The 54,296-nt window shown below is 72.4% G+C and carries 60 protein-coding genes and 2 tRNA genes (1 of these 62 running past the window's edge); 27 read left to right on the top strand and 35 right to left on the bottom strand.

The window, feature by feature from the left end:
• Both ACXVGS_RS04240 and ACXVGS_RS04235 read left to right on the top strand, forming a co-directional pair.
• Positions 1-784 carry the 3' portion of an ATP-binding cassette domain-containing protein gene (locus ACXVGS_RS04240; protein WP_458528231.1) on the top strand. 161 nt of this gene lie to the left of the window's left edge, so the window shows 784 of its 945 coding nt (coding positions 162-945); its start codon lies off the left edge, out of view; its stop codon occupies positions 782-784.
• Positions 781-2,448 carry an ABC transporter permease gene (locus ACXVGS_RS04235; protein ID WP_458531675.1) on the top strand — a complete coding sequence of 556 codons (1,668 nt, stop codon included), beginning with the start codon at positions 781-783 and terminating at the stop codon, positions 2,446-2,448. Before ACXVGS_RS04240 ends, ACXVGS_RS04235 begins: the two co-directional genes overlap by 4 nt.
• A 110-nt stretch (positions 2,449-2,558) precedes the next feature.
• On the opposite strand, the gene tig is transcribed toward ACXVGS_RS04235, so the two are convergent.
• Complete coding sequence (tig, locus tag ACXVGS_RS04230; protein WP_458528229.1) at positions 2,559-3,881, bottom strand: trigger factor; 1,323 nt, start codon at positions 3,879-3,881, stop codon at positions 2,559-2,561.
• A 193-nt stretch (positions 3,882-4,074) separates the two neighbouring features.
• Between tig and ACXVGS_RS04225 the strand changes: the two genes are divergently transcribed.
• Positions 4,075-5,487 carry a dihydrolipoyl dehydrogenase family protein gene (locus tag ACXVGS_RS04225; protein ID WP_458528228.1) on the top strand — a complete coding sequence of 471 codons (1,413 nt, stop codon included), beginning with the start codon at positions 4,075-4,077 and terminating at the stop codon, positions 5,485-5,487.
• Positions 5,488-5,532: 45 nt separating this feature from the next.
• Here the strand turns inward: ACXVGS_RS04225 and ACXVGS_RS04220 are convergent, their stop codons facing one another.
• Positions 5,533-6,189, bottom strand: a complete 657-nt coding sequence (locus ACXVGS_RS04220; RefSeq protein WP_458528227.1) for a hemerythrin domain-containing protein — start codon at positions 6,187-6,189, stop codon at positions 5,533-5,535.
• A 181-nt stretch (positions 6,190-6,370) separates the two neighbouring features.
• Positions 6,371-6,444 (bottom strand) — tRNA-Pro (locus ACXVGS_RS04215).
• Between the two features lie 114 nt (positions 6,445-6,558).
• On the opposite strand from ACXVGS_RS04215, the gene ACXVGS_RS04210 reads away from it, so the two are divergent.
• Positions 6,559-6,629: transfer RNA gene (locus ACXVGS_RS04210), tRNA-Gly, on the top strand.
• A gap of 482 nt (positions 6,630-7,111) precedes the next feature.
• On the opposite strand, the gene ACXVGS_RS04205 is transcribed toward ACXVGS_RS04210, so the two are convergent.
• The 7 genes from ACXVGS_RS04205 to ACXVGS_RS04175 all read right to left on the bottom strand — a co-directional run bounded on the left by ACXVGS_RS04205 (position 7,112) and on the right by ACXVGS_RS04175 (position 11,463).
• The gene (locus ACXVGS_RS04205) at positions 7,112-7,558 is read right to left on the bottom strand and encodes a YciI family protein (protein WP_458536662.1); all 447 of its coding nucleotides are present in this window, start codon (positions 7,556-7,558) and stop codon (positions 7,112-7,114) included.
• 215 nt (positions 7,559-7,773) lie between these two features.
• Entirely contained in the window at positions 7,774-8,307 is a 534-nt protein-coding gene (locus ACXVGS_RS04200) for a DUF1062 domain-containing protein (RefSeq protein ID WP_458536661.1), read from the bottom strand.
• Between the two features lie 221 nt (positions 8,308-8,528).
• Positions 8,529-9,200: a Type 1 glutamine amidotransferase-like domain-containing protein gene (locus ACXVGS_RS04195; protein ID WP_458528224.1), complete on the bottom strand. Its 672-nt coding sequence runs from the start codon at positions 9,198-9,200 to the stop codon at positions 8,529-8,531.
• A 108-nt stretch (positions 9,201-9,308) separates the two neighbouring features.
• The gene (locus tag ACXVGS_RS04190; protein WP_458528223.1) at positions 9,309-9,728 is read right to left on the bottom strand and encodes a hypothetical protein; all 420 of its coding nucleotides are present in this window, start codon (positions 9,726-9,728) and stop codon (positions 9,309-9,311) included.
• A gap of 26 nt (positions 9,729-9,754) precedes the next feature.
• Positions 9,755-10,090: a hypothetical protein gene (locus ACXVGS_RS04185; protein ID WP_458528222.1), complete on the bottom strand. Its 336-nt coding sequence runs from the start codon at positions 10,088-10,090 to the stop codon at positions 9,755-9,757.
• Complete coding sequence (locus ACXVGS_RS04180; protein ID WP_458528221.1) at positions 10,087-10,749, bottom strand: signal peptidase I; 663 nt, start codon at positions 10,747-10,749, stop codon at positions 10,087-10,089. The genes ACXVGS_RS04185 and ACXVGS_RS04180 overlap by 4 nt, the downstream gene beginning before the upstream one ends.
• 93 nt (positions 10,750-10,842) lie before the next feature.
• Positions 10,843-11,463 carry a TasA family protein gene (locus tag ACXVGS_RS04175; protein ID WP_458528220.1) on the bottom strand — a complete coding sequence of 207 codons (621 nt, stop codon included), beginning with the start codon at positions 11,461-11,463 and terminating at the stop codon, positions 10,843-10,845.
• 982 nt (positions 11,464-12,445) lie between these two features.
• Between ACXVGS_RS04175 and ACXVGS_RS04170 the strand changes: the two genes are divergently transcribed.
• The gene (locus tag ACXVGS_RS04170; protein ID WP_458528218.1) at positions 12,446-12,841 is read left to right on the top strand and encodes a VOC family protein; all 396 of its coding nucleotides are present in this window, start codon (positions 12,446-12,448) and stop codon (positions 12,839-12,841) included.
• A gap of 72 nt (positions 12,842-12,913) precedes the next feature.
• Here ACXVGS_RS04170 and ACXVGS_RS04165 read toward each other — a convergent pair whose 3' ends face one another.
• Positions 12,914-13,489 carry a TIGR03086 family metal-binding protein gene (locus ACXVGS_RS04165; protein ID WP_458528217.1) on the bottom strand — a complete coding sequence of 192 codons (576 nt, stop codon included), beginning with the start codon at positions 13,487-13,489 and terminating at the stop codon, positions 12,914-12,916.
• A gap of 126 nt (positions 13,490-13,615) precedes the next feature.
• On the opposite strand from ACXVGS_RS04165, the gene ACXVGS_RS04160 reads away from it, so the two are divergent.
• Positions 13,616-16,012: a LuxR C-terminal-related transcriptional regulator gene (locus ACXVGS_RS04160; protein ID WP_458536660.1), complete on the top strand. Its 2,397-nt coding sequence runs from the start codon at positions 13,616-13,618 to the stop codon at positions 16,010-16,012.
• A gap of 175 nt (positions 16,013-16,187) precedes the next feature.
• Entirely contained in the window at positions 16,188-16,460 is a 273-nt protein-coding gene (locus ACXVGS_RS04155) for a hypothetical protein (protein WP_458536659.1), read from the top strand.
• A 916-nt stretch (positions 16,461-17,376) separates the two neighbouring features.
• On the opposite strand, the gene ACXVGS_RS04150 is transcribed toward ACXVGS_RS04155, so the two are convergent.
• The 4 genes from ACXVGS_RS04150 to ACXVGS_RS04135 form a co-directional block, all read right to left on the bottom strand.
• Positions 17,377-18,081, bottom strand: a complete 705-nt coding sequence (locus ACXVGS_RS04150; protein ID WP_458528214.1) for a VOC family protein — start codon at positions 18,079-18,081, stop codon at positions 17,377-17,379.
• Between the two features lie 65 nt (positions 18,082-18,146).
• Complete coding sequence (locus tag ACXVGS_RS04145; RefSeq protein ID WP_458536658.1) at positions 18,147-19,517, bottom strand: hypothetical protein; 1,371 nt, start codon at positions 19,515-19,517, stop codon at positions 18,147-18,149.
• Positions 19,514-20,158: an ABC transporter ATP-binding protein gene (locus ACXVGS_RS04140; RefSeq protein ID WP_458528212.1), complete on the bottom strand. Its 645-nt coding sequence runs from the start codon at positions 20,156-20,158 to the stop codon at positions 19,514-19,516. Before ACXVGS_RS04140 ends, ACXVGS_RS04145 begins: the two co-directional genes overlap by 4 nt.
• A complete protein-coding gene (locus ACXVGS_RS04135) occupies positions 20,158-20,718 on the bottom strand; it encodes a dihydrofolate reductase family protein (RefSeq protein ID WP_458528211.1) in 561 nt (186 codons plus the stop codon). Before ACXVGS_RS04135 ends, ACXVGS_RS04140 begins: the two co-directional genes overlap by 1 nt.
• Positions 20,719-20,838: 120 nt before the next feature.
• Between ACXVGS_RS04135 and ACXVGS_RS04130 the strand changes: the two genes are divergently transcribed.
• On the top strand, positions 20,839-22,185 hold the full coding sequence (locus ACXVGS_RS04130) for a lanthionine synthetase LanC family protein (RefSeq protein ID WP_458536657.1): 1,347 nt from the start codon (positions 20,839-20,841) through the stop codon (positions 22,183-22,185).
• Positions 22,186-22,241: 56 nt separating this feature from the next.
• On the opposite strand, the gene ACXVGS_RS04125 is transcribed toward ACXVGS_RS04130, so the two are convergent.
• On the bottom strand, positions 22,242-23,165 hold the full coding sequence (locus tag ACXVGS_RS04125; protein WP_458536656.1) for an RNA polymerase sigma-70 factor: 924 nt from the start codon (positions 23,163-23,165) through the stop codon (positions 22,242-22,244).
• A complete protein-coding gene (locus ACXVGS_RS04120) occupies positions 23,162-23,353 on the bottom strand; it encodes an NAD(P)H-binding protein (RefSeq protein WP_458536655.1) in 192 nt (63 codons plus the stop codon). Before ACXVGS_RS04120 ends, ACXVGS_RS04125 begins: the two co-directional genes overlap by 4 nt.
• Before the next feature lie 122 nt (positions 23,354-23,475).
• Here ACXVGS_RS04120 and ACXVGS_RS04115 point away from each other — a divergent pair, with 122 nt between their 5' ends.
• Positions 23,476-23,985 (top strand): GNAT family N-acetyltransferase, encoded by a 510-nt coding sequence (locus ACXVGS_RS04115; protein ID WP_458528207.1) that lies wholly within the window; start codon positions 23,476-23,478, stop codon positions 23,983-23,985.
• 9 nt (positions 23,986-23,994) lie between these two features.
• Here ACXVGS_RS04115 and ACXVGS_RS04110 read toward each other — a convergent pair whose 3' ends face one another.
• The 4 genes from ACXVGS_RS04110 to ACXVGS_RS04095 all read right to left on the bottom strand — a co-directional run bounded on the left by ACXVGS_RS04110 (position 23,995) and on the right by ACXVGS_RS04095 (position 27,123).
• On the bottom strand, positions 23,995-24,810 hold the full coding sequence (locus ACXVGS_RS04110) for a hypothetical protein (RefSeq protein WP_458528206.1): 816 nt from the start codon (positions 24,808-24,810) through the stop codon (positions 23,995-23,997).
• Positions 24,811-25,223: 413 nt separating this feature from the next.
• Positions 25,224-26,264, bottom strand: coding sequence for a phosphotransferase enzyme family protein (locus ACXVGS_RS04105; protein WP_458536654.1), 1,041 nt, complete (start codon positions 26,262-26,264; stop codon positions 25,224-25,226).
• A gap of 9 nt (positions 26,265-26,273) precedes the next feature.
• Positions 26,274-26,561, bottom strand: a complete 288-nt coding sequence (locus ACXVGS_RS04100; RefSeq protein ID WP_458536653.1) for a hypothetical protein — start codon at positions 26,559-26,561, stop codon at positions 26,274-26,276.
• A gap of 4 nt (positions 26,562-26,565) precedes the next feature.
• On the bottom strand, positions 26,566-27,123 hold the full coding sequence (locus ACXVGS_RS04095) for a hypothetical protein (protein ID WP_458527584.1): 558 nt from the start codon (positions 27,121-27,123) through the stop codon (positions 26,566-26,568).
• A 44-nt stretch (positions 27,124-27,167) separates the two neighbouring features.
• Here ACXVGS_RS04095 and ACXVGS_RS04090 point away from each other — a divergent pair, with 44 nt between their 5' ends.
• Positions 27,168-28,253, top strand: a complete 1,086-nt coding sequence (locus tag ACXVGS_RS04090) for a hypothetical protein (protein ID WP_458536652.1) — start codon at positions 27,168-27,170, stop codon at positions 28,251-28,253.
• A gap of 52 nt (positions 28,254-28,305) precedes the next feature.
• Here the strand turns inward: ACXVGS_RS04090 and ACXVGS_RS04085 are convergent, their stop codons facing one another.
• The 5 genes from ACXVGS_RS04085 to ACXVGS_RS04065 all read right to left on the bottom strand — a co-directional run bounded on the left by ACXVGS_RS04085 (position 28,306) and on the right by ACXVGS_RS04065 (position 31,730).
• Positions 28,306-28,881, bottom strand: a complete 576-nt coding sequence (locus ACXVGS_RS04085) for a dienelactone hydrolase family protein (RefSeq protein WP_458527581.1) — start codon at positions 28,879-28,881, stop codon at positions 28,306-28,308.
• 150 nt (positions 28,882-29,031) lie between these two features.
• Positions 29,032-30,129 carry a DNA glycosylase AlkZ-like family protein gene (locus tag ACXVGS_RS04080; protein ID WP_458536651.1) on the bottom strand — a complete coding sequence of 366 codons (1,098 nt, stop codon included), beginning with the start codon at positions 30,127-30,129 and terminating at the stop codon, positions 29,032-29,034.
• Between the two features lie 70 nt (positions 30,130-30,199).
• On the bottom strand, positions 30,200-30,709 hold the full coding sequence (locus ACXVGS_RS04075; protein WP_458527579.1) for a DinB family protein: 510 nt from the start codon (positions 30,707-30,709) through the stop codon (positions 30,200-30,202).
• A 39-nt stretch (positions 30,710-30,748) separates the two neighbouring features.
• Positions 30,749-31,144, bottom strand: coding sequence for a VOC family protein (locus ACXVGS_RS04070; protein WP_458527578.1), 396 nt, complete (start codon positions 31,142-31,144; stop codon positions 30,749-30,751).
• A gap of 214 nt (positions 31,145-31,358) precedes the next feature.
• Positions 31,359-31,730, bottom strand: a complete 372-nt coding sequence (locus ACXVGS_RS04065) for a glyoxalase superfamily protein (RefSeq protein ID WP_458527577.1) — start codon at positions 31,728-31,730, stop codon at positions 31,359-31,361.
• A 72-nt stretch (positions 31,731-31,802) separates the two neighbouring features.
• Here ACXVGS_RS04065 and ACXVGS_RS04060 point away from each other — a divergent pair, with 72 nt between their 5' ends.
• Positions 31,803-32,546, top strand: coding sequence for an SDR family oxidoreductase (locus ACXVGS_RS04060; protein WP_458527576.1), 744 nt, complete (start codon positions 31,803-31,805; stop codon positions 32,544-32,546).
• A gap of 49 nt (positions 32,547-32,595) precedes the next feature.
• Here ACXVGS_RS04060 and ACXVGS_RS04055 read toward each other — a convergent pair whose 3' ends face one another.
• The gene (locus ACXVGS_RS04055; RefSeq protein ID WP_458527575.1) at positions 32,596-33,033 is read right to left on the bottom strand and encodes a hypothetical protein; all 438 of its coding nucleotides are present in this window, start codon (positions 33,031-33,033) and stop codon (positions 32,596-32,598) included.
• Positions 33,034-33,143: 110 nt separating this feature from the next.
• On the opposite strand from ACXVGS_RS04055, the gene ACXVGS_RS04050 reads away from it, so the two are divergent.
• Together ACXVGS_RS04050 and ACXVGS_RS04045 are read left to right on the top strand one after the other, a co-directional pair.
• Complete coding sequence (locus ACXVGS_RS04050) at positions 33,144-33,614, top strand: DUF1203 domain-containing protein (protein WP_458536650.1); 471 nt, start codon at positions 33,144-33,146, stop codon at positions 33,612-33,614.
• A 274-nt stretch (positions 33,615-33,888) separates the two neighbouring features.
• Positions 33,889-34,617 carry a metal-dependent hydrolase gene (locus ACXVGS_RS04045; RefSeq protein WP_458527573.1) on the top strand — a complete coding sequence of 243 codons (729 nt, stop codon included), beginning with the start codon at positions 33,889-33,891 and terminating at the stop codon, positions 34,615-34,617.
• Between the two features lie 69 nt (positions 34,618-34,686).
• Here ACXVGS_RS04045 and ACXVGS_RS04040 read toward each other — a convergent pair whose 3' ends face one another.
• From ACXVGS_RS04040 to ACXVGS_RS04030, 3 genes are all read right to left on the bottom strand, one after another.
• Positions 34,687-35,154 (bottom strand): hypothetical protein, encoded by a 468-nt coding sequence (locus tag ACXVGS_RS04040; RefSeq protein ID WP_458527572.1) that lies wholly within the window; start codon positions 35,152-35,154, stop codon positions 34,687-34,689.
• Between the two features lie 70 nt (positions 35,155-35,224).
• Complete coding sequence (locus ACXVGS_RS04035) at positions 35,225-36,073, bottom strand: DUF3626 domain-containing protein (protein WP_458534273.1); 849 nt, start codon at positions 36,071-36,073, stop codon at positions 35,225-35,227.
• Positions 36,066-36,674 carry a TMEM175 family protein gene (locus ACXVGS_RS04030; RefSeq protein WP_458536649.1) on the bottom strand — a complete coding sequence of 203 codons (609 nt, stop codon included), beginning with the start codon at positions 36,672-36,674 and terminating at the stop codon, positions 36,066-36,068. Before ACXVGS_RS04030 ends, ACXVGS_RS04035 begins: the two co-directional genes overlap by 8 nt.
• A gap of 139 nt (positions 36,675-36,813) precedes the next feature.
• On the opposite strand from ACXVGS_RS04030, the gene ACXVGS_RS04025 reads away from it, so the two are divergent.
• Genes ACXVGS_RS04025 through ACXVGS_RS04015 form a run of 3 tightly spaced genes read left to right on the top strand, consistent with a single transcriptional unit; the run spans position 36,814 to position 39,305 of the window.
• Positions 36,814-37,311, top strand: coding sequence for a DUF2231 domain-containing protein (locus tag ACXVGS_RS04025; protein ID WP_458527569.1), 498 nt, complete (start codon positions 36,814-36,816; stop codon positions 37,309-37,311).
• Between the two features lie 25 nt (positions 37,312-37,336).
• The gene (locus ACXVGS_RS04020; protein WP_458527568.1) at positions 37,337-38,008 is read left to right on the top strand and encodes a response regulator transcription factor; all 672 of its coding nucleotides are present in this window, start codon (positions 37,337-37,339) and stop codon (positions 38,006-38,008) included.
• A gap of 28 nt (positions 38,009-38,036) precedes the next feature.
• Complete coding sequence (locus ACXVGS_RS04015; RefSeq protein WP_458527567.1) at positions 38,037-39,305, top strand: sensor histidine kinase; 1,269 nt, start codon at positions 38,037-38,039, stop codon at positions 39,303-39,305.
• Here the strand turns inward: ACXVGS_RS04015 and ACXVGS_RS04010 are convergent.
• On the bottom strand, positions 39,247-39,615 hold the full coding sequence (locus ACXVGS_RS04010; RefSeq protein ID WP_458527566.1) for a VOC family protein: 369 nt from the start codon (positions 39,613-39,615) through the stop codon (positions 39,247-39,249). The two genes, ACXVGS_RS04015 and ACXVGS_RS04010, sit on opposite strands and share 59 nt — an antisense overlap.
• 110 nt (positions 39,616-39,725) lie before the next feature.
• On the opposite strand from ACXVGS_RS04010, the gene ACXVGS_RS04005 reads away from it, so the two are divergent.
• A complete protein-coding gene (locus tag ACXVGS_RS04005; RefSeq protein ID WP_458531399.1) occupies positions 39,726-40,232 on the top strand; it encodes a DUF4395 domain-containing protein in 507 nt (168 codons plus the stop codon).
• Positions 40,233-40,317: 85 nt separating this feature from the next.
• On the opposite strand, the gene ACXVGS_RS04000 is transcribed toward ACXVGS_RS04005, so the two are convergent.
• From ACXVGS_RS04000 to ACXVGS_RS03990, 3 genes are all read right to left on the bottom strand, one after another.
• Positions 40,318-41,433 carry a PP2C family protein-serine/threonine phosphatase gene (locus ACXVGS_RS04000; protein WP_458527564.1) on the bottom strand — a complete coding sequence of 372 codons (1,116 nt, stop codon included), beginning with the start codon at positions 41,431-41,433 and terminating at the stop codon, positions 40,318-40,320.
• An 82-nt stretch (positions 41,434-41,515) separates the two neighbouring features.
• Positions 41,516-41,995 carry a ribose-5-phosphate isomerase gene (locus tag ACXVGS_RS03995; RefSeq protein WP_331112556.1) on the bottom strand — a complete coding sequence of 160 codons (480 nt, stop codon included), beginning with the start codon at positions 41,993-41,995 and terminating at the stop codon, positions 41,516-41,518.
• Positions 41,996-42,029: 34 nt separating this feature from the next.
• Positions 42,030-42,653, bottom strand: coding sequence for a mycothiol-dependent nitroreductase Rv2466c family protein (locus ACXVGS_RS03990; RefSeq protein WP_458536648.1), 624 nt, complete (start codon positions 42,651-42,653; stop codon positions 42,030-42,032).
• A gap of 99 nt (positions 42,654-42,752) precedes the next feature.
• Here ACXVGS_RS03990 and pepN point away from each other — a divergent pair, with 99 nt between their 5' ends.
• Positions 42,753-45,329, top strand: a complete 2,577-nt coding sequence (gene pepN, locus ACXVGS_RS03985; RefSeq protein WP_458527562.1) for an aminopeptidase N — start codon at positions 42,753-42,755, stop codon at positions 45,327-45,329.
• A gap of 70 nt (positions 45,330-45,399) precedes the next feature.
• Here pepN and malQ read toward each other — a convergent pair whose 3' ends face one another.
• Complete coding sequence (gene malQ, locus ACXVGS_RS03980) at positions 45,400-47,523, bottom strand: 4-alpha-glucanotransferase (protein WP_458536647.1); 2,124 nt, start codon at positions 47,521-47,523, stop codon at positions 45,400-45,402.
• A gap of 92 nt (positions 47,524-47,615) precedes the next feature.
• Between malQ and ACXVGS_RS03975 the strand changes: the two genes are divergently transcribed.
• The 9 genes from ACXVGS_RS03975 (at position 47,616) to ACXVGS_RS03935 (ending at position 54,205) form a co-directional block, all read left to right on the top strand.
• Positions 47,616-48,551, top strand: coding sequence for a mechanosensitive ion channel family protein (locus tag ACXVGS_RS03975; RefSeq protein WP_458536646.1), 936 nt, complete (start codon positions 47,616-47,618; stop codon positions 48,549-48,551).
• 134 nt (positions 48,552-48,685) lie between these two features.
• A complete protein-coding gene (locus ACXVGS_RS03970) occupies positions 48,686-49,213 on the top strand; it encodes a SigE family RNA polymerase sigma factor (protein WP_458527559.1) in 528 nt (175 codons plus the stop codon).
• Complete coding sequence (locus ACXVGS_RS03965) at positions 49,210-50,265, top strand: hypothetical protein (protein WP_458531395.1); 1,056 nt, start codon at positions 49,210-49,212, stop codon at positions 50,263-50,265. Before ACXVGS_RS03970 ends, ACXVGS_RS03965 begins: the two co-directional genes overlap by 4 nt.
• Positions 50,266-50,376: 111 nt before the next feature.
• The gene (locus tag ACXVGS_RS03960) at positions 50,377-50,550 is read left to right on the top strand and encodes a sigma factor (RefSeq protein ID WP_458527557.1); all 174 of its coding nucleotides are present in this window, start codon (positions 50,377-50,379) and stop codon (positions 50,548-50,550) included.
• A 96-nt stretch (positions 50,551-50,646) separates the two neighbouring features.
• On the top strand, positions 50,647-51,024 hold the full coding sequence (locus ACXVGS_RS03955; protein ID WP_458527556.1) for a globin: 378 nt from the start codon (positions 50,647-50,649) through the stop codon (positions 51,022-51,024).
• Position 51,025: 1 nt separating this feature from the next.
• Positions 51,026-51,817: a helix-turn-helix transcriptional regulator gene (locus ACXVGS_RS03950; RefSeq protein ID WP_458527555.1), complete on the top strand. Its 792-nt coding sequence runs from the start codon at positions 51,026-51,028 to the stop codon at positions 51,815-51,817.
• A 78-nt stretch (positions 51,818-51,895) separates the two neighbouring features.
• On the top strand, positions 51,896-52,672 hold the full coding sequence (locus ACXVGS_RS03945; RefSeq protein WP_458536645.1) for a helix-turn-helix transcriptional regulator: 777 nt from the start codon (positions 51,896-51,898) through the stop codon (positions 52,670-52,672).
• Positions 52,669-53,478, top strand: coding sequence for a helix-turn-helix transcriptional regulator (locus tag ACXVGS_RS03940; protein WP_458527553.1), 810 nt, complete (start codon positions 52,669-52,671; stop codon positions 53,476-53,478). Before ACXVGS_RS03945 ends, ACXVGS_RS03940 begins: the two co-directional genes overlap by 4 nt.
• A 19-nt stretch (positions 53,479-53,497) precedes the next feature.
• Entirely contained in the window at positions 53,498-54,205 is a 708-nt protein-coding gene (locus ACXVGS_RS03935; protein ID WP_458536644.1) for a hypothetical protein, read from the top strand.
• Positions 54,206-54,296 lie beyond the last annotated feature (91 nt).

Below are 54,296 nucleotides of genomic sequence, written 5' to 3'. Positions count from 1 at the left end.
GCGGGCCGACGCGGGACAGGTGCGCCTGCTCGACGGCGACCCCTGGCGCGACGTGACCTCGCTGCACCGCCGGCTGGCCTACGTGCCCGGCGACGTCTCGCTGTGGCCCACCCTCACCGGCGGCGAGGTCATCGACCTGCTGGGCCGGCTGCGAGGCAACCTCGACCCGCAGCGCCGCCGGGACCTGCTGGAGCGCTTCGAGCTCGACCCGGGCAAGAAGGGCCGCGCGTACTCCAAGGGCAACCGGCAGAAGGTCGCCCTCGTCGCGGCCCTTGCCTCCGACGTGGAGCTGCTCCTGCTCGACGAGCCCACCTCGGGGCTGGACCCGCTGATGGAGGAGGTGTTCCGGCAGTGCATCGCCGAGGAGCGCGACCGCGGCCGGACGGTCCTGCTCTCCAGCCACATCCTGGCCGAGGCCGAGGCGCTGTGTGACCGGGTGAGCATCATCCGGCACGGGCGCACCGCCGAGACCGGCACGCTGGCCGAGCTGCGCCACCTGACCCGCACGTCGGTGACCGCGGAGGTCGCGACCCTTCCGGAGGGACTGGAGGCGTTGCCCGGGCTGCATGACCTCGTGGTCGAGCGCCACGCCGACGGTGCGAAGGTGGCCGGCCAGGTCGACTCCGACCAGCTCGACCCCGTCCTGCGCCGCCTGTCCCAGGCCGGCATCCGCAGCCTGGTGAGCCAGCCGCCGACCCTGGAGGAGCTGTTCCTGCGGCACTACAGCGACGAGCTGGCCGCGAACGGCAACCACGTCCCGACCGCCTCCGGTGTCACCCGATGAGCACCGGCACCTCGACCGGCGCGACGGGCACCCTCAGGGCCGCCCGGCCTGCGCCGGCCCCGGCCCGGGCACGTGCGTTCACCGGGACCTGGCCGCTGGTGCGCCTCGCCCTGCGCCGCGACCGGGTGCTGATCCCGGTGTGGCTGGCGGTCTTCGTCGTGCTGGCCGGCAGCACCGCCTCCAGCACGCTGACGCTCTACCCCGACATCGTCTCCCGCCGCCAGATCGGCGTCACGATCAACGGCAACCCGGCGATGGTCGCGCTCTACGGCAAGGTGCTCGACATCAGCTCCGCCGGCGCCGTGGCCCTGTTCAAGGTCAACGCGCTGGGCGCCGCCCTGGTCGCGGTGCTGACCATGATCCTGCTGGTGCGACACACCCGTGCCGAGGAGGAAGCCGGACGCCTCGAGCTGATCGGTGCCGGCGTCGTCGGACGGGTGGCCCCGCTGACCGCCGCCCTCGCGGTCACCTGCGGCACCGCCGTCACGCTCGGGGTGCTGACCGGCCTGAGCCTGGTCGCCGCCGGGCTGCCGGTCAGCGGGTCGCTGGCGTTCGGCCTGTCCTGGGCGCTCACCGGGGTGTCCTTCGCTGCCGTCGCCGCGGTCATGGCCCAGCTGACGACCAGCCCCCGGGGCGCGACCGGGCTGACCGCCGCCGTCCTCGGAGCGACCTACCTGCTGCGCGCCGTGGGCGACGTCTCCGACGCGCACGGACCGCGCTGGGCGTCCTGGCTCTCCCCGGTCGGCTGGGCCCAGCAGGTCCGCCCCTTCGCCGGGGTGCGCTGGTGGGTCTTCCTCGTCGGTGCGCTGTTCACCGCGCTGGCCACCGCCGGGGCCTACGCCCTCGTGGGTCGCCGCGACCTCGGCGCGGGCCTGCTGGCCGACCGGGGCGGCAGGGCGGAGGCGACGCGCTGGCTGGCCAGCCCGTTCGGGCTCGCGATCCGGCTGCAGCGCGCGGTGCTCCTGTCGTGGACGGCCGGCTTCGCCGTGATGGGGCTGATCGTCGGGAGCCTGGCCAACAGCGTGCAGTCCTTCCTGGACACGCCCGGGGCACGGGACATGATCACCAAACTCGGGGGGCACGCCGGCTTGCTGGATGCGTTCTTCGGCACCGAGCTCAGCGTCGTTGCCATCATCACCGCCGTCTTCGGCATCCAGTCGGTGCTGCGCCTGCGGGCAGAGGAGACGGCCCTGCACGCCGAGCCGCTGCTCGCAACGGCCACCGGACGGCGCCGCTGGGCGCTGAGCCACGTGACGGTGGCAGCGCTCGGCTCGGTCTGGCTGCTCTTCGTCGTCGGGCTGACGATGGGCCTGTCCGCCGCAAGCACCCTCAACGACTACGACCAGGTCGGACGGCTCCTCGGAGCTGCACTGGCCCAGCTGCCCTCGGTGCTGGTGATGATCGGCATCGCCGTGGCCGCCTTCGGCCTGGTGCCGCGCCTGGTCGCTGCCTCGTGGGCGCTGCTCGTGGGGTTCCTGCTCGTCGGCGAGCTGGGCCCGCTGTTCCAGCTGGACCAGCGGGTCATGGACGTCTCCCCGTTCGCACACACCCCACGGCTGCCCGGGGGCGCCTTCACCGCGACCCCGCTGGCGTGGCTGACCGTGGTCGGGGTCGCGCTGGTCGTGCTCGGGCTGGAGGCCTTCCGCCGGCGCGACCTGGACTGAGCGCTCCCCTCCCCCGCGCAGGCCGGCCCCGGACGCACGTATGCCGCGACCGGGAGTCCCGGCCGCGGCATACGCGGTGGTGCGGTGTCGGTCAGGCGACCGGCGCCGGCTCAGGCGTGGTCGTGGCCCTCGTGGTCCTCGATCGCCTCGCCGGTGGTGTCGGCCAGCTCGACGTTGAGCTCGTTGAGGTCGACGTCGTTGCCGGCGGTGTCCTTGACGGCGGCCTTCTCCAGGACCGTGGCCAGGGCCTTGCGGCGCGCGACCTCGGCGACCATGGCCGGGATCTGGCCGGCCTCGTCAACGGCCTTGGCGAACTCGTTGGGGTCCATGCCGTACTGCGACGCGGACATGACGAGGTACTCGATCAGCTCGGGCTGACCGACGCTGACCTCCTCCTTCTCGACGATGGCGTCGAGCAGGAACTGGGCGCGCAAGGCCTTGCGGGCGCTCTCCTGCACCTCGGCGCGGTGCTCGTCGTCCTCGAGGCGGTTCTCGTTCTCGAGGTGGCTGTGGACCTCGGCCTCGACGAGGGCGTCGGGCACCGGGATCTCGGTGTTGTCGAGCAGGTGCTCGAGGACCTTGTCGCGGGCCTGGACGCCCTGCTCGAACTTCTTGGCGCGCTCGGCCTGGGCGGTCACGTCGGCCTTGAGCTCCTCGAGGGTGTCGAACTCCGAGGCGAGCTGGGCGAAGTCGTCGTCGAGCTCGGGCAGGACGCGCTCCTTGACCGACTGCACGGTCACGGTGATCTCGGCGTCCTCACCCTCACGGTCGCCACCGGCGAGCGGGGCGGTGAAGGTCTTGGTCTCCTCGGCCTTCATGCCGACCAGGGCCTCGTCGAGGCCGTCGAGCATGTTGCCGGTGCCGATCTCGTAGGAGATGCCCTTGACGGCGTCGATCTCCTCGTCGCCGATCTTGGCGGTGAGGTCGATGGAGACGAAGTCACCGGTCTGGGCCTCACGGTCGACACCGGTCAGGGTGCCGAAGCGCTGGCGCAGGGAGGTCAGGCGCTCCTCGACGTCCTCGTCGCTCGCCGCGACCTCGTCGACCTCGATGGCCAGGCCCTCGTAGTCGGGCAGGGTGATCTCGGGGCGGACGTCGACCTCGATGGTGAACTTCAGCTCCTGGCCGTCCTCGGCCGGGACCTCGGTCACGTCGAGCTCGGGCTGACCGAGCGGGCGGACCTTGTTCTCCTCGACGGCCTGGCCGTAGAACTTCGGCAGCGCGTCGTTGACGGCCTCCTGGAGCACGGCGCCACGGCCGACGCGCTGGTCGATGATCCGCGCCGGGACCTTGCCCTGGCGGAAGCCGGGCACGGAGATCTGCGACGCGATCGTCTTGTAAGCCGCATCGAGGCTCGGCTTGAGCTCCTCGAAGGGGACCTCGACGGTCAGCTTGACCCGGGTCGGGTTGAGGGTCTCGACGGCACTCTTCACTGCGGGTTACTCCAAGGTGTGGGCATCAGGAAGGCTCGGCCCGGAGCCGAGAGGACAGGTCATGGTATCCACACGCGCCGGATGGACCGAAATGCGCTCCGCCGGAGTCGCCGCCGCAGTCGGGGCGACCGGCCGCGTGGCCGGTCCTGCGGTCCGGGGCGACGGCACGGCCTACCAGGGCTAGCGTCAGGTCATGAGCGATGCGGTGGACGAGTCCTTCGACGTGATCGTGGTCGGCGCCGGCGCGGTGGGCGAGAACGCCGCCGACCGGGCCGGGCGCAGCGGGCTGAAGGTCATGGTCGTCGAGCGCCGGCTCGTCGGGGGCGAGTGCAGCTTCTACGCGTGCACCCCGACCAAGGCGATGCTGCGGCCGGTGCACGCCGCCCACGCGGCGCAGCGGGTGCGCGGGGTCGCCGGGGCCCACCTCGTCCCCGCCGAGGTGATGGCGCGGCGGGACTACTGGATCTCCGACCTCGACGACAGCGGCGCCGTGGGCTGGCTGGAGTCGGTCGGGATCGCCCTGGTCCGGGGCACCGCACGGCTGGTCGGCGAGCGCCTCGTCGAGGTCGACGGCACGACGTACCGGGCCGGCGCCGCGGTCGTGGTGGCCACCGGCACCTCCCCCGCCGTGCCCGACCTGCCCGGGCTGCGCGACGCCAAGCCGTGGACCAACATCGAGGCGACGACCTCCTCCACCGTCCCGGAGCGCCTCGTCATCCTCGGCGGCGGCGTGGTCGCCTGCGAGACCGCGCAGATCTACTGCGCCCTCGGGTCACGGGTGACGCTGGTCGAGCGTGGGGCGCGGCTGCTCGGGCGCGCGGAGCCGTTCGCCTCCTCGCTCGTCGCGGCAGCCCTGGCGCGTGAGGGGGTCGATGTGCGACTGGGGGTGTCGGTCACGGCGGTGTCGCGACCCGAGCCCGGCGGCGAGGCGACCGTCACCCTCTCGGACGGCAGCACCGTCGCCGGCGACGAGGTCATGGTGGCGATGGGCCGCACGCCCAACACCGCCGACCTCGGGCTGGAGGTCGTCGGCGCCGAGGTCGACGAGTCCGGCTACGTCGTGGTCGACGACTCCATGCGGGTCACCTCCGTGCCGGGTGACTGGCTGTATGCCGTCGGCGACGTCACCGGGCGCAACCTGCTGACCCACATGGGCAAGTACCAGGCCCGTGTGGCCGGCGACATCATCGCCGCGCGCGGCGCCGGCCGGGCCACCGACGGGCCGGGCATGCGCGCCTGGGCGGACCACCTCGGGGCGCCGCAGGTCGTGTTCACCGACCCCGAGGTGAGCTCGGTGGGCCTGACCGAGGCCGCCGCCCGCGAGCGCGGGATGGACGTGCGGGTGGTCAACGTCAAGATGCGCGCGGCGTCCGGCGCCGGGCTGCAGGCGGACGAGTACGAGGGCTACGCCCAGATCGTGGTCGACGAGGGCCGCCGGGTGGTGGTCGGGGCGACGTTCGTGGGGCAGGACACCGCCGAGATGGTCCACGCCGCCGGTATCGCGGTCGTCGGGGAGGTGCCGCTGGAGCGGCTGTGGCACGTGGTGCCCTCGTTCCCGACGATGAGCGAGATCTGGCTGCGGCTGCTGGAGCACTACGGCCTGTGAGGCTCGGGGGCACGGCCGCGAGGTGCGCGGCCGGCATACCCCGTCTCAGCCGCGCAGCTCGGCCAGGAAGGTCTCGTAGAGGGCCTGGTCCTCGCCCTGCCAGGCGGCACGGACGTCCTCGGGCAGGCGCTCGAGCAGCGACGCGGCCTGCGCCTCGGTCGAGGCGTCCAGGACGAGCCCGAGCACGAGCCAGGGACGGTCGCCGCCGAAGGCCGCGAAGGCGAGCGGGGTGATCTCGGCCCACTCTTCGACGCTGAGGTGCTCGGCGGCCAGGGGCAGGATCTCGCGCTCCTGGGTGCCAACCAGTGCCTCGAGCTCGAACTGGAGGGTGAGCAGCGCGCCGACGAGGTGGCCGCCCCACTGCGGGGTCGGCTCGGTGGAGAACTGCACCAGGGCATGCTCGGCGCGGGTCAGCGTGCCGTCGAGGGCCTCGTGCTCAGCGACGACCGCCTGCACCATCGCCTCGTCGGGGCACCGCTCGCGCAGCCGAGGCCACAGGGCCGCGTCCTCGGCCTCGTGGTGGGCGCGCAGGAAGGCCAGGACGTTGCCGTAGTAGCCGGCCACCGCCTCCTGCGCCTCGGGACGCTCGACCACCGCACCAGCCACGAGGTCGGAGGCCGACTCGAGCGCGTCGCGGAAGACCTGGTGGAGGGCAACCGCTTCGCTGGTGTCGGGCCGGGCCTCGGCAACCGTCTCGGACATGGGCACCCCTTGCAGCGTCGACGACCGAGCAGCCGGTGGTGTGCTGGTGTCGCCCCCCGCGTGTCTGCCCCGCCACCCGGGAGCACCCCGGGTGCTTCGAAGCCTAGGACGGTGCGGTGGCGCGGCGTGGGCGTTTGGCGAAATCGCCTGTGGCGCAACGAGAAGGACAAGACGGGCAGGGTCGGGGTAGCCGGATTCGAACCGGCGGCCTTCCGCTCCCAAAGCGGACGCGCTACCAAGCTGCGCCATACCCCGTGTGCTGCGGCCGTGACCCCCACTCGACACCCCGTCACGGGGTCGGATTTCGGAACGTGCGACAGCGGGCATTAGGCTAACGCCCCGCAACCCCGCCCTCGACGGCGGTGTCGCGCGGGTGTAGCTCAATGGCAGAGCCCCAGCCTTCCAAGCTGGTCATGCGGGTTCGATTCCCGTCACCCGCTCCGCACGAAAAGCCGCAGGTCAGGAGTTCAATCCCGACCTGCGGCTTCTCTGTTGCCGGGGCCGATTTCAGCCCGTGGAGCACCCATGGGTAACTGGTCAACCGGTGCCGGGCCCCGGCGCGCCGAGCCGGCGCTCCATCCGGCTCAGACGACGAAGTCCCTTGGCGAGCCCGGCCCACACATCGGATGGCCCCATCGCCCCGTAGGGATGCACCGGGCACTGGAGTCGGCGATCGGCTTGCCCGGCAGGTCGACCAGCGCATCGCGGATGCTCGCGTTCGTGACGCCCGAAGTACGAAGAAGGTCACCATGCCTCGCCATGTCGCCCGGCCCCTCGGGGCGAGGCTGCCCGGCCTCAAGGCAGCGCGCGAGGCGATGTCAGGCCGCGCGAGCGGTCACTGACGGCAAGTACGGCATCCCATGGGCGCCTGCCCAGCCCGAGGAGAGAGGAACCCATTCTTTCGGCGGCCTGCTTCCTGGCTCTAAGCCGTGATCGCGTCCGGATCGTCCATGAACTTGCGGAGGTCTTGGGCACACCGGCAGGCGACCGCGAACTTCGCGGCCCACTCCAGCGCAGCCTCCCGGGTGGGTACGTCGACGATCGCCACGCCGCCGATGAGCTCCCTGTTCTCCGGGTAGGGGCCGTCGGCGACCATCCCGTCGGTCGCCACCACGGCGTGCTCCACGTCGCCGTCGTCGTAGCCCAGCCCGCCGGCGAAGACGAACACGCCGGCATCCTTGGCCTCCTGGCACACCGCGTGGGCGGCCCTGCCCACCTCAGGGATCTCCTCCTGGGTGACGTGGTCCATCGCGCCCTTCTCGAACGAGATCAGGTACCTCGGCATCTCATCACTCCTCGTCCCAGCGGCCTTCCTTGACCGCCTCTTCACCCTTACGACGAACGCGTCGCTCCGGATCCGACAAGCCACCGGCCGAAATGTCTCAGGCGCTGCGACGACGGAGGCCCGCAGGCGGCCGGCTAGCAGAAGCCCCAGCGCACCCTGCCGGCGGCGCCGGCTCGGCACCCCCGCGAAAGGGAATCCCGCCTCGGAACGGCGCCTCCCAGCGAAGCCCTGGGATGCGGGGCGTGTCGCAAGGGCCACTCCGGCGGATCTTGCCGGACTGGCCCTTGCCGCGGGAGGGCTCAGCGCTTGTGCGTGAAGGTGAAATCGCTGCAGCGCTTGCCGTTCAGGCGGACTGCCGATACGAGATTCCCCTCAGTGACGAGTCTCTCGACCTCGGCTCGCGAAAGGCCGAAACCGTCAGCGATCAGTCGCACCGGCCGAACAGGGATGGGCGCCGCAAAGCGGACGGAGATGTCGATCGCCTCGTCCTTCAGGTGATCCGATCCGCCGGTGTCGAGGCGCCACGCGTTGTCCCAGTCGAGGGCGATGCGATTGCGGCGCCGCACGACCGGATCCTGGAGCAGCTCGGCTGTCAGGCCAGGGTCGTTCTGGTGCAGACGGTCCAGCAGCTCAGGTCGTATGGAGCGCACGTGCATCCGCTCCTGGACAGTGAGCTTGGTGGTCTCCCCGCAATCGGTGCAGCGCGCGAGGAGCCACGCGTCGAGGAGCTTGTGGTTTGCGTTGACGCGGAATTTGCCGCTGGCCCGGAAACGCTGGGAGGCGCATGAGTGGCAAGAGCGGAGAATGACGGGCAGGCAGGTGGGCACGACCACCCAGATATTGGGCACAGAAATACACCGGTTCCAGTGAGAAGTTCGCAGCGAAAAGGAGCGCGGCGCAGATGCGCGACGCGCGACGAATCAGCGCTCGAGAGTTCTCACTGGGTGTACAACGGCAGGTCCTCGGCACGGCGACGGTGGCGGGAGCACGCTAACGGCACACTGAAATGCGGCTCCAACGGTTTACGCAGATCGCAAGGCCGCCGGTCAGGGGTTTAGGGGGAAAGCAGCTTCCAGTGCCCCTCGGAGATGACCTCGATCTTGCCGTCGGTCACCTTGATGGCCGTCTGGTCGTCCATGGCGTACGCCGGTCCCGCGATGTCGGCCGCCCAGCTCTCGGCCTCGGCGATGGAGTTGCCCGGCATGCCCTCCTGAGCCAGGTGCGGACAGATCGAGAAGTCCACGACGCCCAACGTGCTGTCGTCTCCGGTCGGCGGCCTCCACTGGACAAAGTCCTCGCCGATCCGCGGGGTCATCACCATGCTCCCGGCGCTCAGCCCCACCCACACCGTCTCGGACAGCGACGGAAGCAGGTCGGCCAGCCCCGACTGGCGCATCCAGTGGCACAGGTAAAGGGCGTCGCCGCCCGCCGCGAGCAGGACATCGGTCTCCCGGACCAGCGGCACCCAGCGCTCTTCGTCGATGCTGGGCAGCGCGGTGAGCTCCAGCACCCCGACAGACTTCCAGCCCAGGTCGACCATGGGGTTCTCGGAGTTCCCGCTGATGAACTGCCAGGCTTTGACGCCCGGCCCGCACATCGGATGGCCCCATTGCGCTGTGGGGATGCACAGGGCGCTGGAGTCGGCGATCGGCTTGCCCAGCAGGTCGACCAGCGCATCACGGATGCTCGTGTTCGTGACCCCGCCGGAAGTGAGCAAGAGCTTCATGATGTCCCCCCACGTCTCAGGTGGGGCCGACGCTACCGACTCGCGACCGCGCAGGCCACAGCTGTCGGGCCGAGAGCGCACGTCCGAGAAGAGGCCATCCTCCCGGGGTCAGCAGGATGCCGTGGCGGTTGGACCATTGAGCCCGACCCATCCGAAGTTCGTGCGCGTCAGAAGGGTGAAGGTGTATGAGCCCTTGTGTGCCACATTGGGGTAGGTGCCGCTGTGAGCCGTCAGAGGGGCGGCGAAGTTCGTGACCGTGTCAGTGGTGTCGCCCAAGACCTTGAGGTCGTATCCCGTGCCCTTGGGGTCGCTGCTGGAAGTCCAGGTCAGCGCGACCTGGTAGGTCGTCCCGGCGATGTGGTTGCAGCTGGCCGCAAGGCGCGCGGCCGGGGTGATTGTGTAGCTGCTGACTGATTGGCTGCCGGAGGTGGTGCTGCTGAAGGCACTGAACGCAGCGGCCGTGCCCACCCTCAGGCACGCGGCAGAGACGACGGCGACGAGGGCCAGGCGTGCCCGTCTCGTCGTCATCTCGTCCCCCTGTGATCTGGGTCAGGCTATGCCGTCGTGGCTAGAGGATTCGGTGTGGCCGGGCGCGACAGCGCATCGCTGAGTGCGCGCTCTTGCAGGTTGGCCAGGGTGGTCTGTGCCGCAGGCAGGTCCAGATGACTCAGCTGCAGCTGGACGTGGCTCAGGTCGCTGTCGAGCTGGCGCTGTCCCATCAGCGCGGCGACGGCGCGCAGGTTCGTCAACGACTCGACTGCGGCACGCACCTGCCCCGTGTCTATGAGCTCAGCAAGGCCGCTCAGCTGCCTGGTGAGCAGGTCGTGCAACCGGCTCTGGCGGGACGGAGCGCCGTCACCGGCCGGTTGCGGGTCGAGCCAGGAGGTCATGCTCGACGCGCCGTGCGCGGCGCCCGGTGCCGGCCCCGGCCGGGACTGGGCTTTGACCAGATGCTCAACAAGACCATCAGCGCCAGCAGCGCCGGGCCGACGTACACGAAGGCGATGCGCAGGGCGGGCCCGCGCAGGGTCTGGATGACGGTGCCGAGGTGGGGTACGACGGCGACCACCCGCCATACCTGCCGGTCGACGATCACTGCGGTCCACGGGTCCCGGCCGGAGTTGTGATCGCCCTTGGTCTGGATCTGCACACTGCCGTCCGGCTCGGCCTTGACCGAGACGACTCGGTGGCTGACGACGCGATGGTCGTCGACCGGGATGTGGTAGCTGATGATCTGCCCGACGGCGAGCCGGCTGGTCGGCTCCGGCACGGCCACGGTGACGTCACCGGGGTTGATCCCCGGGGCCATGCTGCCCGTCAGCATGGTCATGGTTCGGTATCCAAACAGGTGTGGTCCGACGGCCAGCCCGGCGAACAGGGCCAGGACAGCGATGAGGAGCAGGTTGCCCAGGAGGCGGACCGCCCGGCGCGCTGCGAGGAGGGGGCGTCCTGCGCGCGCGGGGGCGGTCCGCGTCCGGGGGGAACCGGCCGACGAGGCGTGGGCGCGCACCTGGACCCGTGACGGCTGGGGGAACGTCAACTGGGTCATGAGGTGCCTTCCTTCCGTGTCTCGTGAGTGGTGGCCGGTCCGGCCGGGGTGGCGCCCACAGTGGGCACTGCAGACGCCACGCGTTCGTGGGGGCTACTGGTTGGTGCCGGCGCGCTGGGTGCCGGTGAAGCTGAGCTGGATGACGCTGGACAGGTTCTGGAAGGTGTTGTCGGCCGCGGCGGGCAGACTCAGGGTCACCACGAGGTTGTCGATGTTGTTCGGGTTCACCGCAGCAAGGTTGCTCAGCGCCATGGTGGATCCGATGACCGCGCGCTGGGCCAGGACGGTGGTCTTGGTGCCGCCGCAGGTGTAGGAGTACCCGGGGGCGCTTCCGCTCTCGGTCCAGGCGGTCGAGCACCTCTCTACCAGCATCTGGAGGCCGTTGGTTGCGTCGGTGTCCAGCTTGCTGGTGGTCGTCGCGCTGGTGGTCAACGTGATGTTCGCCAGGGCCTGGTTGCCGGCCGCGTTGGACAGCTGCACTGCCCTCTGCACGGTGTCGCCGGGGACCAGACCGGTGGCCGCGACCGAGAGCCGGTTCGCTGCGCCTCCGGCGCCGAGGGCGATGGCCACCGTGCCCGAGGAGACGGACTGGCTCGCACTGGTGGTGGAGGTGAACGAACCGAACGTGCCCAGGCCCGCGACCGTGGCGGCAGCCCCGAGGACGACGGTGGAGGCGAGGACCTTCCCGCCGGTGCTGTTGAGGCTGAGTCGCATGAGAGTCTCCGAACCGCGTCAAGGAGGCAGTCGCCCCCCCAGGACCGTGTTGTCCCGCGACCAGAACACTGCAGGGCAGAACTCAACCCCCAGCCGGAAAAGGCTCAAGGACTGCCGAAGATCCCGGGGAAACCCTCAAGAAACCCTCAAGGCACTGGGCCGCAGCGCGCCTTCCCGACCAGGACCGATGCATGTCCTCGAGCTCGACCCGACGTGGCCGTGTGCGCGGCCGTGCTTCCGGCCCCCGCACGCCATCAGGCCAGAGGCTGTGCCTGCGGCTGACTACAGAGCGCCCGCACCCGTCCCCAGCTCAGGCCCGGCCGCTCCGGGAGACCCGAGTTCCGGGCGAGCCTGGGCGGCGAGGTAACCGCGGACGTTCTCGGCGACCTGCTCCACCGGCCGCGGCGGCAGATAGACGTGCGCGCCCGCACATCCAGGAAGTCCAGGACCAGGTAGTCGGGGCCGAACGCGTCGCTGAGCCGTCGGCGTGCCGCGTCGGACATGAGCATGGTGGTCGGGACGACCATGACTCCCTCCCGCTGCGGTCCCTGGCCCGTCCTGCCGGGAGGATCCGGCGGCAGGACCCGTCGAGGACCGTCGACGTGAAAGCCAGGGTGCCCACCGGCGCACCAGATCGCGTGATGTCGACCTCGCCGTCGTCGATGAGCGACTCGACCACCCCTCGGATCTCCGGTGACAGGCCGGTCAGGTCCAGCCGCGCACGCCCCGAGCGTCGACCGTGCACGAGTCCACCGCCGTGTCGGCGTCGCCCCCTACGCATGCCAATCATGCTCCATCACTCGGCGGGGTTGGTCCGCGGACGACACGCAACCGCCGCGCGGAACACGAGTGACACGCACGTAGCGCCTGCCTATGGTCTCGACATGACCGACGGCCACCGGGCGCTCGACGACCAAAGCCGGCTCGGCGTGACAGATATCGCCGATCGGTGGCGACTGCCGGGACACCGAGAGGACCCCTCATGAAGATCCGCCTCACCAGCGTCTACGTCGACGACCAGCGGGCCGCCCTCGAGTTCTACACCGGGGTCCTCGGCTTCACGGTCCGCCACGACATCCCCCTCGGGGACAACTTCTGGCTCACCGTGGTCTCCCCCGAGGACCCGGATGGTCCGCAGCTGCTGCTGGAACCTTCCGACCACCCTGCCGTCGGGCCCTACCGCGAGGCCCTCGTGAAGGACGGTATCCCCGTGGCCCAGTTCGCCGTCGACGACGTCGCGGCCGAGCATTACCGCCTCGTCGGTCTGGGGGTCACCTTCACCCAGGCACCGACCGACATCGGCTCGGCGGTCGTGGCCGTCTTCGACGACTCGTGCGGCAACCTCGTCCAGCTGATCAGCGAGAAGCGCGTCGCCTGAGCGGGCGACCGAACCCGCGCCGCCGTGGCCGCCGAGACTCGAGCGGCGAGCGCACCGGCCTGAGTAGCAGCCTCACGGTCGGGTGATCGTGCGACCCGCGGCGGCCATGAGTCGCTCGGTGGCGGTGGCGTCGACGGGCGACACCGTCGGCGGCTTGACCAGACCGAGCTCGATGGCGTGGTCGGTGCAGGTGAGGGTGACGACGTCTGTCAAGGCCGGGACGGACGCCGGGGGGAACTCGATCGGGCGCCGCAGGCTCGCCGACAGGTCCCAGGCATGCGCAGCAGCATCGATGACCGCGAAGTCCAGGACGACCGCACCAGGCAGCACACCGAAGGGCGTGTCGTGGTCCGCGGTCAGCACTCCATCGCTGCGCCACAACCGCAGAGCCAGCGCGGTGACCTCGGAGGCGATCGGCGCCAGGTCGCCCTCGTAGGGCACCGCGGCCATCGCCTCGTCCTGTGCCATGAGGCTCTGACCGGTGACACTGCCTGCCCAGAACAACTGGTTCTTCAAGGCATGGCTCGCCAGGCGGCGGATCGTCCAGGGCGGGCAGTTGGTGACGACGTCCATCTCTGTCTCGTCGAGCCCGGCAACCACCCGGTTCAGCTCGTCCTCGGCATAGGCCAGCAGCGTCAGATGGTCCATCGCGCGCCTCCCGGATCGGCTCGGTCAGGCTAGCGGGACGCGGCGGCCGGGCGAACCCCCCGGAAAGGGTGATGCACAGACGACCGGGCCCCGCGCCCTCGGCGGCGTCGGTGTCAGACTGAATCGGTGAGCCTGGAGGCCAGGCACGGCAACCTGCCGCGCACCACGACCGCCCTCGTCGGGCGCACCGGGACGCTACGCGAACTGGCCGCGCTGGTCCGCTCTCGGCAGCTCGTCACCCTCACCGGCGTGGGAGGCGCCGGCAAGACCCGACTCGCCCTCGCGGTCGGCGCGGAGCTTGCCGACGAGTTCCCTGACGGCATCTGGCTGGTCGAGCTGGCCCCGGTGGGCAACGCCGACGCGGTCCCGGACGCCATCGCCACCGCCCTGGGCATCACCCCGCAGGGTGATGCCCGCGTCATCGACACGGTCGCCGAGGCTGTCGCCGGACGCCGGCTGCTGATCCTGGTCGACAACTGCGAGCACGTCCTCGCGGCGGCTGCCGAGGCGATCGGGGTGATCCTCGCCCGCTCCGAGGTCCCCCGGATCCTGGCGACCTCCCGGGAGCACCTGCGAGCGCCGGGCGAAGCACTCGTGCCCGTGTCGCCACTGGCCGTGGCCGGTGGCATGACGTCCGAGGCGGTGGCCCTGTTCCTGGAGCGTGCCCGCGCTGTCCGGCCAGAGTTCGGGATCTTCGACGCGCAGACCGCGGACGCGGTGGTCGAGATCTGCCAGACGCTCGACGGGCTGCCCCTCGGGATCGAGCTGGCCGCGGCGCGAATGGCGGCGATGAGCGCAGTCGAGGTGCGGGACCGGCTCGGTGACCGGTTCCGGCTGCTGACCGGGCCCGAGCTCGCGCCCGACCGCCAGGCGACGTTGCGGCACGCGATGGCCTGGTCCTACGACCTGCTCAACCACGAGGAGCGCGCAGCCCTGCGCCAGGCGTCGGTCTTCGCAGGAGGGTTCGACCTGTCAGCACTGTGCGCTGTCGCAGTGTCGGGCGACGACATCGAGGTGCTGCGGCTCCTGGACTCGCTGGTGCGCAAGTCGTTGGTGAGGGCCCACCACGGATCCGCACGGACGCGATACAGCCTGTTCGAGACGATTCGCGCCTTCGCCGACGAGCGGCTGGTGGTGGCCGGCGAGCGCGAGGCGGCTCGCGATCGGCACGCTGCGCACTTCGCCGGGGAGGCGGCCCGGCGGTGGGAGGAGTGGAACAGTCCCGCGTGGCGGACTCAGGTCGACTGGGTGACCACGGAGCTGGCGAACCTGCGGTCGGGGCTCCGATGGAGCGTCGGTCGCGGTCACGCCCAGGTCGCCACCGATATCGCCGCGCACGCCGCCCTCATGGGGTTCTCGGTGGAGCTGTTCGAAACCCTCGGGTGGGCCGAGTCCCTGCTCGAAGCGGCGGCCCGGGCCGACGTCCCGCGGCTCCCCCGGCTCTACGCCGCGGCGGGGTACGCGTGCTTCGTCGGACGCGCCGCGGTCGCGACCGGGAACGCCCACCGGGCGACCGAGCTCGAGGGCCGGCCGGGCTACGAGTCCTGCGATCCCGGCTACGCGACGTTCATCGAGGCGCTCGGCCAGGTCTACTCCGGGAACCTGGACCGCTACATCGAGCTGACCCGGGACGTCGCGGCACTGCCAGGCGCGGGGCGGGCGTACGGGATTGCGGCGTACATCGACGGCCTGCAGTCGGCCGGCCGGGTCGAGGAGGCGCTGGAGCTCACCGGGTCTGCGGTGGCGGCGGCCCGCCAGCTGGGCAACCCCTTCTGGATGGTCTACACGCTCTGGATCGTCGGGCTGGCCTGGTCGAAGGCGGACCCGCAGCGCGCGCTGGAGACCTGGGACGAGGGCGTCGCCCAGCTCGGCGAGCACGACGTGCGGTTCTTCGAGGGCTTCCTGGCCCGTGACGCCGCCCTCCTGCACACCTCGGACGGCCAGCTGGAGACGGCGCTGACCCTCTTCGGCACGTCGATCGGGGCCTTTCTGCGCTCCGGCGCCGTCGCGCAACTAGTCATCACGCTGGCCAGCCTGCCGGCCCTGTTCGAGCGGCTCGACCGTCCCGGCATCGCGCGCACCCTGCTCGGCGCGATGGCCAACGAACCGGCCAGCGTCCATCACGTGCCCACCCTCGCCGATCTCGGCGAGCGGCTCGACGCCCAGCTCGGCGACGAGGCGTCGGCGCGCTTCGCCGCCGTCGGTGGCGCGATGGACCTCCACGAAGCTGCCGCCTACGCGCTCCACCAGATCGGCCTCGCCCAGCGCGCTCTCACAGCAACCAGCCAGCACGGCAGCGGGGTCGACCGTCTGACGGCTCGCGAGACACAGGTCCTGCGGCTCATCGCCGACGGGGCGACCACCCGCGAGATCTCTGAACAGCTGTTCATCTCGGCGAAGACCGCCGACAACCACATCCAGCACATCTACACCAAGCTCGGCGTCACCAACCGTGCTGCGGCCACCCGCTGGGCACTTGACCGTGAGGTCGTCGTCCGTGCCACTGAGACCGACGCCGGGTGAGTGGGCCCGGCCAGGGGGTTCGAGGTCGCCGGGACCGCGGCGGGATGGGGACCCGAGATGAGGAGATCTCCTCATGTGGGGACGTCGCAGGCGGCGGAGGATTCTCGTCAAGCCAGCCGAAAGCGCTGGAACACCAAGGGATCCGATCAGGACCCGCAGATGAAGGAGAACGACGATGATCCTGGCGACGACGAAGGTGAAGGACGTCGAGCGCTTCCTCGAGGTCTACGGCACGAAGGGCGCCGACAAGCGTGGATCGCACGGCTCGAAGGGCTCCACGGTCTACCGCGACCCGATCGAGGAGGACCGGGTGTGGGCCGTCTTCGACTGGGATGAGGACGGTTGGATGGCGTTCGCCACCGACCCGGAGACCCCAGGGATCCTGCAGGAGGCCGGCCACCTGGGTCGGCCCTCCCTCGGCCACTACCTCGGGACCTTCAGCGCCTGACACGCACGGGGCCGGGCGCGCGCCCGGCCCGCCGACCCGCATGCGGGACGCCACCGCACCGGGGAGACCCTCGCGGCTACAGCGCGGGGGTCTCCCTTGACTCGTTCGCCACGCCAACGGCGGATGCGAAGCGATCTGGTCAGTGGGAACCGGCAGGAATCAGGTTGATTCGGGAGTACTGGCGCCGAATGTCCATGAGGACCATGAGCGTGCCAACCTTCCGCCACGTGACGCTACTTGGCGCACCCTGACAGATCCGGAACGGCGCGTGATCATTGACCCAAATCGAGTTGTACCCGCTCGACCACTGCACCTTTCCGTCCGCTGACTGTGCGTAGTACAGGATGTCCTCATTGATCTCGCCCGAGGACACCAGCCGGTCCACGTTGTCATCCAGCTTCCACCGACCGAGGGATACGTAACCCTGGTCGTGGTCAGAGGTGGACCGGGGCAGCTGCCGGGGCGGATGCCAGGGCGAGGCGAAGACGGTGGCGGTCGCGCTACAGAAGGGCACCGAGCCCGCCGAGCCCGGAGCCGTCGCCCCGGTCCCAGACGGCCAGGAGCTGTCGCATCGGCGCAGGCAGCAGGCTGTCGACCTCGATGGTGACCGGCCATACGGAGCGGATCCATGCTTCGGCCTGAGCGAGGTCAGCGTCCCTGGCCAGGTCGCACACACCCGGATCCCGGTCCAGCCGCTGCTCTCGGGACCGGGCCGACTTCTCCGCGTTCGGCGACGAGGGCCAGTTCCCCGACCCGGGACAGTCGAACCTCGGTGTAGCGGGCATCGGCAGGCCGTGGTGCTGATCGGTATCGGGCTGCTGATCCTCGTCCGCGGCGGGGCATTCGGCCTCCGACCGCACGGGACGAGCCCCTCCCGTCCCACACACCGCGGACCGCTCGAACGCGGGCGCCAGGGTCACCCGGCGTGGACGCAGAACTCGTTGCCGTCCGGGTCAGCAAGCACAGTGCCGCCGGCCACGCCACCGTCGAGCCGAGTGGCTCCGAGACGGACCAGACGCTCGACCTCCCCTTCCGGGTCACCACCGGCCAGGGCGAGGTTGAAGCGCTGCCGGTTCCTCTGGATGAGCGGGGCAACGGGCGGGCCTCCCCACGCGACCTTGGTGCCGCCGTGCGGGGACTGGATCGCGGTCTCCTGGTCCTGGTCCCACACCAGCGGCCAGCCCAGCGCCTCGCTCCAGAACAGCCCGACCTCCCGGGTGCCGTCGCAGGCGATCTCCCCGAGGAAGCCGCACCCGGCGAGGTAGGAGTTGCCCGCCTCGATCACGCAGAACTCGTTGCCTTCGGGGTCGGCCAGGACGATGTGGCCCTCCTCGGGGCGCTGCCCCACGTCGAGGTGGCCGGCGCCGAGCCGCAGCGCCGTCGCCACGGTCTGCTGCTGGTCCCCGGAGCGGGCGCTGGTCAGGTGGAGGTGCATGCGGTTCGGTCCCACCTTCTCCGCGAGGCTCGGGACGAACTGAAGGCCGAGCTGCATGCCGTGCCCGGGCAGAAGCGCACCCTCGGCGTCCTCCACGACCTCTCGGCCGAGCAGACCGGCCCAGAACTGCGCCACACGAGCTGGCTCGAGTGCATCGAAGGTCACCGCCAGCAGCCGCAAGGACATGCCCGCACGCTAGGGGTGGGCCAACGGCAAGGCAACCCTCCGGCCGGGAACGCGACTGGGGCCGCTCAGCCTCGGTGGGCGTCGAAGAGCAACCGCACCCGTCGCCGGGCGTAGAGCGCGACGAGCCACGTCGTGAACGCCAGCACGAGGAGCCCGTTGACCGGTTGCGGCGAGGTCAGCGCCGCCGTGGCGGCGGTCCCGCAGACCACCGGCACGACCAGCGGGACGCTCTGCCAGGCCACCATGGCCGGCATCCCCGCGCGCGGGGAGAAGACCCCGATCGGGGGAAGCCCCCGGTACGCGGCCATCACCTGTCCCGCCATGAGCAGTCCCAGCAGGAGGAGAGCCCAGAGCACGCCCAGGAAGGACCCCCGCGTCGACAGTGCCGTCGCCAGGCCCACCCCGCAGACGGTGAGGACGGCCAGCGCGCCGGGCACCACGAGATGGGCCCGCGCCTCGGCCATGGGGCTGAGGCCGAGCAGCGGTGGGGTGCCGGCGTTGTCGCCGTGCAGCCGCAGGCCTTCGGACCAGGCGCCGACACCGAACCAGGCCACGACCAGGCTGACCATCGTGATCAGGCTCGGCGTCCCGGGCGTGGCGGTGTGCACCAGCCCGTAGACCCCGGCCGCCGTGAGCACCAGCCCCGACAGGCCCCGACCGGGAGCCCGGCGCAGCCCGAGCCAGTCCCGCCAGACGAGGGTGCTGACCGGGCCTCGGGCCCGCAGCCGGATCGCGCGTCCCCGCGTGATGGGCGCCGCGATGTCGAGGCGCGCCGCGCGCAGGTCACCGGCGAGCACCGCCCCGCCGACGGTCACCGAGCGCACCGACTGGGTCCGCAGCGCGCTGAGGTGCAGCGCCCGCAGCGACCCCGCGGGACGAAGGAGCAGCGCCGGGACGCGCGCGCGGACGGGCCACCCCCGCACCTGCCCGTGCAGCCAGGCCCCGGCCACGAGGAGCCCCACGAGGGCCCCCGCCGCCACGCCCGGCCCGAGGATGACGGGCCCGGCCAGGGCCGCGATCGCCAGCCCGGCGCCCGACACGAGGCCGATGAGCACGCCGCCGACGGTGCAGCCCAGCAGGGCGACCCGCCACCAGCGACGCAGCACGACGGCGCGGTCCAGCGGGCTGGTCGCGACGTGGTCCAGGTAAGGCAGGTCGGGGACCACCGGCCCGCGGACGCGGCCGGCGCGGAACGCGAACGCCACCGTCGCCAGCAGGACCGCGGCGGCGAGGACGACGCCGCGATACCCGGCCAGGTGCGCCGCGAGCCACCGTGGGTCCAGGAACCGGAAGAACGCCTGCGCGGCCGGGACCCCGTAGCTCGCGGCGGCGATGACCGCGACGTAGATGGCGTAGGTGACGTTGTGCTGGCCGGTGTCCCGCTCCCCGGTGATGAGGTGGCGGGCATCCCGCAGCAGGTCTCCGTCGCGGCTCATGCCGGCACGATGTCGACCACCCGGTCGGCGATCCGCGCGGTCAGGTCCGGGTCGTGGCAGGCGACCACCATCGCGGCCCCGGACTCCTTGCGGGCCATCAGCAGGTCGCCGAGGAGGCGGCGTTTGTGCGTGTCGAGACGCTGCTCGGGCTCGTCCAGCAGCAGGACCCGGGCGGGACGGGTGAGCACCAGCGAGAGGTGGAACAGCTGCTGCTGGCCCGAGGAGAGCTCATGCGGGAAGCGCTCGGCCAGGTGGTCGATCTCGAGGGCGCTCAGCATGGCATCGGCGCGCGCGTCCGCGCCGTCCCCCCGACCCCAGGTGGCCTCCAGGAGGACCAGGTGGTCGACCAGGGTCAGGTCGCGGTATGCCGTGGGCGCCCCCAGGAGGGCGGCAACCGTACGACGCATTGCCGGGTCCCGTTCATCGGCAACGGTTCCGTCGATGGTCGCCTTGCCGTCCGTGGGCGTGGCCATCCCGGCGAGGATCCGCAGCATCGTCGTCTTGCCGCTGCCGTTCTCTCCCCGCAGCACCACGCACTCCCCGGAGCTGACCGCGAGGTCGGTCGGCCTGAGCAGGACGCTGCCGTCGATGGCCTTGCCCACGCCGGTCGCCACGAGCTTGACCGGTGGCTGCGTCTCCATCAGGCGCGCAACCCGTAGCGCAGGTGCACGACCCCGCTGCGGAAACGGTGCTCGTCCAGGAGCTCGAGCTGGACGCGAACGCCTTCCGGCAGCGCGCGCTTGCCGCCACCGACGAGGATGGGGTTGAGCAACAGGTGGCACTCGTCGACCAGACCCGCGGCCATCGCCGCACCCGCGAGCTGTGCACCGCCGATCGAGATGTCGCGGCCCGAGGCCGCCTTGAGCGCCCTGATCGCGGCGGGGTCGAAGTCGCGCTCGATCCGCGTCCGCGCGCTCGAGGGCACCTGCAGGGTTCGCGAGTAGACGATCTTCTCGGCCGCTCGCCAGATCTGCGTAAAGTCCCGGGAGACCGCGCGTTGATCCTCGCCGGTGCCCGCGGTCTCCCAGTAGACCATCGTCTCGTACATCCGACGCCCGTACAGATAGGTGCCGATGGGCCGCTCGAGGTCGTTGACGAAGGCGTGCACCTCCTCATCGGGGGCCGCCCACCCGAACTCGCCGCTAAGGTCCTCGATGTATCCGTCGAGGGAAGCGATCGCCGCGTAGACCAGCCTCGCCATGTCAGACCTCCCGCCGTGTTGAGCACGTCATCGTCGTGGGCCATGGTGCCCCGTCAGTGCGCTGGCCCGTCAGCCCTCCTGACCGAACCTGCACCCACTCCCGAATGACATGATCCCCGGGTGACAGGGACCTCCCCCGACGCCTACCGGCGGCTGGCCGACTCCGCCTGGCGATGGGTGCTGGACCGGGTGCGGTGGGAGGACGGGCCGTGGATCCCCGAGTCGGTGATCCCGGGTGAGGTCACCGAGGTGCCGCAGCATCGGGACGGCATGCACAGTGGCGTGGGCGGCCTGGCCTACGTGCTGGCCGAGGTCCGCCTGACCCGCGCCTGGACCGATGAGGAGCAGACCCTCGCCGGGGCGGTGGCCGACCGGCTGCGGCTGGGGATCGCCGACGAGGAGGACTGCACCTTCTTCGACGGGCTCCCCAGCGCGATCGGGGCCCTCACCGCGCTGCAGCAGCCCGGCGCCGACGCCGCCATCGCCCGGCTGGCAGACCTGGCCACCCCGGACGGGTGGCCGCAGACGGCACTGGGCCCACCGCGATACCTGCCCGGCACCCGCCTCAACGACGCGACACTGGGCACCGGCGGGGTGCTGCTGGCCGCGATGTGGGCCCGCCGCCACGGCGTCGCCGGCGCTGTCCGGGTCGCCGACCACGCCACGCACGTGCTCGTCGCCGAGGCGGAGCACCTGCCGACGGGGACCAACTGGCTGATGGCACCCCGACGGTTCCGGCCCACGCCGTCTCCGCAGATGCCCAACTTCTCCCACGGGCTGGCCGGCATCGCCACGGCGCTCGCGTGCGCCGGCGCCGAGCTCGACCGGCCTGACCTGACGGCGGCCGCGCGCAGCGGCGCCGAGCACCTGGTCACCCTGGGGGACACCAGCGGGCAGGGGTTCGTCCTCCCCCTCCACATCCCCACCCTGCCCGACTTCGAGGAGGTCACCTACACCTGGTGCCACGGCCCGACGGGCACCTCGTTGCTCTTCCCCGCGCTGCACCGCGCGGGCGTCCCTGACGTCGCGGGCGAGGGCACGCTGTCGTGGCATCGCCGGTGCCTGGACAGCGTGCGCACCTCCGGCCTCCCCGCACGCCTGCGCCCGGGCTTCTGGGACAACGACGGTCGCTGCTGCGGCACCGCCGGGGTGGGCGAGGTGTTCCTCGATGCCTGGCAGCGAGCCGGCCACGACGAGGACCTGGACTTCGCGGTCGTGCTCGCCGACGCCCTCGCTGATCGCGCGGTCCACGACGGACCCCACGCCTACTGGCAGTTCGTCGAGCACCGGGCGCCCGAGCCACTCCTTCCCCCCGGCGTGGGCTGGATGCAGGGCGCCGCTGGGATCGCGGCCTTCCTCTTCCGCATCGCCCGTCTCCTGGACGACGGGCCCGCCGCCCCGACGGTGGCACGCATGGACAACTGGTGGGCCCTGCCCACAGACCGGTCGGCCGACCAGCTGGCCTGACGTCCGCCCGCGCTCGTGTGCGGCACCCACGCGCCCGTACCGGTATCCGCGGTCGGTCAGGTCGGCGGGCGGCGGACCTCGTTCGCCTCGCGGAGGACGGCCCAGGCGTCCGCCACCGGACCCAGGTGCCCGAGCTTGTCCGGGTTGAGGACCGCACGGATCGCCTGGATCTGACCGTCGAGGACGTCCAGCGTCCAGGTGTTGAGCACCTTGCCGTCCCGGTCGCGGAAGATCGCTCCCGGCTGCCCGTTCACCTCTTGCGGCTCCACCGTCCCCCCGATCCGGGCGAACAGCGGGAAGGTCGAGACGAGCACACGGGTCACGTTGCCGAGGCCGAAGACGCCCTTGCCCCACAACGGTGCCCGGCCGCCGCCGTCGCCGACGATCTGGACGTCGGCGGCGAGCAGCTCCCGCAGGCCCTCGACGTCACCCTCGCGCAACGCATCGAAGAAGCGCGCCGCCAGCTCGTCGCGCACCCTGCGGTCCGCCTCGAACCGTGGACGCCCCTCGTCCATGTGGCGCCGTGCCCGCACCGCGAGCTGGCGGCAGGCGGCCTCGGACCGGCCCACCGCCGACGCGACCTCGGGGAAGCCGAACCCGAACACCTCGCGCAGCACGAAGACCGCCCGCTCGAGCGGGCTGAGCCGCTCGAGAAGCACCAGGGCCGCCACCGACACCGAGTCGGCCAGCTCCGCCGACCGCGCGGGATCCTCATACGGGTCGGTGAGGAGCGGCTCGGGCAGCCACTGCCCGACATACTCCTCCCGCCGGACCCGCGCCGAACGCACCACGTCGATCGAGATCCGGGTCACCACGGCCGAGAGGAAGGCCTTGGACGATGTCGGGGTCGTCGGGGAGGCCTCGTAGCGCAGCCACGCCTCCTGGACCGCGTCCTCGGCCTCGCTGACGCTGCCCAGGATCCGGTAGGCGATGGCGAACAGCAGCGGCCGCAGCTCCTCGAACTCCTCGGTCCGGGTCACGCCAGCGCCTCACCGACCGAGGCCGCATCCAGCCCGTCCATCACCACGCCGTCGGCGCCCATCCGCCGCAGCGGGCCCAGCTTTGCCGCGCTCGACGTCGTCGTCGTCACCTGGTGCCCCCGCGCCACGAGCTGCGGCACCAGCCGCCGCCCCACGACCCCGGTCCCGCCTGCCACGAACACCCGCATGACCATCACCCTCCCGATCGCTGATTCTGTCTCCGGGACCTCAGACGAGACAGCCCGCCCGTCTGTGACATGGGGCCGGGCTCCCCCGCACCGGCCCCTGCCGTTGACAGGATGACCGGGTGATGACCTCGGGGGACCTGCTGCAGGTGACGGCGGCGCACGGAACGGACGGGGTGAGGGCGTCCGCGGCGATCTGGGCGCGTGCCAAGGCCCGCCGCGACCAGGACCCCGAGCCGGCCGCGGTCGACGACACCATCCCGGGCATCGGGCGGCGGCTCGGCCTCGAGGGAGCCAGGCTTCTGCTGGCCCGGCGGGACGGCCACCCCGTCGGCTTCACCCTGTTCGCACCCCGGGAGCGGACCCTGGAGGTCTTCTACGTCGCCGTCGACCCCGAGGCGTGGGGCTGCGGCGTGGCGAGCCGGCTGCTCCTGGCAGCGGAGGACCAGGCGCGACAGCTCGGTCGCGAGACGCTCGAGCTGTGGGTCATCGACGACAACGCGCGGGGCATCGGCGTCTACGAGAGAGCAGGGTGGGTCGGCACCGATCAGGTGCAACGCGATCCGACCTCCGGCCGGGTCGAACGACGGTTCGTCAGGCACCTGCGCCAGGCATGGCCACCCACCCGAGGGTGACGCGCGCGGTCAGTAGCTGTGGGGGATCTTCCACAGCAGCTTGTCGGACGGCGCGAACTGCTCGAGCACCGGCAGCCGCAGCACGGAGTAGCTCGACCCGCGGGTCCGGCTCCTCCACACGATGGAGCCGCCGCGGGTGACGACCCGCAGCTCGGCCGTGCTCGTCAACGTCAGGTGTGACCCAGCCACGTGGGTGCCGGACTGCCACCTCACCCTCGACCCCTCGCGGTACACGAGGTTCCCGTCCGCCTGCATGGTGAGCGTCTCGATGGGCACGCCCTGCTGGTCGCCCCAGGCGTAGGTGAGCCGGGCCCTGCTGGGCAGCACGCTGTTGGTGGGCATCAGCTGCCAACCCGAACGCGACTGCCAGACAACGCGACCGGATGCCGTTGTCATGACCAGGTTGCCGCTGCTCGTCAGGGTGAGCCGCTTCCCGCCGCGGTTGGCCGTCCCGGTGTGCCACAGCAGGACGTTCGTGCTCGTGCGCAGCGAGAGGTCACCGTTGCAGTGGAAGGCCAGGTAGCTCTTGTCGGTGTTGCTCTGGTGCTGACCGGTGCCGTCGTCACGGAACCAGGTCCCCGTCAGGAAGGTCGTCCGGCCCCGGGGCCCGTCGACCGGGACGGTCTGCTCGATCTCGAGGAAGTCGGGCGCCACGCTCAGGGCGAACCCGCCGTTGACGAGCCGGTCACCGGAGGTGCGCGCTGTCAGGCGGTGGCAGGGCGTCAGGACCGACGGCGGCGTGGCGGCTCGGGCCTCACCGACGGGCACGAGGAGCCCGCTCGCGACCAGCGACACGGCAGCAAGGGCTGCCCTCAGACCACGCACCTCTGGACCCTCCCGGTTTGTCGGGGGTCACAGGGATGCCCCGGCCGCCGAACCTACCGGTCGGGCGCCCGCGTCAGGAGGCTTTTGAGGTCATTCGGGCTGAATTGCGCTGCGCCAGGTCGCATCAGGGCAGCCGCAGGTCGATCCACGGGATGCTCTCGCCCGGCAGGACGTACCGCTCCTTCTGCACGAACCCGTGCCTGAGCGCGGTTGCGCCCGGCTTGTTCGCGCACCTCCTCCAGCGAGAGCTGATGAGCCGGGATGGTCGCGTTGTGGACGTGCTGCCAGTCCCGCAGCGTCACGTCGTCGTCCGGCTGGCGGATGCGGAGGACAGTCACGCCAGCAGCAGACTCGACACAGGCACCGGCCGTCAACTCCGCTGCTACGGAAGCCCGTTGCCACGGCCCGGAGGGCTACCGGGCCAGTGCGAAGGTCCATGTCGACAGGTCGGCCAGGATGGCCTCGGCTGTCGGCAGCCGGGCGGCCAAGTCCTCGGCCTGGCCACGCGCCGCTGAGTCGTCGAGCGCGGGAAGCCAGCCGCCGGCAATCCAGGCCGGCTGCCGTGCGAGCGCCAGTGGCAGGCGTTCGCGTTCGGCGTCGCTGAGCTTCAGGGCGGAGTTCCGGTCGTAGGCGTTGACGAGCTCCCGGACCTGCTGGACCTGCACGTGCCCGGGCGGGTTGTTGCCCGGGTCGAGCAGGTAGAACCACAGCGTCAGGGCCAGCTCCTCGATCCGGTCCCGCTCCCCCAGGAAGTCGAAGTCGAGCACGCCTGCCAGCTGCCGGCCGCGGAAGACGACGTTGTCGTCCCAGAAGTCGCCGTGGAGCAGCTGTCGCACCTGGTCTTGCCCGAGACGCACCTCTTTCTCGGCGATCGCCTCACAGTGCCGTTGCACGTCGTCGGCCAGCGCCGCGAACCGCCGTTCGCCCCAGGCCCGCATCCTGGACGCCCCGCGGCATACCCCGTCGACGACCTGACCCGGGTCAAGGTAGGTGGCATGAGGCGGGGAGGCCACCGGGATGGGCGTTTGCACCGTGCGCAGGGCGTCATGCAGCCGGGCGAGCGCCGCGAAACCCTTGTGCAGCAACGAAAAGGTCCGCATGGGCGTGTCCCAGTCGATGTGCTCCTCGACCTCGACCAGCGTGCCGTCAGGCAGGTGCGACCAGCCGCGCCCGTCAGCGGCTGGGATCGCAGCCGGCACCGGGAGCCCGAACCGGTGCGCGGCGGCTTTCGCCGACTGGATCGCGAGGAGGCGCTCCGGCGTCGTGACGCCGCGGTGGGCCCGCGCCACCACTGCGGAGCCGTCGGCGTAGTCGAACCGCAGGTTGGTGGTCCAGAGACCACCCAGATCGAGCCAGCGCGGCGGGCGAGGAAGGGAGAACGCCGCCAGGACGGACTCCACGAGGCCGACACTGGGCACCACGCGGGGCGGCACGGGGGCTCTGTCGACGGTCACGGAGCGACCCTATTTGCCGCCACGGCTTCCCAGGCGCTCACGGACGAAGGTCAGCCCCTCACGGACGCTCGCGACCAGGGCCTTCGCGAACGACGCGCCGGTCCGCCGCTGCCCGCGCATGGCCTCCACCAGGGCGAAGTAGAGCGCCACCAGGCCCACCAGCGCAGCCCCGACGGCGACGACCCGCGGCAGGCCCACCCACCGCCACGTGGCCAGCACGAGCGCGGCACCGAGTGCGACGACGACGGACGCCAGCCCCACGACGGTGCCCCAGTCCCGGTGACCCCCGCCCTTCATGGGATCAGTATGCGTTCGACCCGCCATCGAGCTCGTCGAGGAAGGTCGTGACGGTGTCGACGACCTGACGCAGCGTGCCGAGCGCGCGGTGCACGTCGGTGCCGTGCTCCAGAGCGTGATCGGCTCCGCTCAGCTCAAGCACCCTGGCTCCTGGCCCGATGTCCGCGTGGCTGTCCCAGAACTGGTCCGCCGTGCCGCCCACCACCAGCGAAGGGGCGGTGAGTCGGGCGACGGCCTCGGCGACTGCCGGCACGGTGAGGACGGGCGTGAGCCACACGCCAGGCAGACCTCGCTCCACGGCGTAGGGCAGGGCCGACCCGCCCAGCGACTTGGCCACCACGAGGTGCTGGCGTGCCGACACCTGGTCAAGCGCGCGGGCCGACTCCCGTGCCGCCTGATCGGGTGTCGCCCGGTCCCCGTGCTCCCAGCAGACCTCGCGCACCGACCAGCCCCGATGGACGAGGAGCATGACGCAGTAGCGCAGCAGCGGAAACCCGGGTGCGTACGCACGCCCGGGCAGGATCGTCGCGACGCGGCTCGGGTCCCCCGGGTGTTCCATCACGTGGCCGACTGTAGACGGCGCAGCCGCGTGAGAGGGTCGCCGTCATGTCGCAGTGGGAGCCCCTCGGGATTCCGTACACCGTCAGCTCCGCCGCATCGGAGGCGACGGTGGCCGCCGCACACCGCGGTGCCCTGACCGCCCTGCGCGGGCGCATCCGCGCGCTCTGCGTCGACGTCATCTGCGACGGAACCTGGCCGGACGAGGTCCGCTGGGCGGTCGACCGGCTCGAGGCCCGACGGCCCGCCAGGTGGTCCCGGTGGCGCCGGCGCTGGCTGGAGCCGAGCATCTCCGTCGACCTCGACCCGCGGGACGACGAGGACTTCGCCCTCGCCGTGGCCGTGGCGCCGTACACGATCTGCGGTACGGGCATCGACGGACGCGACCGGGTCGACTACGACGCCAACGACACCGGCACCAGCGCCTGGTTCGCGCTCACCGGGAGGAGCTCGCGGCCGCGGCCCAGTTCGTGGCGGCCCACCACGGCGACCCCCGGGGCCTCATCCCGTTCACGCGGGGCTGAGCCCTCGACGGGGCCGCGTCGGATCCTCCGTCGCGGACGATGCGGCAGGTATGCGCGGCTGGCTAGGTTCGCAGGAGCCGTGGCCCTTGCCCTGCGGGCCCGTGAGGAGGAGCGGATGCGTTCAGCACGAACAGGACGCGGCGTTCCCGCCGCTCTCGTAGCCGCCTTCCTGCTCGCCGTGCTCACGGCCTGCACTGCCGGCTCCACGACCAGCCAGTCGGCCTCCCCCACGTCGCCGACCAGCGCAGCGAGCGCCGCGTCGCCGACCCCGGCCACAGCGGCCGCGTGCGCCGACGCGGCCGCGCTGAAGGCCTCCCTGCAGGCACTGACCAAGGTGCAGCCCCTCCAGGACGGGCTCACGGCCGTGCGCGCGGCGCTCAACAACGTCAAGACCAGCCTGGACCAGGCGGAGAAGTCGGCCTCCGCCGCGTTGCAGCCCGCCGTCGCACAGGTCAAGTCGGCCCTTGCCCAGCTGGAGACGGCGACCAAGGGAGTGACCGTGGACAACCTGCCGGCGGCGGGTCCACGGATCTCCGGTGCGCTGTCGCAGGTGGCCTCCGCGACCTCGGCGCTGGTAGCCACGATCGCCCAGAGCTGCCCGGGCACATAGTGCGCACGCAGGCGGGTGCCGGCTCCCGGCACCCGCCCGCCGCGGCTGTCGGCTACACCCGCTTGAGGAAGTCGAGCACCCGCTCGGTCACCTGCGCCGAGGCGTCCGCGTCGTAGGACGTCAGCGAGCTGTCGATGAACAGGTGCCGGTCGCCCGGGTAGACGAACAGCTCCCCGTCCTCGACCTCCTTGACCAGCACCCGCGCGGCGTCGATGTCGCCCTCGCCGGCGAAGAACGGGTCGGCGTCCATCCCGTGGACCTGCACCGGCACCCCGGCCGGCCACGGCGTGCCGAACTCCGACGGCGGGACGCAGGCCTCCATGAGCACCGCGCCGCGGGCCCCGGGCCGGGTCTGCGTCAGCAGCTGTGCGGCCATGACGCCAAGAGAGACCCCGGCATACACGACCTCGGCGGGCAGGTCGTCCACGGCCTGGACCCCGCGCTCCTGGACGGTGTCGAAGCCAACCTTCTGCGCGTAGCCGATCCCCTCCTCCAGGGTCGGGAACGTGTGCCCGTCATACAGGTCGGGGGTGTGGACGGTGTGCCCGGCGTCCCGCAGCCGGTCGGCGAACGCCACGACCCCCTCGGTCAGTCCCTGCGCGTGGTGGAACAACACGACCTCAGCCATCGCTGCGGCTCTCCCCTCTGTGGCGGACGGCCACCGTGGCCGACCCCGATGTCATGGCCGGACAGGCTGCCGGCCACGAGGCGATGCTAGAGCCGCTTCCGGACGATCCCCGTCCTGAACCGACCGCACCTGCAGGCCGGGATCGCCTGGTCACCGGCGGGCGAGCTCCAGCTCCAGCATCCGGGCCAGGTCGGCGATCTCCCGGTCGACCTCGGCCTGCATGGCCGGGGTGAACTTCACGTCCTCGTGGACCGCGTTGACCCGCAGCATCCCCGCGCGCAGGTCGGCCGCGGCGTCGAGCTTCCCGACCAGCCGGTCGCCATACAGGATCGGCAGGGCCCAGTAGCCCCACCGGCGCTGGGCCACCGGTTTGTACATCTCCAGCTGGTAGTCGAACTCGAACAGCTCGGCCAGCCGCTTGCGGTCGACGACGAGGCGGTCCAGTGGCGACAGCAGCGCGGCCCGGCCCTCGAACGGCTGCCCCAGCTGGGCCGGGTCCACCCGCCAGGTGCCGCGCACCCCCTCCACCACGGCCGGCTCCCCCGCGTCCCCTGCGTCCAGGGCCTCCGCCGGGCACATCGGACCCTTGCTCCGGGCGATCCCCAGCGACGCCAGGCGCCGCTGGTCCCGCCGGCGGCGAGCCTCCTCGGCGGGCACGGCGGGGTCGTCGGGGTATACGCGGTCGGCCAGGTCCCACAGGCGTCCGAGGCCCTCGCGCGCGGCGACCGCCACCTCGCCCCGGCTCTCCATGAAGTCCAGCAGCCGCACCACGTTGCGGTTGTTGGCCCAGCCGGTCGAGCGCCACGGGACCAGGCAGGTGTCGGGCAGCTCCCGGGCCGGCATCGGCCCTTCGGAGCGCAGCAGCTCCAGGATGTCCCGACGGCACGCGCCGTTGGCCTCGACCCACTCCCGGATCCCGACCTGCCACTCCTTGAGTGGTCCGCGACCGGGCCAGTCCTGCATGTCGGCGCGGAACAGCGCGATGTCCTCCGCGGGGCGAAGGACCCCACGGAACTCCACGACGGACCCGGAGTCGAGCAGGGCGTCGAGGTCGGCGGGAGCGTAGGAGGAGCCGAGCCGGCTCCAGCAGACCAGGTCGGCGCTCGGCGCCACCGCCGCCGTCAGGTCGACCTGCACGAGACCGAGGTGGCGCACCACCGTGAGCAGGTCGGTCGGCCGCGCGGCGTCGAGGAGCTGGGCGCGCACGGCGATCCGGCGCGCGTCCAGGCGGGAGAGCGTGTGCACCACGCCCCCGACCGTAGACGGAGCGACTGGCTGACGGCCGCGGTTCGCCGGGTTCGGCGGCACCTCGCGCAGGTCAGGACAGGACGAGCCAGGTCCGGCCGTCGATGAGCTCACGGGCCGCGTCGAGGTGACCGGCGTGGACGGCGGTCTCGGTGAGCACGTGGAGGACGACCTCACGGGCGGTGTCGAGCCGCCAGCCACCGAAGAAGTCGGGCCACCACGCCGGCGGCGTGTCCAGCGACATCTCGGCGAGGAGGGCGTCGGCGCGCTCGGCCTGCGCGCGGTAGAGCGCGAACACCGACTCGGCCGACGTCTCCGGGCCCACCTGCCAGGCGTCCGCCGGGTTGCCCGTGACCTCGGCAATGGCGGCAGGGTCGCCGGCGAGCACGGCCTGGAACCAGAACCGCTCGTCGTCCAGGGCCAGGTGCCGCAGCAGCCCCAGGCAGCTCCACCCCGACGGCAGCACCGGCCGGCGCAGCGCCTCGTCGTCGAGGCCCTCGAGGATGCCCAGGACGTGGCGCCGCTGCGCGTTCAGGTGCGCCAGGAGCAGCTGGTGCTCGGCGCTGACATCTGTCGTGCTCACGTGGTCCTCCGGTGTCGTTGCGGGTGAAGGTGGTGCGGCTCAGGAGCCGATGCCCTGGGCGACTTCCCAGCTGTGCCCGTCGGGGTCGGTGAACGTGGCCGTGCGCATCCCCCACGGCTGGTCCACCGGGCCGGTCAACAGCGTCACGCCGCGCCGCTCCAGGTCGGCGCAGACGGCGTCGACGTCCTGCACCCACACGCTGAGCTGGAACCGCGACCCGGCCTCGGCGGGTGCGACCGACGCCGGGGCGACCAGACCTGAGGCGGCCGAATGGTGCAGCAGGTTGACCACGAGGTTGTCGAACTTCAGCGCGACCGAGACCTCGTCCTCGTAGACGACGGGCACGTCGAAGACCTCGCGGTAGAACGACTTTGCCGCTGGCACGTCCTCGACGAACAGGCTCATGGCACTGACCGTCCTCAGTGACTCGCTCACGACCATCCCCTTCCCCACCGCCGGCCGCTGCGGCCGGCGAGCTGCGCACGCCGTGTGCCCGCGCTCACCGCACCGTACCGGTGGCTCCGCCTCCGCCGCCGTGTCCACGCGCGGTTGGCGTCGAGGAGCTCCAGGACCTCGGCGGTGGCGCCGCATCCCGGCATACAGGAACTGCCGCGGGGCAGTCGACGGCGCGCGGGAAGGGGCTGCGGACCTAGCCCCGCGCGGGCAGCTCCTGGAGCACCCAGAGGTTGCCATCCGGGTCGCTGAACCGGACGAACTGCCCCCACGGCTGCACGTCGACCTCGCTGGCCTCGACGCCGCGCTCGAGCAGCTCGCGGCGGGTCGCCTCGGCGTCGTCGATGACGATCATGACCCCGCGCAGGCTGCCCGGCTCCATCTCGACGATGCCGGTGCCGATGACGATGGAGCAGGCCGACCCCGGTGGGGTGAGCTGCACGAACCGCACGGTCTCGTCGACCTGGTGGTCGTGGTCGGCGTGGAAGCCGACCTGCTCGACGTAGAACTTCTTGGCCCGGTCGACGTCGGTGACGGGCACGGGCACCACTTCGATCTTCCAGCTCATGACGTGCACGCTACGGGTGGCCACCGACAGGCCCGGGCCGTGCGGCGCGACCCGTCGCGGCAGACTTCAGGCGTGGACACCGACAGCACGATCGCGCTCGTCACCGGCGGCAGCCGCGGCATCGGCGCGCGGACCGCCCTGACCCTGGCCCGCCACGGGTGGGACGTCGCGATCTCCTACCGCGAGCGCGAAGCCGACGCCACGGCCGTGGTGGAGGCGTGCCGCGAGGCGGGAGCTCGGGCGGTCGCCGTCCGGGCCGACGTCGCCGTGGAGGCCGACCTGGTCGCGCTGTTCTGCGCGGTCGACGACCGGCTCGGCCGGCTCGATGCGCTGGTCAACAACGCCGGCATCGTCCCGCCGCTGCGGCGCGTCGAGGACTACACCGCCGCCCGGCTCGAACAGGTGCTCGCCGTGAACGTGGCCGGCCCGTTCCTCGCCGCGCGGGAGGCGGTGCGCCGGATGTCCACCGCACACGGTGGTCGCGGCGGGGTCATCGTCAACGTCTCCTCCCGCGCGGCGGCCCTCGGCGCGCCCGGGGAGTACGTCGACTACGCCGCCAGCAAGGCCGCCATCGACGCGATGACGATCGGCCTGGCCAGGGAGGTCGCCGGCGAGGGCATCCGCGTCGTCGGGGTCAGCCCGGGCCTGATCGACACCGGGATCCACGCCCCCGGACGGCTCGACCGTCTCGGTCACACCCCTCCCCTGGGCCGGCCCGGGACGCCGGCGGAGGTCGCCGACGCCATCGCGTGGCTGGTCTCGGACGAGGCGTCCTACGTCACCGGCAGCACCCTGGACATCAGCGGCGGCCGCTAGACCGACCACTCCCCCCTCCCCCCGCGTACCGGCGTGGCCGCGTGGCCGGCTACATCCGCTCGGTGAACCCTCCCCGCCAGTCCGGCGCGTCGAACGGTTGCGGGTAGTAGCGCGTCTCCCGGGCGATGCGGCCGTCGGCGTCGAGCTCGAAGACGGCCACCACCTGCCAGTGGTCCTCGCCGTACCGCCCGTCGGCCTCGGCCACCCACACCCGGCCGCACCCGACGACACGGCGCAGGGTGAACGCGGGGCCGCCACCGGGGAAGGACTCCTGCATCCGGCGCATGTCCTCGCGTCCACGGACGCGCTCGCCGGACTGCGGCATCTCCATGACGAAGTCCGGGCGCCGCAGCTCGTACTCCCGTTCCGGCGACAGCCCGCCGCCCTCGGCCAGCCCGAGCATCCGTTCCACCCCCTCGCGCATGGCGGCCGCGTCGTCCTCGGCCACAGCCCGCCGGAACAGGTCGCGCACATCCGTCTCGCCCATCGCCACTGCTCCTCCCGTCGCGCCGACCCTCGACGCTGCCACCGGGACGGGGCGGCCGCCTCCGCCGGAAGGAGCACTCACACCCGCGCCTCACCGGGCGTTCAACGGGCATGACCACCACCTTGGAGTTCCTCCCCGTCCCCGCCCCGGTGCTCGAGCGCATCCGGGCCACCGGCCGTGACGCCTTCGGCAACGCGGCGACGCCGCAGACGCGCGAGGCCGGCCTGCCCCTGCGCTGCTGCCTGCGGCTGTCCCGCGACGGCGAGCGCGTGCTGCTGGTCGCGCACCGTCCGTCCGAGCTGGGTGGCCCCTACGCCGAAGTCGGGCCGGTGTTCGTCCACGCCGAGGCGTGCGAGGGCTACCGGACACCCCACACGTTCCCCGCCGAGTTCCGCGACCGGCGTGCGGTCCTGCGCGCCTATGGCGCCGACGGGATGATGCTCGACGGCGTGCTGGCCGAGCCCGGGCAGAGCGAGCACCTGGTGGGCGAGCTCCTGGCCGACCCGCAGGTGGACCAGGTGCACGTGCGCAACGTCGTCGCCGGCTGCTGGAACTTCACCGTCCGCCGCGCCTCCGCCTGAGCGCCCGGCCGCCCCGCCGGCGCCCGCGGCGCACCCGCCGGGGCCCGCGGCGCACCCGCCGGGGCCCGCGGCGCACCCGCCGGACAAACCGGACATCGTGCCCCCTACGCTTCGGCGCACCACGGTGCCCCGGGCAGGTGGCCGGAAGGCCAAGCCGCACAGCCGCTTTCGCGGGCTGCACCGACGGCGCGCAGACCCGAGCGAGAGCAACGGCGCCCGCGCCCCGCCCGCCCGGCGCCGGTGACCCCGGAGCCAGAACTCGTGGAGACTCCCCGTGCTCGGCCACTCCCACGCGCTGTCCGGCCTCGCCGCCGGCGCCGCCACGCTGCCCTTCGCCCCCGTGCACACGGCCGCCCAGCAGACCGCGTGGGTCGCGGCGTGGGGAGGCTTCGCGATGCTGCCCGACCTCGACCAGCGCGGCGCGACGATCGGCCGGATGTGGGGCGGGTTCACCGAGGCCCTCGCGGGCGGCATCGCCACGGTCTCACGGGGCCACCGCAACGGCACCCACGACGCCATCATCGCGCCGGTCGTCTTCGGCGCCATCGCCTGGCTCGCCGGCCAGCACCCCGTGAGCTCGTTCGCGATGCTGGCATTCGCGATCGGGCTGGCGCTGCGGGCCTGCAACTTCGTCATCCCCGGCCGGGCCGAGAACACCGTCATGGGGAACCTCGCCATGTCCGGCCTCGGCGCGTGGTGGATCACCGCGTCCGGCCACTACACGCACATGTCAGCGCCCTGGCTGCCGGTCGCGGTGGCCGGCGGCGTGCTGGTGCACATCGCCGGGGACTGGCTCACCGTCGGCGGCATCCCGGTGCCGTTCACCTGGTTCGGCGGTCACGCCCAGCGCGTCGCCGGGCGCTTCTTCAAGACCGGATCGCCGGCGGAGCACTTCCTCGCGGCCCCGGCGTTCCTGGTCGCCACCGTCTACACCCTCTACCGCAACACCGGCGTGTATGCCGCCACCGCCTCCCTGCGCGCAGCAATCCGCGCGCTCGGGTGAGCCCGCGGCGCACGAGCACGGCACCGGCCCGCGCCACGGCAGGGTGGGCGCGGGCCGGGAGCCGGGGGCTCAGACGGATCGGCGTGCGGAGCGCAGCACCGCGAGGGAGAGCAGGAGCAGCAGGCCCTCCACCCCGAGGCTGATCAGGCCGAGCGGCTCGGACCAGTTGCCCCGGTCGTCGGTGTAGGCCGGCAGGCCGGGGCCGCGTGAGAGCACGTAGCCGACGAGCGGGCCGAGGGCGACGCCGACGGCCACGAACCACCCGGTGACCCGCTGGCGGCCCGGGGCGAAGAGCAGGGCGGCGGCGACGAGGACCGCGACCAGCTCCAGGACGTAGTAGCCGATGCCCACGTAGGTGGGGGTCTTGGAGCCGGGGAAGCCGCCCTGGTCGGTGACGTGGATCCAGCCGACCCCCAGCGAGAGGGCGGCGCCGGCGAGGCGCAGGGGCAGGGAGGCCGCCGCACCGGTGGCGGTGACCTCCGGCGTGGTGGTCTGGGCATGGGGTCGGACGTCGGTCTGCGGCGTCTGGCTCGACATGAGACAAGCTCCTTCCGGGTGGTCAGGTCAACCACCGTGCCGCCGCTTTCTCGGACGAACCTCGGAAGGCCTACGGCCGCTCCCCCGCGTGCGCGGGCGACCCGAACCGGGCGACGCAGTGCCACACCCGCTTGAGCGTCTGCGGGTCGTAGCGCCCCGCCGCGACCGCCTTCCCGACCACCCACCCGTCCAGGACCCCGTCCCGCGCGATGGCCACGCCCGCCTCGACGACCTCCGGGCCGCGGTAATCCGGGTGGCGCTGCAGCTCGGCCACGGTCAGGCGCCAGCCGGGGTGCCACTCCACCGGGCAGGGCAGCGCCCGTGCCTGCGCCTCGACAGCGGTGCCCCGGTAGCAGGGGTCGAGCACCAGCGCCTCGACGTCGCGGTCGAGCCGGACCGGACCGTGCACCTGGGCCTCGACGTAGTCGTCGAGCAGCTCCGGCTCCCCCGGCCTGGCCCGCGCCAGCAGCCCCGCTCGCCTGGCCACACCGAAGTGGGTCGGCTCGAAGACGCTGTCGGGGTGGCAGAACGTCGAGCGCGCCAGCGCCTGCGCGGTGAGCCGCACGTGCGCCGAGCCGAAGCGCGGCGCCGCGCCGCCGGGCCGTCGCCACAGGTTCAGCGCGCCGTAGACCGGGCGCTCGGCCGGGTGGGCGCCGTCGTACGCGCCCCCGAAGATCCGGCTCTCCCAGCGCCAGCGGTCGCCGCCGGGGTGGGCCGTGAGCCCACCGTTGCTCGTCCCGGTGACGAACTGCGAGTGGTAGCAACCGTCCTCGCCCATCGCAACCAGGATCGGCCGGCCCGACGTCACCCGGTCCGGGTGGAAGTTCAGCGTCACCCGCAGGTCGCCGTCGACGGGCGGGCCTGAGGACAACGCCGCGACGTGGTCCAGGGCCCGCGCCTGCGCCGGGGTGTCAGCCACGGTCGGCCCGTCCGAGGATCGGGGTCTGCTCGACGACGTAGAAGCCGGCGAGCACGGCATACAGGAGCAGCATGAGCGGCGCGGAGACGAGGCCGACCAGCACGATCAGGGGGTAGACGAGCGTGCCCAGCCCGAAGCGGCGCACGGCGCGGCGGCCGGTGGCCGGGTCGACCGGCTCGTGCATCAGCTGGTGGCGCACCAGGTGCGCGAGGATCACGGTGAAGCTCACGGCCATGCCCTCCATGGAGATGCCGTACAGGAGCACCGCCACCCGCGCGTCCGCGCCGCCCTCGCGCAGGTAGGCGGCGAGCGTCGACGTGGTGAACGGGATCGTCGTGACGAACAGCAGCAGCACCAGGTTGACGAACAGCAGCACCCGGTCGACGCGGGCCACGAGCGCCATGAGGGCGTGGTGGTTGACCCAGATGATCCCGATGATGAAGAAGCTGACGGCGTAGGCCGCGAACGAGGGCCACTCCGAGACGAGCTGGTGCGCCAGCGACGACCCGGCCTCCGGCGAGGCGTGCAGGTCCAGCACGAGCAGCGTGATGGCGACCGCCATGACCCCGTCGCTGAATGCCTCCAGCCGACCTGTGCCCATCCCAGCCCTCCCGTCGCGGCGGCGCGTGCGGTGGCGCCGGCAGCCAGTCTGCCCGGAGGCGGCCGGCCACGGCCTCTGAGAAGGTTCTGAGAAACCACCGGCACCATCCGGCGGACCGTCTGCGACAAGGAGCTTGTGCGTGTTCGACACCGTGTTCGGCCTGCCTGTCCACCCGCTCGTGGTGCACGCCACCGTCGTCCTGGTGCCCGCTGCCGCCGTGGCCGTCGCCCTGGCCGCGCTCTGGCCGGCGTTCCGGCGGCGGGCCGGTGTCGTGCCCCTGGCGCTGAGCCTCGTGGCCCTGGTGCTCGTGCCGCTGAGCACGCAGTCCGGCGAGGCCCTCGAGCGCCGGGTCGACCACTCCGCCACGCTCGAGCGGCACACCGAGCTCGCCGACGGGCTGCTGCCGTGGGTGGCCCTGCTCGTGGTGGCCGCCGCCGCGCTGTACTGGCACCACCGCCGCAGCGCGGGCAGCAACACCGTGCCGCGGCTGCTGGTCGTGGCCGGCATCGCCCTGGGTCTGGTCGGCGCCGCCGGCACGACGTTCCAGGTCATCCGGATCGGGCACACCGGCGCCGAGGCTGCGTGGTCCGACGTGGCCAAGGCGGCGCCCCGGACCGGTGGCGACGAGGGCAAGTAGGCCCCCGTCGTGACACGCTGACCTCGTGAGCGGCACCGACCCCAGCGTGCTCGTCGTCGAGGACGACGACGAGCTCGGCGGCCTGCTCGAGCGGCTGCTGCGCAGCGAGGGGTATGCCGTACAGCGGGTGCGCGACGGCCAGGGCGGGCTGCACGCCCTGCTCACCTCCGAGTTCGACGTCGCGATCCTGGACCGCGGGCTGCCCGACGGGGACGGCCTGGACACCCTCGAACGGCTGCGCCGCGTCGGCAACCGGACCCCGGTGCTGGTGCTGACCGCTTACGGCACCGTGCATGACCGCGTGGCCGGGCTGGATGCCGGCGCCGAGGACTACGTGGTCAAGCCGGTCGAGGCCGAGGAGCTGCTTGCCCGGCTGCGCGCGCTGCGCCGGCGTCACCAGGAGTCCGCCGACCTGGTCCCGCTGGGTCAGGGGTGGCTGGACGTCGAGGGGTGCGCGGCCCGGCGCCCCGACGGCACCGTGGTCCCGCTGTCCCGCACCGAGCGCGACCTGCTCGCCGCGCTGGCCTCCCGGCCGACGCGGGTGTTCAGCCGCGAGGAGCTGCGCGAGCGGGCGTTCGCGGACGCGGAGAGCTCGGGAGCCGTGGACACGTACGTCTACTACCTGCGCAAGAAGCTCGGCACGGCGGTCGTGCGCACCGTGCGGTCCGTGGGCTACCGCGCCGGGGAGATCGAGTGACCGCGACGACCGGTCGGGCGCGGACGCCGTGACCCGCGGGTGGCCCGCCCTGCGCGCCGCACCCGGGGACGACCCGGCCCTGGCCCGCGCCCGCAGGCAGGTGGCGGCGATGGTGGCAGGGGCCGTGCTCCTCGGCGTCCTGCTGGCCAGCGCGGTGACCTGGGTCGCGGTCGTGCGCTCCCGCGACGTGGCGGCGGACCAGGCGCTGGCCAGTGCCGCGGCGCACGCCGACGACGCCCAGGACCCGCCCCCGGACGTCTGGCTGTTCATCCGCGAGCCCTCCGGCGAGCTCAAGTCCACGCCCGGCGCCCCCGAGGGCCTGCCGCTGGCCACGGTCATGGACCGGGTCGGCCCCGGTCACCCGGACCAGCGGGAGGTCTCGATCGGCGGCACCGAGATGCTCGTGCGCACCGTGTCCCGCGGGGGCGCGGTGGTGCAGGCGGTCGAGGACCTCAGCGGGCGCGAGGCCGAGCGCCACCGCCTGGCGGGCGCACTGCTGCTCGCCCTCGTCGTCGGGGTGGGCCTGGCCCTGGTGTCCGGTACGGCATTGGCGCGGTGGGCCACCCGGCCCCTGGCCGACGCCCTCGCCCGTCAGCGACGCTTCGTCGCCGACGCCAGCCACGAGCTGCGCACACCGCTGTCCCGCCTGGCCATGCGGGCCGAGCTGCTCACCCGCGAGCTCGCCTCCGGGCCGGCCGGGCCGCGCGAGGACGCCGAGCAGCTCCTCGGCGACGCGCGCACCATGGCCGAGGTGCTCAACGACCTGCTCCTGTCGGCGCAGCTGCGCGCGCACCCCGGCGGCGGGGTCGACATCGACGTGGCCTCCCTGGTCCAGGACGTGGTGGCCGCCGACGAGCTCCGCGCCGAGCGCGGTGGCATCGCGCTGAGTGCCGCAACCGGGGCGGGCGCCGCCGCGCCGGCCGTCGTGCACGGCAGCCCGCCGGCGCTGCGGCGGGCCGTGTCGGCCCTGGTGGACAACGCCCTGGCGCACACCCCGCCCGGAGGCAGCGTCCGGGTGCAGGTCTCGGTGGTTCACGACCGCGTCGTCCTCGAGGTGTCCGACACGGGCGAGGGGCTGGACCCCGAACGGATCGAGGAGCTGATGCAGCCGTTCAGCCGCGGGCACGACGACCGGCGACGGTTCGGGCTGGGCCTGGCGCTGGTGCGCGAGGTGCTCGAGGCACACGGGGGCACGCTGTCCGCGCGCGGGGCCCCCGGCGTCGGCGCGACCTGGACGGTCAGGCTCCCGGCGAGCCACCGGGGACGACACACAGCTGGTTCCCCTCCGGGTCGCTGACCACCGTCCACCGCTGCTCGTCCCGCACGTGCCGGCCGCCGAGCTGCCCGAGCTGCCGAACGAGGTCCGGACCCCCGGAGACGTCGACGTGCAGCCGGTTGCCCGGCGGGTCCAGCGCCTCCACCGGGGTCACCCACACCTGGGGGTGTCCCTCGCCGTGCAACAGCACCGACTCCAGGTGGCCCAGTGAGCGGGAGGCCAGCTTGTCCGCGTCCTCCTCCACCGGCTGCAGGCCGAGCGCCGCGGACCAGAACGGCGCCATGACGTAGGGGTCGTGGCAGAAGACGACGATCGAGTGCAGCCCGCTCATGTGCCCGACGGTAGCGGCCGGCCCGTCCATCCACCGGGCCCTGCGTCCGCATGTCGAGAACCTCCAGCGCACAGGAATAGCCGGGTGGGGTCGGCGTCGTTGACCAGACCATGCGCCCCGTCGGTCAGCCCCGCTTCCCCCGCGTCGTCGACGACGTCACCGTCCGCCTCATTGCCGGCGTCGTGCTGGTCCTGGGCCTGGTCGCCCTGGCCGCCCACCAGTGGTGGCTCTACGCCGTGCTGGCCGTCGACTTCATCCTGCGCGCCGCGCTCGGCCCGCAGGCCAGTCCCGTCGCCCGGTTCGTGCAGGCCGTGGTCCGGCCGCGCGTGCGCGCCGCGAGGCGCCCGACCGCCGGCCCGCCGAAGCGGTTCGCCGCCACCATCGGCGCGGTGATGACCACCGCCGCCTCAGTGCTGTGGCTGACCGGGACCGCCGCGCCCGTGGTCGTCGCGATCGGCGTCGTGATGGTCGTCTTCCCGGCGCTGGAGTCGCTGCTCGGCTTCTGCGTCGGCTGCGTGCTCTTCGGCGGCCTGATGAAGCTCGGTGTCGTGCCCGAGGAGATCTGCCTCGAGTGCGCGGACATCAGCCTGCGCCGCACCGCGACGACGTCCTCCTGAGCGGTCCGACCGCAGCAGGGGGGCCAGCGCCAGCAGCGCCAGCATGCCTCCCTCGGAACCGGGTGCGTCCGGCCGGGCGGTCACGTCAACCCCGCCAGATCAGGACGACGGCCCGGTCGTCGGTCTCGCCGGCCCGGGCCGTGGCGCAGATGCGGTCCGCTCCCCCGGTGAACCCGTGCGAGACCAGCTGCTCGGCGGTGCCGAGCATCCGGTCGATGCCGACGGTCAGGTCCCGGGTGCGCGTCTCGATCACCCCGTCGGTGTAGAGCAGGAGCGCGTCGCCGCGCTCGAGCCGTCCACCGCTGCGGGGAAAGGACGTGCTGTCCATGACCCCGAGCAGCGGCCCGCCGGGGTCGTCCATCAGCTGCCAGCGCCCCGACCCGGCGGAGAACTTCGCCGCCGGGGGGTGCCCGGCGCCGCCCACGCAGAAGTCGCCGGTCTCCAGGTCGAGGGCGACGTGGATCGCCGTGGCGAAGCCCTCACTCCAGTCCTGACGCAGCAGGTAGCTGTTGGCCGCCGGGAGGAAGTCCTCCGGCGGCATGGCGCCGAGCAGACCGCCGAGCGCGCCCGAGAGCAGCAGCGCCTTGGTGCCGGCGTTGACACCCTTGCCCGAGACGTCGACGAGCGTCACCTCGAGCCGGCTGCCGTCGTGGGAGCGGTTGGCGACGATGAAGTCGCCGGAGAACGCGTGCCCGTACGCCGACTCCAGGGCGGTCTCGGCGTGCCAGGGGTGCGGCAGGTCGGGCAGCTCGCCGTGGGCTCGTAGCCGGTCGCGCAGGTCGACCAGCATCGACTCGCCGAGCGTGCCCTGCACCCCGAGCCGGGCGCGGGACTGGGCCAGCCACAGCATCGAGGCAGCGACGACGACCAGCACCACCCCGGAACCGGCGTACGAGCTCTTGGTGGCCGCGACCTCCCACCCGGACCACGCGAAACCCAGCACGATCGCGCCGTAGACCACCGCGACCCAGCGGGGAGTCAGGAAGAGACCGGCGAGCACCGCGATCGGCGCGAAGACCGCCCACGGCACACCGACGGGGAACTGCACCAGGGCCCAGGTGACCAGCCCGGTCGCCGCGATGAGCGCGAAGCCGGTCGCGACGGTCAGCCAACGGCTGAGGTGCGAGAACCGCCGGGCCAGGCGGGCCAGCGCGGTACGGCGGTGGCGGCGGCGCACGAGTGTCTCGACCTGCGTCGTCACAGGGGAAACCTAGTCAGGTCCGAGCGCACCTGGGTCACCTTTACCCATTCATGGCGCGTCTCTGGCCTGCGGATGACCGGGCTCAGCCTTCGGAGGCCGTGGTGGGCGGCAGCTCGCCCTTGTGCTCGTAGCGCCAGATCATCGCCAGCCGCCGCTTGTGCCGCTCGTCGCCGCTGAAGTGGGTGGTGAGGAAGACCTCGACCATCTCCTTGGCTTCCTCGACGGTGTTGATCCGCGCCCCGATCGAGATCACCTGCGCGTTGTTGTGCTCGCGGGCCAGGCGCGCGGTCTCGACGCTGTGGGCCAGGGCAGCGCGGATGTCGCGGACCTTGTTGGCCGCCATCTGCTCTCCGTTGCCGGAGCCGCCCAGGACGACGCCGAAGGACCCGTGCTCACCCGCCACGCCCTCCGCCGCGCGCAGCACCGCCACGGGGTAGTCGTCGTCGGCGTCGTAGTAGTCCGGGCCGTGGTCGACGACGTCGTAGCCCTTCGACTGCAGGAAGGTCACGAGCTCGCACTTGAGCTCGTATGCCGCGTGGTCGCCGCCGATGTGAACGCGCATCTCTGGGGGCTCCTTGGGTCGGGGGTAGGGACGGTCAGTCGAAGATGGGGCCGACGGTGCGGGTGCGCTTCAGCTCGAAGAAGCCGGGCGTGCCCGCGACGAGGAGACAACCGTCCCAGAGCCGGCCGGCCGCGTCACCCTTCGGGGCGGGGGAGACGACGGGACCGAAGAACGCCACGCCGTCGACGGCGATGACCGGGGTGCCGACCTCGTCGCCGACGAGGCCGATGCCACGCTCGTGGCTGGCCCGCAGCTCCTCGTCGACGTCGGGCAGTGTGGCGAAGCGGGCGAGGTCCTCGGGCAGGCCGACCTCGGCCAGCGCCGGCGCGAGGACCTTGGTGTAGTCCTTCTCCCCGCCGAGGTGGATGCGGGTGCCCATCGCGTCATACAGGGGCTTGATGACCTTGTCGCCGTGCTCACGGGCGGCAGCGATGATGACGCGGACCGGGCCCCAGGCGCGGTCCATCATCTCGCGGTAGGCCTCGGGCAGGTCTCGGCCCTCGTTGAGCACGGCCAGGCTCATCACCGACCAGGTCACGTCGACCTCGCGGACCTGCTCGACCTCCAGCAGCCAGCGGGAGGTCATCCACGCCCACGGGCAGATCGGGTCGAACCACATCTCGGCCTGGGTGCGTGTCGCGTGAGTCACGAGGGCCATCCTGCCAGCCGCGGCCGGCCTGTCGTATTCGGGTGACCTTGCGCACGCCCCGTGCGAGGATGACCCGACCCAAGCCCTTTCCCGTAGGAGCAGACACCCGTGCCCGGAAAGAACCTCACCCGTGACGAGGCGCGCGACCGCGCAGCCCTCCTGTCCGTCGCGGCCTACGACGTCGCCCTGGACCTGACCACCGGTCCGACGAACTTCCGCACCCGCACGACCGTGACCTTCGAGGCCACGACCCCGGGCGCCGAGACGTTCATCGACCTCATCGCGGCCTCGGTCCAGGAGATCACCCTCAACGGCGAGTCCCTCGACCCGGCCACCCACTTCGACGGCGTGCGCGTGCGCGTCCCGAACGTGCAGGCCAGCAACGTGCTGACGATCGACGCCACGGGCGTCTACATGAACACCGGCGAGGGCCTGCACCGCTTCGTCGACCCGGTCGACGACGAGGTCTACCTCTACACCCAGTTCGAGGTCGCCGACTCGCGCCGGATGTACGCCGTGTTCGAGCAGCCCGACCTGAAGGCCACCTACGCCTTCACGGTCACCGCCCCGGCGCACTGGCAGGTCGTGTCCAACTCCCCCACCCCGGAGCCGACCCCGGCCGGGGAGTTCCAGGACGAGGCCGGCGCCGCCGTCGCCAAGGCGACCTGGGCCTTCTCCCCCACGCCGCGCATCTCCTCCTACATCACCGCGCTCATCGCCGGCCCCTACGACGTGGTCCGTGACGAGGTGCAGACGCGCAAGGGCGTCGTCCCGATGGGCGTGTTCTGCCGCAAGTCGCTGACCCCGCACCTGGACGCCGAGAACGTCTTCGACTGCACCAAGCGCGGGTTCGCGTTCTTCGAGAACGAGTTCGACTGCGAGTACCCGTTCGAGAAGTACGACCAGGTCTTCACGCCCGAGTACAACATGGGCGCGATGGAGAACGCCGGCGCCGTCACGTTCAACGAGATCTACGTCTTCCGCGCCAAGGTCACCGAGGCGATCATCGAGCGCCGCGCCCTGACGATCCTGCACGAGCTGGCGCACATGTGGTTCGGCAACCTCGTCACGATGCAGTGGTGGGACGACCTGTGGCTCAACGAGTCCTTCGCCGAGTGGGCCTCCACCACCTGCCAGGCCGAGGCGACCCAGTGGGAGACCGCCTGGACCACGTTCGGCACCGCCGAGAAGGCGTGGGCCTACCGCCAGGACCAGCTCTCCTCGACCCACCCGATCGTCGCCGACATCCGCGACCTGGCCGACGTCGAGGTCAACTTCGACGGCATCACCTACGCCAAGGGCGCCTCGGTGCTCAAGCAGCTGGTGGCCTACGTCGGGCGCGAGCCGTTCGTGGCCGGCCTGCGCAGCTACTTCGCCAAGCACGCCTGGGGCAACACCCAGCTGGCCGACCTGCTCGGCGAGCTGGAGCAGACCTCCGGGCGCGACCTGTCCACCTGGTCCAAGCTGTGGCTGGAGACCGCAGGCGTCAACACGCTGACCCCCGAGGTGTCCGTCGACGAGGGCGGCGTCTACACCGCGGCGGCCATCCGCCAGAGCGCCGCCGCCGACTTCGCCACGCTGCGCCCCCACCGCCTGGCCGTGGGCCTCTACGAGGTGCAGGGCGAGGAGCTGGTCCGGGTGGCCCGCCACGAGCTCGACGTCGACGGCGAGCTCACCGAGCTGCCGATGCTCGTCGGCCAGAAGCAGCCCGACCTGCTCCTGGTCAACGACGACGACCTGGCCTACGCCAAGATCCGCCTCGACGAGCGCTCCCTGGCCACCGCCATCGCCCACCCGCGTGGCTTCGCCAGCAGCCTGCCGCGCGCGCTGGTGCTCGGCGCCGCGTGGGACATGACCCGCGACGCGGAGATGTCCGGCCGCGACTTCATCGACATGGTCCTGGCGGCCCTGCCCGGCGAGACCGACTCCACACTGCTGCGGGTCCTGCTCCAGCAGATGACCACCACCGCGACGCTGTATGTCGCGCCGCAGCACCGTGCGGAGGTCGCCGCCGGGGTGGTCAACCGCCTGCGCAGCCTCCTCGAGGCGGCCGAGCCGGGCAGCGACGCCCAGCTCCAGCTCGCCACGGCCTACGCGTCCTTCGCGCAGGCCGAGGCGGATGTGGCCTTCGTGCGCGGCCTCTACGAGGGCAGCGCGAGCATCGCCGGCCTCGCCGTCGACACCGAGATGCGCTGGACCCTGCTCACCTCCCTGGCGGCGGCCGACGCCGCCACCGAGGCCGAGGTCGAGGCCGAACGCACCCGCGACAACACGGCCACCGGCCGCGAGCGGGCGGCCAAGGCCCTGGCCTCGATCCCCCGCGCTGAGCTCAAGGCCGACGCGTGGCGCCAGGCGGTCCTCGAGGACGGCCTGCCCAACCAGATGGTCGAGTCGATCGGCCTCGGCTTCGCCAAGGCCCACGACCCGGCCGTGCTCGCACCGTTCGTGGAGCAGTACCACGCGATGCTGCTCGACGTCTGGGGCTCGCGCACCCACGCCATCGCCGAGGCGATCATCGAGACGTTCTACCCGCACGTCCTCGCCAACGCCGAGCTGCACGACGCCACGCAGGCCTGGCTCGACGCCCACGCCGACGCGGCACCGGCTTTGCGCCGTCTCGTGGCGGAGAACCGCGACGCGATCGCGCGGGCGCTGCGCGCCCAGGAGCGCGACGCGCGCGCCTGAGCCACCCGGCATACGACAGGAGGGGCGGGGACCGACGCGGTCCCCGCCCCTCCTGCTGTCGGTGCGGGCCTCAGCGCTGGGCGACGCAGCGGGCCAGGCGCCGGGCCCAGCGGGAGGCCATGAGGTCCTCCAGCAGCACCGGCTTGCCGTTGCCGTCGGCCAGCGGGAGCCGCCAGTTGGGGTACTCCTCGTCGGTGCCGGGCTGGTTCATCGCGCGGCGGTCGCCGGTCATGTCCGGCACGGCGACCCCGATCAGCCGCGCGGGCGTCCACGACAGGAACCGGTGCAGCGCCTCGATGACCTCGTGCTGGCTGCCACCCTCGCGCAGCAGGCCCCGCTCGCGCAGCACCTGCAGCACCTCCTCGCGGGCGGCCTCGTCTGCGGCACGCTCCTCCTCCACCGGCCGGGTGAGCAGGCCCAGGCTCTCGCGCAGGTCGATGTGCTCCCCGGCGAGGTAGCCGGCGGTCGGCGGCAGGTCGTGCGTGGTGACGGTGGCCAGGCACAGCTCGCGGTAGCGCTCGGCGGGCAGGGGCGCCCCACCCTCGTCCTTCTCGAACCACAGGATCGAGGTGCCGAGGATGCCGCGCTCCTTGAGGTAGTCCCGGGCCCAGGGCTCGACGACGCCGAGGTCCTCCCCCACGACCAGCGCACCGGCCCGGTGCGCCTCCAGCGCGAGGATGCCCACCAGCGCCTCGTGGTCGTAGCGCACGTAGGTGCCCTCGCTGGGGGCCTTGCCGGCCGGGACCCACCACAGCCGGAAGAGCCCGATCACGTGGTCGACGCGGATGCCACCCGCGTGCCGCAGCACGGTGCGGAGCATGTCGCGGTAGGGCGCGTAGGCCAGCTCCTCGAGCCGGTCCGGGCGCCAGGGCGGCTGGCTCCAGTCCTGGCCCATCTGGTTGTACTGGTCCGGCGGCGCGCCGACGGTGACGTCCCGGGCGAGGGCGTCAGCCAGCCCCCACGCGTCCGCGCCCTCGGGGTGGACGCCCACGGCCAGGTCGTGCACCACGCCCAGGGCCATCCCGGCCTCCCGCGCGTCGTGCTGCACCTGGTCGAGCTGCTGGTCGACGACCCACTGCAGCCAGCAGTGGAACTGCACGTCCTCGGCGATGTCGTGGTGCATCCGGGCCACGCCCTCGCCGCGCGGGTCGTGCAGCTCCTCGGGCCACCGGGTCCAGGGCAGGCCGAGCTTGTCGGCCAGGGCGCACCAGGTGGCGAAGTCGACCAGCCCCTGGCCCTCGCGCTCGCAGAAGGCCACGAAGGCCCGCTCGCGGCGGGCCGAGCGGGGCTGGTGGAAGACGTGCCGCAACGCGACCAGCTTGTGCTCCCAGGCGGCGTCCCGGTCGATGACGTCGGACTCGTTGAGCGCCCGGGCGTCGTCGCCGTGCCACTCCAGGAACTGCCGCTCCGCCGCCGACATGTAGGCGACCTCGGGGATGTCCTCGACGCGGATGTAGATCGGGTTGACGAACCGGCGGGTGGTGGGCAGGTAGGGCGAGGGCTCCATCGGGGGCACCGGCTCGGCCGCATGCAGCGGGTTGACCAGGACGAAGTCGGCGCCGAGGTCGGCTGCGGCCCACGCGGCCATGTCGCCGAGGTCACCGAGGTCCCCGACGCCCCAGGACCGCCGGGACCGCACGGAGTACAGCTGGGTCATCAGGCCCCAGGCGCGCTGGTCCTCCGCGAGCGCGGGGGGCAGCGTGAGCCGGGCCGGGGTGACGACCACCGGCGTGGTGACGGTGCCGCCCTCGAGGCGGGCGTGCAGCGTGTGCCAGCCCAGCGGCAGGTCCCCGGGCAGCTCGAACGTGGCTTCCCCCACGGCCCGCCCGTCGACCGGCCGCGGCTCAACCCAGCGGTCGACCTGCCGCACCTCGCGACGGCCCCCGCCTTCGAGGGTGATCCACACCTGGACCAACGCCCCGTCGTCGAGGTGGACCGGCACCCACGGCGTCCAGCCCTGCCGGCACACCACGACCGGCGGCAGCACCTGCCGCCAGGACCGCAGCTCGACCGCCTCCAGCGCCGCCCGCGCCCGGTCCGCGGTCGAGGCGTCGACACCCAGCGCGGCCAGGACCGTGACGATGGTCGGCTCGCTGACGACCACGTGGTTGCCCTGCCAGTCCCAGTACTCCGTGGCGACGCCGTGGGCGCGCGCCAACTCGCTCAGCTCCGGCGACGGTGCGGGAGTGCTCACGGGTCCCCTTCCTGTGAGATGTGTCGCGGGGCCACCACTCTTTCACGAGTGGCGATTCGGCACTCGGCATTCCCCTTCGCAAGGATGGGGCCATGGTGTTGGCGAACGAAATCCTCAAGCAGCTCGACTCCCTGACGTGGAGGGGCTTCTGGGAATGGCTCTCCGGCACACCACTGAAGGTGCTGGTCACGATCCTCGCCGGCCTCGTCGCGCGATGGCTGGTCCACCGCTTCATCGCGCGGCTCCTGCGCAGCGGTGCCGTGAAGACGTCCCCTCGCCCGGACGACGCCGTCCCGCGGCGCAAGGTCAAGGTCCTCGCCCACGCCACGGGCGTCGTGCGCGAGCGCCAGCGCATCGCCACGCTGGGCACGCTGCTGCGCAGCGTCGCCACCGTGCTGATCTTCGTCGTCACCCTGCTGACGGTGATGCAGGAGATCGACATGCCGATCCAGGGTCTGCTGACCTCGGCCGGCGTCACCGGCGTGGCCCTCGCCTTCGGCGCGCAGAGCCTGGTCAAGGACTTCATCACCGGCATCTTCATGATCGCCGAGGACCAGTACGGCGTCGGCGACATCGTCGACACGGGCGAGGTGATCGGCGAGGTCGAGGACGTCACCCTGCGCATCACGCGGGTGCGCGACTTCAACGGGGTCATCTGGTACGTCCGCAACGGCGAGATCATCCGGGTCGGCAACCGCTCGCAGGGCTGGTCCACGGCGCTGGTGGACGTCCCGGTCCCCTACGACGAGGACCTCGACAAGGTCCTCCCGCTGATCCGCGAGGCCGTCCACGGGCTGACCGAGGACGACGCCTGGGCCCGGCGCGTGCTGGCCGAGCCCGAGGTCGTCGGCGTGGAGTCGATGACCGGAGGGGTCGTCACGGTGCGCATCGTCGCCAAGTGCGCGGCGAACGAGAACGTCCCCGTATCGCGCGAGCTGCGCGAGCGGGTCAAGGCCAACCTCGACCGGGCCGGGGTCCGCGCGCCGCAGGTGCTGCCGCCCTACGGCGCAGGCGCCCTGCGTAGCTGAGGTCCTTTGCAGGAACCTGCAACGGCGGCGCGGAACCCCTGCGGTTCCGGGCCGCCGGCGTCGTGATGGTCCACACTCGGGATCTCCCGCCCGGCGGGGGCAACCTTTGTCGAGGTCCAGGGGGTCGCAGGAGCATGAGGGGATCACCACCGGAGGGGTTCGTCGACTTCGTCGTCGCCCGTGGGCCGGCCCTGCACCGCACGGCAGTACTGCTCACCCGCCAGCACGCCTCCGCCGAGGACCTCGTCCAGACCGCCCTGGCCAAGGCCTGGCGGTCCTGGGGGCGCATCGAGGGGGACCGCGAGGCCTATGTCCGCCGGATCATCGTCAACGAGTTCGCCTCCGGCTGGCGGCGGCGCTGGCGGGGTGAGGTCCCCACCGCGGACCTGCCGGAGGCCGCCGGAGCCGGGCACGACGACCAGGTCACGCTGCGCGCGTCCCTGGTGGCCGCCCTCGCGACCCTGCCACCGCGGCAGCGCGCGGTCATCGTGCTGCGCTTCTTCCACGACCTCACCGAGGCCCAGACCGCCGACACGCTTGGCATCACGGTCGGCACGGTGAAGTCCCAGACCGCCAAGGCCCTGGCGTCGCTGCGGGTGTCCGAGCCGCTGCGCGAGCCGGCCGCACCCGTCGACGCCTCGCGGAAGGGGTGGACCCGATGAACCCGACCCTGGACGACCTGCGCGACGTCCTGCAGGACGAGGCCGCCGCGTCACCGACCCCCTCCCCCGACGCCCTCGTCGCCGGCGCCACCGCCCGGGTGCAGGCGGCCCGCCGGCGCCGCGCCGTCCTCGCCGGCGCGGCGGCGGTGCTGGTCCTGGCCGGTGGGGTGCTCGCCGGCACCCACGCCGGACGCAAGAGCTCGGAGCCGGCTCGCACCGGCCCGTTCCGCGTGGTCGAGGCCGGAACTGATTTCCCGGAGTACAGCGCGGGGTTCAAGAGACTGGTCGTCGTGTCCGCGCCTGCACTGGAGCGGCTCCGGGGGACGATCACCGTCCCGACCACGCCCGGGCGGACGCTGAACGTGCGGATGCAGTGCCGCCCCGAGACGATCACGGACTTCGACCAGCGGGTCGGAGCGAAGGTGACCGGCCCCTCCGGTCTGACGGCCAAGCCCCCGTGCGGCTTCACGACCACGGCACTCGAGTCGGGTGTGCTCGGGACCTCCCAGGGCACCAGCACGCCGCTCGACCTGGACGTCTTCGTCAACCATGCCGAGCTCACACCCGGCGCCGGGCCCTCGTTCGCCGGCGCCACCATCACGCTCGGGGTCTACGAGTCCGTGCCGTGGTCGGCCTACCGGCTGCCGCCCCGCCCCGCCGGCCTGGAGAAGAGCCTGGACTACTCGTGGACCGCACCGGCGGACCGCAAGGCCCTCGTCGTGGGGCCGGCTGCCGGCGAGGACCCCAACACGCCGCGGGGAGCGACGATCCTCGGGGACCAGCCGGGGCGCTACGTGACCGTCGAGGGCCGCGGGCCGGGTCGCCTCAAGGTGACCATCAACGGCAAGCCCTTCGACGGGGGCACCCCCGCTGGTCCACTTCGCGACGACGAGGGCTGGCTGGAGTTCTTCGACTTCGTCCACGTCGGCGCCACGATGGAGACGGCGGCCTTCACCCAGGGCGCCGCCCCGTCCGGAAAGCTGCAAATCGTGGTGACGCCCGAGGGGTTCGCGGGCGCGGACTGGCGCGTGGTGGTCGGCAACGAGCCCTGACCGCCGATGCTGCCAGACCGCGGGGTTGCCAGCGACCGCGAGCTGCAGCGCGGGGTGCCGCGCAGATGAACCCGTGGGCAACCATTGACGACAGCCAGGAGGTCAGGGGGCATGAGGGGATCACCACCGGAGGGGGTCGTCGACTTCGTCGTCGCCCGTGGCCCGGCCCCGCACCGCACCGCGGTCCTGCTCATCCGCCAGCACGCCTCCGCCGAGGACCTCGTCCAGACCGCCCTGGCCGAGGCCTGGCGGGCCTGGGGGCGCATCGAAGGCGACCGCCCATGAACGTGGTGGTGACTCCGGAGGGTTTCACCGGCCCGAACTGGCAGGTGGCCGTGACACCTCAGGAGTGAGTCCGTGCCTCCTGAGAGGATGTCTGGCGTGACGACGTTCTACGACCAGGTGGGTGGCCACGAGACGTTCGCCAGGCTGGTGCACGAGTTCTACGCCGGCGTGGCGGCCGACCCCGAGCTGCGAGCGCTCTACCCCGAGGAGGACCTCGCGCCGGCCGAGGAGCGCCTGCGGCTGTTCCTCGAGCAGTACTGGGGCGGCCCGACGACCTACTCCCAGGAGCGGGGCCACCCCCGGCTGCGCATGCGGCACCACCCGTTCAAGGTCACGCCCGCCCAGCGGGACCGGTGGCTGAAGCACATGATGGCGGCCGTGGACGCGCTGCAGCTGGCTCCTGCGGACGAGCTCATCCTGCGTGACTACCTCGACCGCGCCGCCCACTCGCTGGTCAACAGCCTGGAGGACTGAGGTGGAGCCGCAGGGGGCAGACGCCGCAGACACCGCAGGCACCGACCTGGCCGGGTCGGGCGCGGCACCGACACCCGGACGCGATGCCGCCAGCGACTGGGCGGCGATCACCGAGCTCACCGGGGAGCTGTCCTCGCGCACGGCGCGGGTGATCGGGCGGGCGCTGACCGGCCGCGTCGACGCCGGCCGGGTCCGCCTCCTGGGCGAGGACGCCGCGGCCGTCCGGACGTCGATGGCCAGCCTGGAGCCGGCCACCCGACGCTCCGCCTGGAAGCTGTCGCCGGGGTCGGCCGACCCGCGCAGCCTGGTCGTCGACCTCAACAACGCCAGCCGGGCCCGGGGAATCGACCTGAGGCTGGTGCTGGACCTGGTCGCGTTGACCCGCCCGATCGCCGCCGCGGACCAGGCCTCCCGCGACCGCGTGCGCCTGGCCCCGGTCCACGTGCAGATGATGCTGCTGGACGAGCAGCTGGTCGTCGTCGAGGGACCGGTGCTTCGCCCCTTCGGCGGCCCGTCCGGCTGGCTGATGGACGAGCCGGGTATCACCGCTGCCGCCTGCGCCCTGTGGCAGGAGACGTGGGCGCGGTCGGCGCCCCTGCCGGCGGAGGCTCTGGTGATGTCGGACCGTCAGCGCGCAGTGGCCAGCGGACTCATCGACGGGGAGACCGACGCGGCGATCGCGCGCCGGCTGCGGGTGTCCACCCGCACCGTCGCGGCGGAGGTCCGGGTCCTCATGAACGCTGTGGGCGCCAGCAGCCGCTACCAGGCGGCGATGCGCCTGCACCGTCCGTGAGAGTCGCTACGGTGAAGATATGACCTCTGCGATGCGGCCGGAGCCCCGTCCTCGCCGCCACGGGAGGAGTCTGCGCCCATGACCACCGGAGCCAGCGACCGCCGCACCGCTGGCGGCGCCCTCGACCTGCCGGCGCAGTGGGCCGCCATCACCGAGGCCACTGCTCGCCTGCGCCGAACCGCCAGCGGGGTGATCGGCGCCGCGGTCCACAGCGACCTGCAGCCCGTCTCACCGGAGGAGATCACCCTGGGGGAGCTCCAGCTGCTCGGCCGCAACGGCGACGAGGCACGCGAGCGGTTTCCTTTCGTCGAATGCCACGCCACTCGCTCGGTGTGGGCCCTCAGCCCCGATCCGGCAGACCCTCGCGGTCTGCAGGCGGCCGCCACCGAACACAGCCGTGCGCGGGGCCTCGACATGAGGATCGTGCTCGATGTGGAGGCCATCCAGGGTGGCCTGGTGGCTGGTTCCTCGGAGCACCTCGATCGGGTGCTCGTCGCGCCGGTTTCCCTGCACATGATTCTCGTCGACCAGCGAGCGGTGATCTTGGAGGGCCCGCGGCTGGACATGCACGGCACGTCCTGTTGGCTCGTTCCTGAGGACGAAGTGGTCCTGGCCGCCGTGGCACTGTGGGAGGTCACCGTCCGCAACGCGGCGCCGCTCCCCGAGTATGTCGTCCAGCTCACCGAGCGCCAGCGCGCCATCGCCAACCTGCTCCTGCACGGCAAGACCGACGCTTTGATCGCCCGGGAGCTGGAGGTGTCAGTCCGTACCGTCGCCTCGGAGGTGCGGACCCTCATGAACGCCACGGGCGCCAGCACGAGGTACCAGACCGCCATGCGTCTGTTCCAGCGATGATGCATGGAGACCGCGGGACCGACGGCAGCGGCGTCGCGGGACAGCCGGACGACCCCGGGCAGGGCACCAGCCGCCTGCCGCGCGAGTGGGCCGCCATCGCCGAGGCTACGGCCCTCCTGAGGCAGCGGGCGGCCCGGGCCATCGCGGGGCTGCCCCCGACCGCACTCACGCAGCCGGTCGACGCGGGCGAGATCCGGCTCGACCGGCTGCAGATGCTCGGCCGGGACGCGCATGAAGCCCGGGCGCAGATGCTCGCCCTGGAGCGCCTCGCCACCCGCTCGGTGTGGACCTTGTCCCCCGGCGCCGCCGATCCGCGCGGGTTCCAGGCGGCGGCCAATGCGCGGAGCAGCGCCCGAGGCATCGACCTGAAGGTCGTCGTCGACCTGCGAGCCCTCAACGCGCCGGTGGCGGCTGCGCCAGGGCTGGCCGATCTCGTGCTGGTCGCCCCGGTCCACCTTCAGATGATCCTGATCGATGAGCGGGCCGCGGTCCTGCACGGACCCAGGCTCGGCACCACCCCCAGCCCGTCGTGCTGGCTGCACTCCGACCCGCTCGTCATCGAGGCCGCAGTCGACCTGTGGGGCCGGACGGTGCGCAACGCAATCCCGTTGCCCGAGGACGTGATCGTCCTCACCGATCGGCAACGGGCAATCGCCGCCCATCTCCTGCACGGCCTCACCGACGCTGCCATCGCCCGTGAGCTGGGGGTGTCCGTCCGCACCGTCGCCTCGGAGGTCCGGGTGCTCATGGATGCCTCGGGGGCGAGCACCCGCTACCAGACGGCGATGCGCCTCTTCGACCGATGACCGCAGGTACGGTGCCGGGGTGACCCTCAACGGCGCCTGGCCGGAGGTCGCCGAGCGGTCGGCGCACCTGACCCGGTGTGTGGCGGCCGCCGTCGCAGCCGTGACGGCCGACCCCGGGGTCGGCGGGGCGAGGCTGCTCGGCTCCACCGGGGAGGAGGTGCGATCCACCTTCGAGCAGCTGGAGCGGGAGACGCAGCGATCGGTGTGGGCCCTCGCACCTGAGCCCGGCGACCCCCGGACCCTGCACACGGCGGCGGACGAACGCAGCCGTCGGCGGGGCCTCGACCTGCGCACCATCGTCGACGGGAGCGCGACGCAACGGCCCATCGCGGCGCCAGAGGTCCTGCTGCGCCACCAGATTCGGGTGGCACCGGTGCTGCTGCAGATGCTCCTGGTGGACGGGGACCGCATCGTCATTGACGGTCCCCGGATGACCGCCGGGAGCAGATCCGGGTGGCTGGTCTGGGACCCGGCCACGGTGGACGCAGCCCGCAGCCTGTGGCGGACCACCGAGGCTGCGTCCGTGCAGCTTCCCCCCTCCGCCGTGTTCCTCAGCGAGCGTCAGCACCGGATCGCCCAGGGCCTGGTCGACGGGCTCACCGACGGCGCGATGGCGCGGGCCCTGGGCGTCTCGCTCAGGACCGTGGCCTCGGAGGTGCGAATGCTCATGGAAGCGGTGGACGCCCGCAGCCGCTACCAGGCAGGCATGAGGCTGGTCGGCTCCTGACCCTCCGACGCGCGCGAGCCCTGACAGCGGCCCGGTCGGGCACTGGCCCCTCCGCCAGTGCCCGACCGTGCGCCTCCCGCTGGTCTCCCCC

This window comes from Oryzihumus sp. (assembly GCF_054325275.1).
The sequence above is the reverse complement of the archived record's forward strand: the minus strand, read 5'-3'. Positions and strand labels throughout refer to the sequence as shown.

Bases quoted from the DNA above. Each gene is read 5' to 3' on its own strand.
- ACXVGS_RS03965 (WP_458531395.1), top strand. From the start codon at position 49,210: ATGAACCCGACCCTGGACGACCTGCGCGACGTCCTGCAGGACGAGGCC.
- ACXVGS_RS04180 (WP_458528221.1), bottom strand. From the start codon at position 10,749: ATGACCCAGTTGACGTTCCCCCAGCCGTCACGGGTCCAGGTGCGCGCC.
- ACXVGS_RS04175 (WP_458528220.1), bottom strand. From the start codon at position 11,463: ATGCGACTCAGCCTCAACAGCACCGGCGGGAAGGTCCTCGCCTCCACC.
- ACXVGS_RS04235 (WP_458531675.1), top strand. From the start codon at position 781: ATGAGCACCGGCACCTCGACCGGCGCGACGGGCACCCTCAGGGCCGCC.
- ACXVGS_RS04085 (WP_458527581.1), bottom strand. From the start codon at position 28,881: ATGGCTGAGGTCGTGTTGTTCCACCACGCGCAGGGACTGACCGAGGGG.
- ACXVGS_RS04190 (WP_458528223.1), bottom strand. From the start codon at position 9,728: ATGACGACGAGACGGGCACGCCTGGCCCTCGTCGCCGTCGTCTCTGCC.
- ACXVGS_RS04100 (WP_458536653.1), bottom strand. From the start codon at position 26,561: ATGAAGGGCGGGGGTCACCGGGACTGGGGCACCGTCGTGGGGCTGGCG.
- ACXVGS_RS03945 (WP_458536645.1), top strand. From the start codon at position 51,896: ATGACCACCGGAGCCAGCGACCGCCGCACCGCTGGCGGCGCCCTCGAC.
- ACXVGS_RS04040 (WP_458527572.1), bottom strand. From the start codon at position 35,154: ATGTCGAGCCAGACGCCGCAGACCGACGTCCGACCCCATGCCCAGACC.
- ACXVGS_RS04005 (WP_458531399.1), top strand. From the start codon at position 39,726: ATGCGCCCCGTCGGTCAGCCCCGCTTCCCCCGCGTCGTCGACGACGTC.
- ACXVGS_RS03940 (WP_458527553.1), top strand. From the start codon at position 52,669: ATGATGCATGGAGACCGCGGGACCGACGGCAGCGGCGTCGCGGGACAG.
- ACXVGS_RS04090 (WP_458536652.1), top strand. From the start codon at position 27,168: ATGTCGCAGTGGGAGCCCCTCGGGATTCCGTACACCGTCAGCTCCGCC.
- ACXVGS_RS04145 (WP_458536658.1), bottom strand. From the start codon at position 19,517: ATGAGCCGCGACGGAGACCTGCTGCGGGATGCCCGCCACCTCATCACC.
- ACXVGS_RS04115 (WP_458528207.1), top strand. From the start codon at position 23,476: ATGACCTCGGGGGACCTGCTGCAGGTGACGGCGGCGCACGGAACGGAC.
- ACXVGS_RS03960 (WP_458527557.1), top strand. From the start codon at position 50,377: ATGAGGGGATCACCACCGGAGGGGGTCGTCGACTTCGTCGTCGCCCGT.
- ACXVGS_RS04170 (WP_458528218.1), top strand. From the start codon at position 12,446: ATGAAGATCCGCCTCACCAGCGTCTACGTCGACGACCAGCGGGCCGCC.
- ACXVGS_RS04220 (WP_458528227.1), bottom strand. From the start codon at position 6,189: ATGTCCGAGACGGTTGCCGAGGCCCGGCCCGACACCAGCGAAGCGGTT.
- ACXVGS_RS04195 (WP_458528224.1), bottom strand. From the start codon at position 9,200: ATGAAGCTCTTGCTCACTTCCGGCGGGGTCACGAACACGAGCATCCGT.
- ACXVGS_RS04135 (WP_458528211.1), bottom strand. From the start codon at position 20,718: ATGGCGAGGCTGGTCTACGCGGCGATCGCTTCCCTCGACGGATACATC.
- ACXVGS_RS04225 (WP_458528228.1), top strand. From the start codon at position 4,075: ATGAGCGATGCGGTGGACGAGTCCTTCGACGTGATCGTGGTCGGCGCC.
- ACXVGS_RS04010 (WP_458527566.1), bottom strand. From the start codon at position 39,615: ATGAGCGGGCTGCACTCGATCGTCGTCTTCTGCCACGACCCCTACGTC.
- ACXVGS_RS04155 (WP_458536659.1), top strand. From the start codon at position 16,188: ATGATCCTGGCGACGACGAAGGTGAAGGACGTCGAGCGCTTCCTCGAG.
- ACXVGS_RS04150 (WP_458528214.1), bottom strand. From the start codon at position 18,081: ATGTCCTTGCGGCTGCTGGCGGTGACCTTCGATGCACTCGAGCCAGCT.
- ACXVGS_RS04185 (WP_458528222.1), bottom strand. From the start codon at position 10,090: ATGACCTCCTGGCTCGACCCGCAACCGGCCGGTGACGGCGCTCCGTCC.
- ACXVGS_RS03995 (WP_331112556.1), bottom strand. From the start codon at position 41,995: ATGCGCGTTCACATCGGCGGCGACCACGCGGCATACGAGCTCAAGTGC.
- ACXVGS_RS04030 (WP_458536649.1), bottom strand. From the start codon at position 36,674: ATGGGCACAGGTCGGCTGGAGGCATTCAGCGACGGGGTCATGGCGGTC.
- ACXVGS_RS03970 (WP_458527559.1), top strand. From the start codon at position 48,686: ATGAGGGGATCACCACCGGAGGGGTTCGTCGACTTCGTCGTCGCCCGT.
- ACXVGS_RS04065 (WP_458527577.1), bottom strand. From the start codon at position 31,730: ATGAGCTGGAAGATCGAAGTGGTGCCCGTGCCCGTCACCGACGTCGAC.
- ACXVGS_RS04120 (WP_458536655.1), bottom strand. From the start codon at position 23,353: ATGCGGGTGTTCGTGGCAGGCGGGACCGGGGTCGTGGGGCGGCGGCTG.
- ACXVGS_RS04140 (WP_458528212.1), bottom strand. From the start codon at position 20,158: ATGGAGACGCAGCCACCGGTCAAGCTCGTGGCGACCGGCGTGGGCAAG.
- ACXVGS_RS04165 (WP_458528217.1), bottom strand. From the start codon at position 13,489: ATGGACCATCTGACGCTGCTGGCCTATGCCGAGGACGAGCTGAACCGG.
- ACXVGS_RS04050 (WP_458536650.1), top strand. From the start codon at position 33,144: ATGACCACCACCTTGGAGTTCCTCCCCGTCCCCGCCCCGGTGCTCGAG.
- ACXVGS_RS03990 (WP_458536648.1), bottom strand. From the start codon at position 42,653: ATGGCCCTCGTGACTCACGCGACACGCACCCAGGCCGAGATGTGGTTC.
- ACXVGS_RS04055 (WP_458527575.1), bottom strand. From the start codon at position 33,033: ATGGGCGAGACGGATGTGCGCGACCTGTTCCGGCGGGCTGTGGCCGAG.
- ACXVGS_RS03975 (WP_458536646.1), top strand. From the start codon at position 47,616: ATGGTGTTGGCGAACGAAATCCTCAAGCAGCTCGACTCCCTGACGTGG.